This window comes from Nocardiopsis terrae (assembly GCF_014651695.1).
GTDB lineage: Bacteria > Actinomycetota > Actinomycetes > Streptosporangiales > Streptosporangiaceae > Nocardiopsis > Nocardiopsis terrae.
The window spans coordinates 531,315-587,157 of sequence record NZ_BMXJ01000001.1 but is presented as its reverse complement, the minus strand read 5'-3'; the positions used below and the strand labels follow the sequence as shown (position 1 = coordinate 587,157).

57 protein-coding genes and 1 tRNA gene (2 of these 58 only partly in view) are annotated in these 55,843 nt (G+C 68.4%); 28 read left to right on the top strand and 30 right to left on the bottom strand.

The genetic code is table 11. The annotated features are described in order from the left end of the window. From IE195_RS02815 to IE195_RS02780, 8 genes are all read right to left on the bottom strand, one after another. On the bottom strand, window positions 1-21 hold the start of the coding sequence (locus IE195_RS02815; RefSeq protein ID WP_229826056.1) for an NAD(P)-binding domain-containing protein. The gene continues 1,110 nt to the left of window position 1, outside the view; only the first 21 of its 1,131 coding nucleotides appear in the window; its start codon is at window positions 19-21; its stop codon lies off the left edge, out of view. Between the two features lie 118 nt (window positions 22-139). After that, on the bottom strand, window positions 140-901 hold the full coding sequence (locus tag IE195_RS02810) for a GntR family transcriptional regulator (RefSeq protein WP_191267763.1): 762 nt from the start codon (window positions 899-901) through the stop codon (window positions 140-142). A gap of 4 nt (window positions 902-905) precedes the next feature. Further along, complete coding sequence (locus IE195_RS02805; protein ID WP_191267762.1) at window positions 906-1,430, bottom strand: GntR family transcriptional regulator; 525 nt, start codon at window positions 1,428-1,430, stop codon at window positions 906-908. Window positions 1,431-1,562: 132 nt separating this feature from the next. Beyond that, on the bottom strand, window positions 1,563-2,012 hold the full coding sequence (locus IE195_RS02800; protein WP_191267761.1) for a helix-turn-helix domain-containing protein: 450 nt from the start codon (window positions 2,010-2,012) through the stop codon (window positions 1,563-1,565). A gap of 180 nt (window positions 2,013-2,192) precedes the next feature. Continuing rightward, window positions 2,193-2,789 (bottom strand): class F sortase, encoded by a 597-nt coding sequence (locus IE195_RS02795; protein ID WP_225943682.1) that lies wholly within the window; start codon window positions 2,787-2,789, stop codon window positions 2,193-2,195. 108 nt (window positions 2,790-2,897) lie between these two features. Then, the gene (locus tag IE195_RS02790) at window positions 2,898-3,542 is read right to left on the bottom strand and encodes a GVDTG sorting domain-containing protein (RefSeq protein WP_191267759.1); all 645 of its coding nucleotides are present in this window, start codon (window positions 3,540-3,542) and stop codon (window positions 2,898-2,900) included. 582 nt (window positions 3,543-4,124) lie between these two features. Then, window positions 4,125-4,310 (bottom strand): DUF397 domain-containing protein, encoded by a 186-nt coding sequence (locus IE195_RS02785; RefSeq protein ID WP_191267758.1) that lies wholly within the window; start codon window positions 4,308-4,310, stop codon window positions 4,125-4,127. Continuing rightward, window positions 4,310-5,158 carry a helix-turn-helix domain-containing protein gene (locus IE195_RS02780; RefSeq protein ID WP_191267757.1) on the bottom strand — a complete coding sequence of 283 codons (849 nt, stop codon included), beginning with the start codon at window positions 5,156-5,158 and terminating at the stop codon, window positions 4,310-4,312. Before IE195_RS02780 ends, IE195_RS02785 begins: the two co-directional genes overlap by 1 nt. 340 nt (window positions 5,159-5,498) lie before the next feature. Between IE195_RS02780 and IE195_RS02775 the strand changes: the two genes are divergently transcribed. Both IE195_RS02775 and IE195_RS02770 read left to right on the top strand, forming a co-directional pair. Then, on the top strand, window positions 5,499-6,035 hold the full coding sequence (locus tag IE195_RS02775) for an ATP-binding protein (RefSeq protein ID WP_191267756.1): 537 nt from the start codon (window positions 5,499-5,501) through the stop codon (window positions 6,033-6,035). Then, window positions 6,035-6,520, top strand: a complete 486-nt coding sequence (locus IE195_RS02770; protein ID WP_191267755.1) for a hypothetical protein — start codon at window positions 6,035-6,037, stop codon at window positions 6,518-6,520. The genes IE195_RS02775 and IE195_RS02770 overlap by 1 nt, the downstream gene beginning before the upstream one ends. 377 nt (window positions 6,521-6,897) lie before the next feature. On the opposite strand, the gene IE195_RS02765 is transcribed toward IE195_RS02770, so the two are convergent. Beyond that, window positions 6,898-8,202 carry a hypothetical protein gene (locus IE195_RS02765; protein ID WP_229826054.1) on the bottom strand — a complete coding sequence of 435 codons (1,305 nt, stop codon included), beginning with the start codon at window positions 8,200-8,202 and terminating at the stop codon, window positions 6,898-6,900. Between the two features lie 419 nt (window positions 8,203-8,621). Between IE195_RS02765 and IE195_RS02760 the strand changes: the two genes are divergently transcribed. The 4 genes from IE195_RS02760 to IE195_RS02745 all read left to right on the top strand — a co-directional run bounded on the left by IE195_RS02760 (window position 8,622) and on the right by IE195_RS02745 (window position 12,409). After that, window positions 8,622-9,221, top strand: a complete 600-nt coding sequence (locus tag IE195_RS02760) for an O-methyltransferase (protein WP_191267754.1) — start codon at window positions 8,622-8,624, stop codon at window positions 9,219-9,221. A gap of 106 nt (window positions 9,222-9,327) precedes the next feature. Beyond that, entirely contained in the window at window positions 9,328-10,065 is a 738-nt protein-coding gene (locus IE195_RS02755) for a polyamine aminopropyltransferase (protein WP_191267753.1), read from the top strand. A 12-nt stretch (window positions 10,066-10,077) separates the two neighbouring features. Continuing rightward, window positions 10,078-11,232, top strand: coding sequence for an FUSC family protein (locus IE195_RS02750; protein WP_191267752.1), 1,155 nt, complete (start codon window positions 10,078-10,080; stop codon window positions 11,230-11,232). Window positions 11,233-11,266: 34 nt separating this feature from the next. Beyond that, window positions 11,267-12,409: a PQQ-dependent sugar dehydrogenase gene (locus IE195_RS02745; RefSeq protein ID WP_191267751.1), complete on the top strand. Its 1,143-nt coding sequence runs from the start codon at window positions 11,267-11,269 to the stop codon at window positions 12,407-12,409. 149 nt (window positions 12,410-12,558) lie between these two features. On the opposite strand, the gene IE195_RS02740 is transcribed toward IE195_RS02745, so the two are convergent. The 11 genes from IE195_RS02740 to IE195_RS02690 form a co-directional block, all read right to left on the bottom strand. Further along, the gene (locus tag IE195_RS02740) at window positions 12,559-13,308 is read right to left on the bottom strand and encodes a hypothetical protein (RefSeq protein ID WP_191267750.1); all 750 of its coding nucleotides are present in this window, start codon (window positions 13,306-13,308) and stop codon (window positions 12,559-12,561) included. 231 nt (window positions 13,309-13,539) lie between these two features. Next, window positions 13,540-14,175, bottom strand: a complete 636-nt coding sequence (locus tag IE195_RS02735; protein WP_191267749.1) for an ATP-binding cassette domain-containing protein — start codon at window positions 14,173-14,175, stop codon at window positions 13,540-13,542. 47 nt (window positions 14,176-14,222) lie between these two features. Further along, window positions 14,223-16,295, bottom strand: coding sequence for a bacteriocin-associated integral membrane family protein (locus IE195_RS02730; RefSeq protein ID WP_191267748.1), 2,073 nt, complete (start codon window positions 16,293-16,295; stop codon window positions 14,223-14,225). A 75-nt stretch (window positions 16,296-16,370) separates the two neighbouring features. Next, on the bottom strand, window positions 16,371-16,673 hold the full coding sequence (locus IE195_RS02725; RefSeq protein ID WP_191267747.1) for a lactococcin 972 family bacteriocin: 303 nt from the start codon (window positions 16,671-16,673) through the stop codon (window positions 16,371-16,373). A gap of 15 nt (window positions 16,674-16,688) precedes the next feature. Further along, window positions 16,689-16,991, bottom strand: coding sequence for a lactococcin 972 family bacteriocin (locus IE195_RS02720; protein ID WP_191267746.1), 303 nt, complete (start codon window positions 16,989-16,991; stop codon window positions 16,689-16,691). A 12-nt stretch (window positions 16,992-17,003) separates the two neighbouring features. Further along, a complete protein-coding gene (locus IE195_RS02715) occupies window positions 17,004-17,297 on the bottom strand; it encodes a lactococcin 972 family bacteriocin (protein ID WP_191267745.1) in 294 nt (97 codons plus the stop codon). A 381-nt stretch (window positions 17,298-17,678) separates the two neighbouring features. Continuing rightward, window positions 17,679-17,858 carry a hypothetical protein gene (locus IE195_RS02710; RefSeq protein ID WP_191267744.1) on the bottom strand — a complete coding sequence of 60 codons (180 nt, stop codon included), beginning with the start codon at window positions 17,856-17,858 and terminating at the stop codon, window positions 17,679-17,681. A 99-nt stretch (window positions 17,859-17,957) separates the two neighbouring features. Further along, window positions 17,958-18,194 (bottom strand): hypothetical protein, encoded by a 237-nt coding sequence (locus tag IE195_RS02705; protein ID WP_191267743.1) that lies wholly within the window; start codon window positions 18,192-18,194, stop codon window positions 17,958-17,960. Window positions 18,195-18,290: 96 nt separating this feature from the next. Further along, window positions 18,291-18,530, bottom strand: a complete 240-nt coding sequence (locus IE195_RS02700; protein WP_191267742.1) for a hypothetical protein — start codon at window positions 18,528-18,530, stop codon at window positions 18,291-18,293. Window positions 18,531-20,599: 2,069 nt separating this feature from the next. Beyond that, window positions 20,600-21,550: a hypothetical protein gene (locus IE195_RS02695; protein WP_191267741.1), complete on the bottom strand. Its 951-nt coding sequence runs from the start codon at window positions 21,548-21,550 to the stop codon at window positions 20,600-20,602. A 153-nt stretch (window positions 21,551-21,703) separates the two neighbouring features. Further along, the gene (locus IE195_RS02690) at window positions 21,704-22,438 is read right to left on the bottom strand and encodes an XRE family transcriptional regulator (protein WP_229826053.1); all 735 of its coding nucleotides are present in this window, start codon (window positions 22,436-22,438) and stop codon (window positions 21,704-21,706) included. Between the two features lie 427 nt (window positions 22,439-22,865). On the opposite strand from IE195_RS02690, the gene IE195_RS02685 reads away from it, so the two are divergent. The 3 genes from IE195_RS02685 to IE195_RS02675 all read left to right on the top strand — a co-directional run bounded on the left by IE195_RS02685 (window position 22,866) and on the right by IE195_RS02675 (window position 24,393). After that, window positions 22,866-23,135, top strand: coding sequence for a hypothetical protein (locus IE195_RS02685; protein WP_191267740.1), 270 nt, complete (start codon window positions 22,866-22,868; stop codon window positions 23,133-23,135). Between the two features lie 210 nt (window positions 23,136-23,345). After that, complete coding sequence (locus IE195_RS02680) at window positions 23,346-23,831, top strand: GntR family transcriptional regulator (RefSeq protein ID WP_191267739.1); 486 nt, start codon at window positions 23,346-23,348, stop codon at window positions 23,829-23,831. Between the two features lie 49 nt (window positions 23,832-23,880). Then, window positions 23,881-24,393, top strand: coding sequence for an HD domain-containing protein (locus IE195_RS02675; protein ID WP_225943674.1), 513 nt, complete (start codon window positions 23,881-23,883; stop codon window positions 24,391-24,393). Between the two features lie 4 nt (window positions 24,394-24,397). On the opposite strand, the gene IE195_RS02670 is transcribed toward IE195_RS02675, so the two are convergent. Together IE195_RS02670 and IE195_RS02665 are read right to left on the bottom strand one after the other, a co-directional pair. Next, window positions 24,398-24,871, bottom strand: coding sequence for an NUDIX hydrolase (locus IE195_RS02670; RefSeq protein WP_191267737.1), 474 nt, complete (start codon window positions 24,869-24,871; stop codon window positions 24,398-24,400). A gap of 10 nt (window positions 24,872-24,881) precedes the next feature. Further along, window positions 24,882-25,619, bottom strand: coding sequence for a DUF5919 domain-containing protein (locus tag IE195_RS02665; protein ID WP_191267736.1), 738 nt, complete (start codon window positions 25,617-25,619; stop codon window positions 24,882-24,884). 289 nt (window positions 25,620-25,908) lie between these two features. On the opposite strand from IE195_RS02665, the gene IE195_RS02660 reads away from it, so the two are divergent. The 6 genes from IE195_RS02660 to IE195_RS02635 all read left to right on the top strand — a co-directional run bounded on the left by IE195_RS02660 (window position 25,909) and on the right by IE195_RS02635 (window position 31,365). After that, window positions 25,909-26,316, top strand: coding sequence for a plasmid replication, integration and excision activator (locus tag IE195_RS02660; RefSeq protein ID WP_077692847.1), 408 nt, complete (start codon window positions 25,909-25,911; stop codon window positions 26,314-26,316). Window positions 26,317-26,411: 95 nt separating this feature from the next. After that, on the top strand, window positions 26,412-26,672 hold the full coding sequence (locus tag IE195_RS02655; protein ID WP_191267735.1) for a hypothetical protein: 261 nt from the start codon (window positions 26,412-26,414) through the stop codon (window positions 26,670-26,672). Beyond that, window positions 26,672-28,102 carry an FtsK/SpoIIIE domain-containing protein gene (locus IE195_RS02650; protein WP_191267734.1) on the top strand — a complete coding sequence of 477 codons (1,431 nt, stop codon included), beginning with the start codon at window positions 26,672-26,674 and terminating at the stop codon, window positions 28,100-28,102. The genes IE195_RS02655 and IE195_RS02650 overlap by 1 nt, the downstream gene beginning before the upstream one ends. A 205-nt stretch (window positions 28,103-28,307) precedes the next feature. Then, window positions 28,308-29,987: a replication initiator gene (locus IE195_RS02645; protein ID WP_191267733.1), complete on the top strand. Its 1,680-nt coding sequence runs from the start codon at window positions 28,308-28,310 to the stop codon at window positions 29,985-29,987. Continuing rightward, a complete protein-coding gene (locus tag IE195_RS02640) occupies window positions 29,987-30,211 on the top strand; it encodes a helix-turn-helix domain-containing protein (protein ID WP_191267732.1) in 225 nt (74 codons plus the stop codon). Before IE195_RS02645 ends, IE195_RS02640 begins: the two co-directional genes overlap by 1 nt. Continuing rightward, entirely contained in the window at window positions 30,211-31,365 is a 1,155-nt protein-coding gene (locus IE195_RS02635) for a tyrosine-type recombinase/integrase (RefSeq protein WP_191267731.1), read from the top strand. The genes IE195_RS02640 and IE195_RS02635 overlap by 1 nt, the downstream gene beginning before the upstream one ends. 117 nt (window positions 31,366-31,482) lie before the next feature. Here IE195_RS02635 and IE195_RS02630 read toward each other — a convergent pair. Then, window positions 31,483-31,556, bottom strand: a tRNA-Gly gene (locus tag IE195_RS02630). Between the two features lie 132 nt (window positions 31,557-31,688). On the opposite strand from IE195_RS02630, the gene dcd reads away from it, so the two are divergent. The 5 genes from dcd (at window position 31,689) to IE195_RS02605 (ending at window position 37,033) form a co-directional block, all read left to right on the top strand. After that, the gene (gene dcd, locus IE195_RS02625; RefSeq protein WP_191267730.1) at window positions 31,689-32,279 is read left to right on the top strand and encodes a dCTP deaminase; all 591 of its coding nucleotides are present in this window, start codon (window positions 31,689-31,691) and stop codon (window positions 32,277-32,279) included. A gap of 405 nt (window positions 32,280-32,684) precedes the next feature. Then, window positions 32,685-33,713 (top strand): quaternary amine ABC transporter ATP-binding protein, encoded by a 1,029-nt coding sequence (locus IE195_RS02620; protein WP_191267729.1) that lies wholly within the window; start codon window positions 32,685-32,687, stop codon window positions 33,711-33,713. Then, window positions 33,710-34,930 carry an ABC transporter permease gene (locus IE195_RS02615; protein ID WP_191267728.1) on the top strand — a complete coding sequence of 407 codons (1,221 nt, stop codon included), beginning with the start codon at window positions 33,710-33,712 and terminating at the stop codon, window positions 34,928-34,930. Before IE195_RS02620 ends, IE195_RS02615 begins: the two co-directional genes overlap by 4 nt. Window positions 34,931-34,978: 48 nt before the next feature. Beyond that, window positions 34,979-35,911 (top strand): glycine betaine ABC transporter substrate-binding protein, encoded by a 933-nt coding sequence (locus IE195_RS02610; RefSeq protein WP_191267727.1) that lies wholly within the window; start codon window positions 34,979-34,981, stop codon window positions 35,909-35,911. Window positions 35,912-36,103: 192 nt separating this feature from the next. After that, window positions 36,104-37,033 carry a glycine betaine ABC transporter substrate-binding protein gene (locus IE195_RS02605; RefSeq protein WP_191267726.1) on the top strand — a complete coding sequence of 310 codons (930 nt, stop codon included), beginning with the start codon at window positions 36,104-36,106 and terminating at the stop codon, window positions 37,031-37,033. Between the two features lie 99 nt (window positions 37,034-37,132). Here the strand turns inward: IE195_RS02605 and IE195_RS02600 are convergent, their stop codons facing one another. Both IE195_RS02600 and IE195_RS02595 read right to left on the bottom strand, forming a co-directional pair. After that, the gene (locus IE195_RS02600) at window positions 37,133-37,744 is read right to left on the bottom strand and encodes a rhomboid family intramembrane serine protease (RefSeq protein ID WP_191267725.1); all 612 of its coding nucleotides are present in this window, start codon (window positions 37,742-37,744) and stop codon (window positions 37,133-37,135) included. Window positions 37,745-37,936: 192 nt separating this feature from the next. Continuing rightward, a complete protein-coding gene (locus tag IE195_RS02595; protein WP_191267724.1) occupies window positions 37,937-38,410 on the bottom strand; it encodes a hypothetical protein in 474 nt (157 codons plus the stop codon). 662 nt (window positions 38,411-39,072) lie between these two features. Here IE195_RS02595 and IE195_RS02590 point away from each other — a divergent pair. From IE195_RS02590 to IE195_RS02565, 6 genes are all read left to right on the top strand, one after another. Beyond that, window positions 39,073-40,758, top strand: a complete 1,686-nt coding sequence (locus tag IE195_RS02590; RefSeq protein ID WP_191267723.1) for an ABC transporter family substrate-binding protein — start codon at window positions 39,073-39,075, stop codon at window positions 40,756-40,758. A 213-nt stretch (window positions 40,759-40,971) separates the two neighbouring features. After that, the gene (locus tag IE195_RS02585) at window positions 40,972-41,982 is read left to right on the top strand and encodes an ABC transporter permease (RefSeq protein WP_191267722.1); all 1,011 of its coding nucleotides are present in this window, start codon (window positions 40,972-40,974) and stop codon (window positions 41,980-41,982) included. Next, on the top strand, window positions 41,975-42,901 hold the full coding sequence (locus IE195_RS02580) for an ABC transporter permease (protein WP_191267721.1): 927 nt from the start codon (window positions 41,975-41,977) through the stop codon (window positions 42,899-42,901). The genes IE195_RS02585 and IE195_RS02580 overlap by 8 nt, the downstream gene beginning before the upstream one ends. 2 nt (window positions 42,902-42,903) lie before the next feature. Continuing rightward, window positions 42,904-45,099, top strand: coding sequence for an ABC transporter ATP-binding protein (locus tag IE195_RS02575; protein WP_191267720.1), 2,196 nt, complete (start codon window positions 42,904-42,906; stop codon window positions 45,097-45,099). A 163-nt stretch (window positions 45,100-45,262) separates the two neighbouring features. Further along, the gene (gene dacB, locus IE195_RS02570; RefSeq protein ID WP_191267719.1) at window positions 45,263-46,918 is read left to right on the top strand and encodes a D-alanyl-D-alanine carboxypeptidase/D-alanyl-D-alanine endopeptidase; all 1,656 of its coding nucleotides are present in this window, start codon (window positions 45,263-45,265) and stop codon (window positions 46,916-46,918) included. 218 nt (window positions 46,919-47,136) lie between these two features. Beyond that, window positions 47,137-49,158: an ABC1 kinase family protein gene (locus IE195_RS02565; protein WP_191267718.1), complete on the top strand. Its 2,022-nt coding sequence runs from the start codon at window positions 47,137-47,139 to the stop codon at window positions 49,156-49,158. A 21-nt stretch (window positions 49,159-49,179) separates the two neighbouring features. Here IE195_RS02565 and IE195_RS02560 read toward each other — a convergent pair whose 3' ends face one another. Together IE195_RS02560 and IE195_RS02555 are read right to left on the bottom strand one after the other, a co-directional pair. Beyond that, entirely contained in the window at window positions 49,180-49,677 is a 498-nt protein-coding gene (locus IE195_RS02560) for a TetR/AcrR family transcriptional regulator (protein WP_225943669.1), read from the bottom strand. Between the two features lie 128 nt (window positions 49,678-49,805). Then, the gene (locus IE195_RS02555; protein WP_191267716.1) at window positions 49,806-50,129 is read right to left on the bottom strand and encodes a DMT family transporter; all 324 of its coding nucleotides are present in this window, start codon (window positions 50,127-50,129) and stop codon (window positions 49,806-49,808) included. Between the two features lie 318 nt (window positions 50,130-50,447). On the opposite strand from IE195_RS02555, the gene IE195_RS02550 reads away from it, so the two are divergent. Continuing rightward, entirely contained in the window at window positions 50,448-51,749 is a 1,302-nt protein-coding gene (locus IE195_RS02550; protein ID WP_191267715.1) for a L,D-transpeptidase, read from the top strand. Window positions 51,750-51,855: 106 nt separating this feature from the next. On the opposite strand, the gene IE195_RS02545 is transcribed toward IE195_RS02550, so the two are convergent. The 3 genes from IE195_RS02545 to IE195_RS02535 all read right to left on the bottom strand — a co-directional run bounded on the left by IE195_RS02545 (window position 51,856) and on the right by IE195_RS02535 (window position 55,375). Next, window positions 51,856-52,539 carry a TetR/AcrR family transcriptional regulator gene (locus IE195_RS02545; RefSeq protein ID WP_191267714.1) on the bottom strand — a complete coding sequence of 228 codons (684 nt, stop codon included), beginning with the start codon at window positions 52,537-52,539 and terminating at the stop codon, window positions 51,856-51,858. 149 nt (window positions 52,540-52,688) lie between these two features. Continuing rightward, on the bottom strand, window positions 52,689-54,398 hold the full coding sequence (locus IE195_RS02540; protein WP_191267713.1) for a hypothetical protein: 1,710 nt from the start codon (window positions 54,396-54,398) through the stop codon (window positions 52,689-52,691). Window positions 54,399-54,481: 83 nt separating this feature from the next. Continuing rightward, window positions 54,482-55,375 (bottom strand): helix-turn-helix transcriptional regulator, encoded by an 894-nt coding sequence (locus IE195_RS02535; protein ID WP_191267712.1) that lies wholly within the window; start codon window positions 55,373-55,375, stop codon window positions 54,482-54,484. 137 nt (window positions 55,376-55,512) lie between these two features. On the opposite strand from IE195_RS02535, the gene IE195_RS02530 reads away from it, so the two are divergent. Then, on the top strand, window positions 55,513-55,843 hold the 5' portion of the coding sequence (locus IE195_RS02530) for an SDR family oxidoreductase (protein WP_191267711.1). 485 nt of this gene lie beyond the right edge of the window; 331 of the gene's 816 nt are visible here — the first part of the coding sequence; the start codon lies at window positions 55,513-55,515; its stop codon lies beyond the right edge, outside the window.

Here is a 55,843-nt window from a genome sequence, read left to right as displayed (position 1 = left end):
GCGCTCGAAGTCTTCCAACACAGCGACGCTCCTGGGATCAGGGGGTGGTCCCAGAGCAGTTCTACCAAACTACCTTGCTACCTAAACCATCAAGGTAAAGATGGGTTGGAAGCCCCCACAGGTCGCCGAGGTCCGTCGGTCAAGTGATGCTGTCCCGGTACACCAATTCGTACCGGTGGCCACCTTTGACCAGTACGGAAGCCTCCACAGGGCGAGCGTCGTCGGTGTAGACGGTGCGCAGTGTGCGCAGAACCGGGACATCGTCCGGCAGCTCCAGGGCCTCGAACTCCCCGGTGGTTGAAAGGCGGGCCGACACGCGGTCGATGTGCTCCCGGGGAGGGAAACCCAGCGCGGCGAGTAGAGCTGGGGAGCCGCCCCGGATGCGAGCTCTGCCCTCCAAAGCACTGCCCTCGGCAATGCTTAGGGGGTAGTAGTTCCAGGCGAGTTCGGTCGGTTCGTTGTCCAGGGACAACAGTTGGTGGCGGAGAACCGCGCTCTCGCCCGGGGCGAGTTCGAGTGCTTCGGTGATCTGGCCCGGTGGCTCGACTCGTTCGACCCGAAGAAGAGTCGTCGAACCTTTCTGCCCCCGTTCCCGGGCGTGCTTCAACCAGGGGTGGGCCTCACCGGCTCGGGGCGCTCCGAGGTAGGAGGCAACCTGGATGCCCAGAGGTGATTCAGGTCGGACGAACACCCCGACGCCCGGTTTACCGAGGACGAACCCCTCGCCTTTGAGTACCTGGAGTGTGCGCTGCACGGTTTGACTGGTGACCTCGTAGCGCTCCATGAGTTGTTGGGTCGTGGGGAGCCGTTCTCCGGGTTGCAGGACTCCCGACATGATCGCGGTGCGCAGTTCGGCAGCGATCTGCTGGTGTCTGGGGCGGGTGTCTGTCTTCTTTGCCATGTTTCTAGTCGACCAGCCAGTTGTAGCGGAGATGACGCCCTTCGGGGCGCATGACCATCCGTGAGACCTCGAAGGGGCGGCCCTCCCGGTCACGGGTGACGCGCAGCAGGACGAGGGCCGTGCTGCGCTCGGGGAGGTCGAGCGCGGTCGCTTCCGCTGGGGTGACGGGGCGCGCGCATACGTCTTCGGTGACCTCGTGCGCCACGTAGCCGAGTTCGGCGAGCAGGGTGGGCGCGCCACCGCGCACCTTGCGCTCCTCCGCGAGGGCGGTGCCTGATGCGACGGTGAGCGGGTAGTAGGAGTCGGTGAGTTCGACGGGGACGCCGTCGAAGAGCATCAGCCTGCGGCGCACTGTGACGCGCTTCTGCTTCAGTGCCTGAAGGACGTCGTCCGGCGCGTCGACCTCAGCTACCTCCAACAGGCGCTGGGTCGCGTGCGTCCCTTGCGCGGTCCACGGGTCGGATCCGCCGTTGGTCTGGGCCTTGACGTAGGAAGCCGAGTCGTCATTCGGAGCTGAGGGGGTGGACATCTCGCCTCCGGGTCTCTGGTCCTTGGTGCCTGAGGTGGCAAGGTCGTATGCAGTGCCACTGTACGCACGGAGCTTTCCCTGATGCTGCCGGAGGCGGTCTTGTTTGGAGCGTTGAAGACGGCGAAGGGCATCTCAGTCCAGGCCCAGTTCCCGGTTCAACTCGGACAGTTCGTCTGCGGCCTCACGGCGGCGCTGATCGTCTCTGCGCATGTACTCCAGCAGTGAGGCGGCCCGGACCCGGCGATGGGTGCCGACCTTGCGGTAGTCGATCTCCTCGGCTTGGAGCAGGCCGATCAGGTGGGGCCGCGAGACGTTGAGCATGTCCGCGGCCTGCTGGGTCGTCAGTTCGGCGTGATCCGGAACGATGGACACTCCCCGCCCGGCTGCCATGTGCGTGAGTACGCCGACCAACAGCTCGACAGCCGCCCGGGGGAGCAGGAGCTTTTCCTGGTTGTCCTCGACGATCACGGGGACAGGCGTCAACGCCTCCTGGTGCTCGTCCAGATAGCGACGGATCTGGGGCAGGGCGCTCTCGGCTGCCTGGATCTGCTTCCTGTCCGGGTGTGAGGACAACACGGCCATGGTTCCTCCTCTTCGCTCGGTCCAGCAGTAGATACCCAATCTATAGTCGCATTATTCGAAACAAGCGAAGTAAACGCAAGATAGCTGGTGCTGTTCCTGCGCCTTGGCCCTGCCCCCGACCGGACCAGTGCATCGCCCGGCGGCACCCCCCACCGTCGCTGAAACGGGGTTTCCTGGCAACTACCCCGAAGGCGTCCCCTGCCGGTCGTGTTCGGCTGCGAGCCGGGCGTAGACGATGACGTTGTCCGTGTAGTGCCCGGTGGCCGCGTCGAAGCCGCCACCGCAGGTGATGAGCCTCAGCTCGGGCTGGCGGGTGTCCTCGTAGACGCTGTCGGTGGGAAAGGCGTCCTTGGGGTGCGATTCGACGGCGTACACGGTGAACTCGGCGCTCGTGCCGTCGGCGCGGCGCACGCTCGCCCGGTCGCCGGGGCGTAGTCCGCCCAGTCGGTGGAAGACGGCGGGGCCGTCCACGGAGTCGAGGTGCCCGGCCAGGACGGCGGGGCCCGTCTGGCCCGGGGCGGCACCGCGGGCGTACCAGCCGACCGCCTGCCATTCCCGGGGGGCTTCGAGGCGGCGCTCCGGGGTGAGGCCGAGCTCGACCAGGTGCGTGGTGTGCAGTTCGATCGCCGGAATGGTCAGGGCCACCGGGGCGGACCTCGGAAGGGGAGCGACGTCTTCCGCGCTGTTCGGCGGGTCGGTCGGGCTCGGGGCGATCGAGGGTTGGGCGGGCCCGGTCGCTGCGACGGGGGGTCGGGGGAGGCTCTGTTCCTCCGCCATCCCGAGTGTCAGCAGGACGGTGCCGATGCCGGCACACGCCACCGTGGCCGCTGCGGTGATGATGCTTCCGCGGCGGCCACGACTGGGTCGAGAGTGTCGGCCCATGGGTCAGCCGTTGTGGCCCAGTCTCCGGGTGAGGACGAACCCGCCGACCGTGGCCGCGGCGAAGGCGCCTCCTGCGCCGAGGAGCCAGGCGTCCGGCGACCCGTTCGCGGTTCCGCCGCCACCGGTGTCCACACCGCCGACCGGTGCCGTGTCCTCGTCCTCGACCATGGTCCCGTCTTCGGCCATGGTCCCGTTCTCGTCGTCCGTCGCGGGCTCGTCGCCGTTGTCGGAGGTCGAGTCGGTGTCCTCCTCGTCTTCCGGCGGGGCAGTGCCGTCGTCGAAGGTCTCGCAGCCGATGCCGTCGCCGTCGGCGTCGAAGTTGTGCGGGTCGCCTTCGCTGACCTCGAAGTCGGTCTCGTCGATGTCCGCGCAGTCCAGGTCCGGCGGCGGTGACGGGATCGAGCCTGACGGAGCGGAGCCGTTCCCGCCATTGGTTTCGCAGCCGATGCCGTCGCCGTCGGCGTCGAAGTTGTGCGGGTCGCCTTCGCTGACCTCGAAGTCGGTCTCATCGATGTCCGCGCAGTCCAGGTCCGGCGGCGGTGCCGGGATCGAGTTTTCGGCCATGGCCGGGGCACCCGCTCCCAGAGCGAGTGCGGCGCCGCAGGCCAGGGTCGCGGCAGCGGTCGTTGCGGTGTGGGCCAGGTTCATGTGCCCCCCTCGTGATCTCGGTGGATCCTGCGGCCAGGCACGCGCTCACCCAGGACGCTCGGTGCCACGAACAGCTCAACAGGACATACACCCACGAATGATGCGATTCGTGACATTCCCGACACGCTATGCACCAAAACTCGCTGTTGCAGGTCAGCGTCGTGTCCAAAGAGGGTCTTCCGCCTGCGCGGCGACCTGGACCGCAGTGGAGCCTCGGCGTGTCGTTCCGGCCGTGAGGAACATCCGAATCTGGCTCAGGGGAAGAGTTGGCTCGGCCGTGTGACGGCGTTGGTGGAGCGATCGCTCCCGGACTGACCGGAGCCGTTGTCGGCGTGAGCTCGGCCGTTCCCGAGAGTCTCGCTCGTAGTGCGGTGCTCGCGTGCTCAGGACCGCACGCGGGGCAAGATGAGCACGGCAAGGGACGAGTCCGGCTCCCTCTTGCGGTCACCGCGCTGGTCGGCCAGCCAGATGTAGGGAAGGTGTCGTCGTGCCGTTGTGCGCACGCAGCCCATCGAGCAGTGTCGGAGACACCTCGGCCCCGGCGGTCCCTGTGAGGGCGGGGACGCCGGGGCCGGTCGTGTGTCAGTGCTTGGCGGTGCGGAGGAAGGCTTCCCACTCGCTGCCGGAGAAGAAGAGCGCCCCGAGCTCACGGTGTCTGGTGTCGCGGACAGCCGTGACCAGACCTTCCGCGACCTCGACACAGTTGTTGGCCCCGGCACTGTAGGTGCTCTTGTGCCAAGCTGCTGACGCCCGTTTCTGCTGAGACATCAGCGGGCCCCCTCGTCCAGTTCTCGGATGCGTTCCTCTATGCGAGTTATGCTCTCACGCTTGCCGAGGGCAGCCACTTGGAGTTTGTTGAAGACGAGTTCGTACACGCCAGTGTGTTGAGGGCGGTCCCAGAAGTCGGAACTGGTGAGGTCCTCCAGGTAGACATAGGTCGCTTCCACCTCGTCCAGGCGTAGAAGCGTGAACCCGGTCCCCATGGCTGCGTGCTCGCCTGAGGAGTAGGGGAGAATCTGGAGGTCAATGTGGGGCTGGTGGGCCAACAGACGCAGGTGCTCCAGCTGTTCTCGGAGGGTGTCCGAGCCGCCGACGGTCCGCATCAGAGCACCCTCGCCGAGGATGAGTCCTACGTTGGGAGGGTTCTCCTGGGAGAGGACGGAGGCTCGGCTCAAACGTCCTTGCACCACGTGACTGATGTCGGCCGGTGCAATGGTGACCGACGTGGAGCAGACAGCCTCGGCGTAGGCCTGAGTTTGGAACAGGGCGGGGATGAGCTCCTCGTAGAAGATCTTCAGGTCGGTGGCGTCCGCTTCCATGCTGACGTAGCCGCGGGCGAAATCGACCACTTTGCCGTATGAGCCGCGCTTGCGGGCTGAGGTAGCCAGATCGCGGAAGGCCCCAGCCTCCTCACCGGTCAGCCCGAACAGCTTTGTGAGCTTGTTGCTCTCAGCGCTACTCAGCGTGCTGTATCCGAGTTCGATCTTGCTGACCTTGGGTGTCCCACATCCCAGAGCCTTTGCGAGATCTTCCCTGGAGAGGCCTGAGCTCTCCCTGAGTCGCCGGATCTCACGCCCCAGTTGGAGCCGTAGAACCCGTGGTCCTGGGTTCACCATGACTCACTCACCTGTCTCTAGAATCCGCTTTGTCCAGTTCATTCTTCCAGCCTGGTGGCCTGATTCAGTGTAAGTGGAATTTCCACTTGACTTTCAACTGGCAACACTGTCTTCTGTTCTCAGTGAGTATCCCACCAGTTCTGGCACGGTGTTGGGCGCTCAGCGAGATCGGCTGAGGGTTTCTGCTTCAGCGCGCAGAGCCCGGGACCAGCAAGAGCAAGTGGGGCTCACGTGCCTGGTCGAAGTGCGCTTCGGCCAGACATGAAGAAGGCCCTGGTGGGTGCTTGCACCACCCGCCAGGGCCGTGCCAGCAACGAAACCTCGAACAGGAGTTGCCGACGTGTCCATTCTTCCCCAAACCCCGACCCCTGCCTACCCGGGCCGGAGGTGGGAGGCCCGGCAGTACCCCGGGGTTCTCGCCGCGAGCCCGGTCTTCCGCTCCGACCTGCGCCTGGACCTCGCGTCCCTCGCCGGTGCGCCCTCCCAGATCCGCGACGACGTCGAACTCTGCGCGAGCGAGGCGTTCGCCAACGCCGTCCTGCACTCGCGCTCCCACCGGCGCGGCGGCACGGTGATGCGCCTGCTCTCCACCCCGGTCGTGATGGGACACCAGACCACCCTGCGCCTGTCGGTGCTGGACGACGGGCCGATGGACACCCGCCCGATGGTCCCCGCGCAGCGCTCGGTCCAGGAGTGGGAGGAGTCCGAGTCCGGGCGGGGCCTGCTCCTCATCCACCAGTTGGCCACCGAGTGGGGCACCCAGCGCTGGGCCGACCCCGACACCGGTGACGTGCTGGGCGCGGTCCTGTGGGCCGAGTTCACCTACCCCGTCCCCGCTGCCCGCCGCCGACAGGCGTGCGTCTGCGGAGGTGCGTGATGACCGCGACCACGATGACCCCGGGGGTGCGAAGGGTCCTGGACAGCCCGCACGGTCGCCGCTTCGGCCGCCCGGGTGAGCGCCTGGCAGCCCCGCAGGCCACCCGGCGGCCCGACCGGCAACCCTCCCGCGAAGAACTCATGCTGGCGCAGATGCGCGGCAACCCCCGGGTCGAGCACCGGCTCCGGCACGGCGACCTCCCCGACTGGATGCACTTCGCTCAGCACCGGAAGGCATCGCGCCCCGAACCGGCACCGGTCGTGCCTCCGGTACCGCGCCCACGGCCCGCACCCGACGACGGCCCCGCCCCGGGGCGGGAACCGTCAACACCTCCCCGCCCCTCCCGGCCGCCGCTGCCGCGCCGCCCCCGGCGCCCGGCCAGCCACCGCAAACCCCGCCGCCGCACCGGATGGATCCTGACCGGCTACACCCTCTCGGCCGCACTCGGAGCCCTGGCCCACAACCTCAGCGGGCTGCTGGGCTGAACCATCAGCACCATCAGCCCGGCGAAGTATCGGACCACTCAAGAGGCCGCACCGGAACGCGGGCCCGGTGCGGCCACAAACGGCCCAAGCCCCGTCACCGGGGGGTCTTCGGTGACAGGTACGGAGAAGCAGGCCGGTTGAAGGGATGGCAAGTGGGTCGCACACAGGGGCCGGAGCGCTTCCTCAGGACCTTCACACCCTCCTGAGAGCGGTAACCCGTGTGGTTCCGCAGCGCGACGTCGTGCGGGAGGTCCTCCCCACCGGCGGGCGGCGGGAAGTCCCGGGGGCGTGCGCGGCGCAGCGCGGCCGCCCCGGTTCCACGGCTCCCCGGACCTGGGAGGACCACCGGACCGGCACCCGCCGCACCACGGTCCTGCTCATTCGGCAGCCTCTGGTTCAGGGCAGTCGGAGTTCAGATTCGTCACCGGGGTGAGGCTCACCGAGAAGCGCGTCACCTTGGTGAGCCCCTCCTCGCGGTCCCACAGGAGGTCGACGTTGTTCGCTCCGCCGAAGTACAGCACCGGTCGGTCAGTGGTCAGCGGCGGCCCGATCCGATTGACCGGATCCTTGCCGGGTTCCACACACACCACGGAGGGCCGAACGCCCACATAGCTCTGAGCCGGTCCGCCCTCGTCCTGGTAATCGGCGACGTGGGCCAGGCCCCGCTCGGTGTCCCGCTCCAGGAGCACCACCACCGCGGTGAGCCCGTACAGGACGACCACGATGACGACCATCAGCCACTGGAGGAGGCGGAAATGCCCGCGGCTGGACAGGTGGAAGTACTGGAGGAGCCCGAACAACCCCAGAGAGACGAGAAGCGCGAACAACACCAGCGGCAGGGTGTTGCCCAGGGCGAAGAGCCGACCGGCACCGGTCGGTGTCACCTCCCCGGATGAGATCCCGAAGGCCTCCAGGTAGACGTCCTGGCTGAAGTTGCTCAGGGCGATCGCCGAGGGCGCGGCCAGGGCGGTCAGTCCCAGGGGCAGCCACGTGTTGATCCGCCCCTCCGGGATCCGGCGGAGCATCTGCCACACCCCGAACAGGCAGGGGATGGCGACCAGGAAGGCGATGGCGGCTCCGAGCGTGATCCCCTCGGGCCGCCACACGGTGACGCGTAGGCCGACCGCGACCGCCCCGGCACCGATCAGGAGTGCTGTGGCGAGGAGGAAACGCCAGTCGTCCAGCAGATCCACCGGCGCCGCATCAGGGGCGGGGCTCGTGGCGCCGGGACGGTCCGGCGGGCCGACCACCGTGAGATCGTCCGGCGAACCGGCCTCGGGGTTGCGGTCCGCGAAGTCGGCCAGCCTCGCTCCGGCCTCGGCGAGCGAGGCCGCCTGGATGGTTCCCCGGGCCCGCCAGGCCATCAGACCCCGGACGGGGGCAGCGAGCCATCTCCGCTCGGTCATCCAGCCCCGGGGCATCACCAGGTACCGGCGCGACGGCGACAGTCTCGGACGCAGCCGGGCCGCGAACAGGACCCGGACACCCGCCCCGTCCCTGTTCAAGGTGCGGTGGAACTCCGCCAGGGCCGCCCTCGTGGAGCCCAGAGTCGCACCGGAGACCGCGACGCGTACGTCGTACCGGCCCTCGCCCAGGCTCTGCGTCTGCCAGGGCTGGCCGCCCACCGTTCCGAGGAAGGCCGCCTCGTCCCGTGGTTCCACCTCCACCCCGATACGCACCACGTGGTCGTGGTAATGGGGCAGCTCCCCCTGCAGCGGTTCGGGTGCGGGCGGCTCGGGAGCGGGTGCCTCAGGTGGTCCGGGCCGCCGCGGGTCGTTCCGGGGCCGCCGCCAGAGTCGGAAGAAGCGCATACGAACCTCGTCTACTGGGGGTTGTGGGGAAGCCTACGGCGCCCGGGCGGGAGTCCTCCCGGCCCTGTCGGGAAACCCTCGGCCACACATCTCCGGCCAGAGCCGACCTGTGTCCCGTGCCGCTCGCGAAAGAGCCGGCCGCCCTCCATCGGCGGCCTGTCGTCCGGACGCGATCCCCGCTTCCGGCGGCACCGGGCCGCCCTACCCGACCCGCTCCGGGACGGCTCCTGGATCGGCCGCCACCTCCGGCATAACCTTCGGTTACGAGTCCGCCGAGCCGAGGAGTCCCCGTGGTCGCCACCCGGTCCGCTTCGCGCCCCGCCACCCTGGACGCCATCGAGAAAGACACCGAGGGCATCGGTTTCCGCATGTCCTGCGAGGAGGGCGTCGGCCACCTCCTGCGCGCCCTCGCCGCTTCCAAACCCGGCGGCCGCCTCCTCGAACTCGGCACCGGGACCGGGGCGGGAACTGCCTGGCTGCTGGCCGGGATGGACTCGGACGCCAGGCTGGACACCCTCGACAACGACCCCGAGTGCCTGGGCGTGGCCCGTCGGCACCACACGGCCGACCCCCGGGTGACGATCTTCGAGGCCGACGGCGGCGAATGGCTCGGCGCCCGCGCCACCGACGACGGCCCCGGCTACGACCTGGTCTTCGCCGACACCGGCCCGGGCAAGTTCACCCACCTCGACGAGGCCCTGTCCCTGGTGGACCGGGGCGGCTTCTACGTGGTGGACGACCTCGCCCGCCAGCCCCCGGGCACCTCCGTCCCGGAGGACCACTGCCTGGCCGTGGAGGCCCTCATCGAGGGTCTGGAGTCCCGCTCCGGCTGGGAACGGCTCCCGCTGCTCGGCTGGTCCTGCGGGGTCCTCGTCATGGTTCGCAGGTAGGGCGACGCACCGGGGGGCGGCCCGTGTGACTCCGCCCCCGGCGCCGCTCCACGCTCTAGGCTCGGGGATTGCACGCGACCGCGTACACGAACCAACCGGGGGCACCGTGAACCTGCGTTTCCAGGAGCTCGACTGGCGGCCCACACCCATGGGGGTCATCAGTCTCCGGGTCCGCTGGGACCCGATGGCCAAGGCCGAGGTCCACGAGATCAAACTCGACGACGACTTCCTCATGTCCAGCCTGTTCATCCAGGGTGAGATCGACGTGGCCCGACTCGCCCTGGCCGAACTCCACCGCGGCCCCGTCCCGGACGGCGGATACGACGTGGTGGTCGGCGGCCTGGGACTCGGACACACCGCCCTGACCGTGCTCGACGACCCCGACGTGCGCTCCCTCGTGGTGGTCGAGGCACTCCCCGAGGTGGTCGACTGGCACGAGGAGAAACTCATCCCGGCGGGGGAGCGGCTCACCGCGGACCCCCGCTGCGGCCTGACCCAGGGTGACTTCTTCGCGCTCGCCGCAGGGGAGGGCCTGGACCCGGCCGAGCCGGAACGCCGCTTCCACGCCGTGGTCGTGGACATCGACCACTCGCCCCGCCACCTGCTCAACCCCTCGCACGCACCCTTCTACGAACCCGACGGGGCCCGCCGCCTTCTGGGCCACCTGCACCCCGGCGGGGTCTTCGCCCTGTGGTCCAACGACCCGCCGGACGAGGACTACCTGTCCGTACTGCGCGGCGTGTTCACGGACGCACGCGCGGAGGTGGTCAGCTTCCCCAACCCCTACCAGGAGCGGCCCGCCACCAACACGGTGTACCTGGCCACGGCTCCCTCACACACCTGAACGGAGGCAAGGGTGTTCGAACGTCTGCGGAACGGGGTCAGGCGTGCCCGCCAACGGCGCGGGTTCGAGCGCGAGACCGGCGTCGTCATCCTCAAGTGCGTGGTGGCCGCGACCCTCGCCTGGTTCGTGGGCACCCTCCTCGGGGGCGCCTCCCAGGTCGGGTTCGCGCCCTTCACCGCGCTGCTCGTGGTCCGGCCGAGCGTGTACGGGTCGGTGCTCCAGTCCTCCCGCTACGTGGCGGCGGTCTTCGCGGGTGCCCTGCTCGCCGGGCTGGTCGGTCTCACCGTCGGCGCGCACCTGTGGTCGTTCGCGCTGATAGTCCTGGTCGCGATGGCCGCCGGGCAGTTCCGGTTCTTCGGCAGCCAGGGAACCCAACTGCCCGTGGTCGCGGCCTTCGCGCTCGCGGGCGGCGCTGCCGAGAGTCCCACGGACCTCGGCGACCTCCTGCTGATGGTCTGCGTGGGCGCCGCCAGCGCCCTGGCCACCAACACGCTCTTCGCGCCCGCCATCCGGTTCCGGGACGCGGAGAACGCCGTCCTGGACTTCGCCGACGGGCTGCGCTCCCTCACCGAGGAGATGGCGCAGGGGCTCAGCCAGGGACGCGACGGCCTGGACCTGGACCACTGGGGCCAGGCCTCCAACGGGTTCGACGGGACGGCTCGCAACGCCGAGGAGGCGGTCCGCCGCCAGCAGGACCGGACCCGGCTCAACCCGCGGCGGCTCGCCTCCGCGCGCCCCGTCTCACCCCGGGACATGGACACCTACCAGGACTGGATCTCCGCGCTGACCAGGGCCGCCAGCCACGTGCAGTCCATGGTCCGCACCCTGCGCACCACCACCCGCTCCGACTCGCGCTTTCCCGGGCCGGGCGACACCTTCCTCCGCGAGTTCGCCCCGCTGCTCGAACGGGCCTCGGACATCTTCCGGACCATCCACGACTCCGAGGAGCCCGAACGCCGCGTCGCCTCCGACGAGCTGTGTGCACAGGTCAACGAGGCACTGCGGCTGGTGGAGCAGGAACGCACGCGGATGCGCGAGCAGTGGGACGACGACCTCTGGCCGGTCCACAGCGCCCTGCTCACCGACGCCGAACGGCTCTTCGAGGAGATCAACCAGGGCTACGAGAACAGCACCCGCGGGGACGGAGCGCCCGCGGACGGCGGGTGAGGGTACGCACGCGCCCAGCGGGCAGGGTTCGGACATGGAACGGACACCGGTGAACACACGGAAGAACAGAACCACCATCCGAACCCTCGCCCTCCTGGGAACCGCCCTTCTCCTGAGCGGCTGTTCCACCACCGGGGCCGACGGAGTCGGTGCGGGGGAGGACACCGAACCCGGTGACGGGTCCGCCGAGGCGACCGCTCCCGGCCCCGGCCAGCCCGAGGACGTCGTCACCGGCCTCGAAGTCCCGTGGGGGATCGGCTTCCTGCCGGACGGCTCCGCCCTGGTCGCCCAGCGCGACTCCGCGGCCGTCGTCCGGGTGGCCCCGGACGGCACCGCCGACGAAGCGGGGACCGTCGAGGGGGTCGAGCACGGCGGCGAGGGCGGCCTCCTCGGGCTGGCCGTGGACCCGGACTTCCCTGAGGAGCCCTACGCCTACGTCTACTTCACCTCCGACTCCGACAACCGGGTCAGCCGGATCTCCTACGACGCCGACGCGAACACCCTCGGCGAGGCGGAGGTGATCCTGGACGGCATACCCGCCGCGGACAACCACAACGGCGGCCGGATCGCCTTCGGCCCGGACGGGTACCTGTACGTGGCGACCGGGGACGCCCAGGACACCGGAAACTCCCAGGACACCGACTCCCTGGGCGGGAAGATCCTGCGGATCACCACCACGGGCGAGCCCGCACCGGGCAACCCGTTCGACAACCCCGTCCACAGTTACGGCCACCGCAACGTGCAGGGGCTGGCCTGGGACGACGAGGAGAACCTGTACGCGACCGAGTTCGGGCAGGACGCCCTGGACGAGGTCAACCTGATCGAGCCCGGGAACAACTACGGCTGGCCGGAGGCGGAGGGCCCGGGCGGCGGTGACGAGTACACGGACCCGCTGCTCACCTGGGAGCCCGCCGAGGCCTCGCCGAGCGGAGCGGCGATCGTCGGAGACTCCCTGTACGTGGCCTCGCTGCGGGGCGCACGGCTGTGGGAGGTCCCGCTGACCGGTGACGGCACCGTGGGCGAACCCGAAGCGCACTTCGTGGACGAGCTCGGCCGTCTGCGCACCGTCGTCCCGACCCCGGACGGCGACGCCCTGTGGCTGAGCACCAGCAACCACGACTCCTGGGGCTCACCGGCCGAGGGCGACGACCGGATCGTGAACGTCCCGCTGGAGTAGTAGGACGCCGCCCGCTCCCAGCAGCCACCGCGCCAACCCCCTCGGGGCGCCGTCAGCGACGGTGGACCGCCCTCGGCCGGTCAGCCGCAGGGGTCGCCGCCGGTGCGGGTGCGACTGTCGCACCGCCCCGGTGGCGTCCGTGGTCGGAATCAGTCGAGCAGGCCGCGGGCGACGACCTCCTCGGCGAGGACACGGCGGATCTCCTCGTCCTCGCCCAGGTGGCCGGGGTGCTCGGCGCTCTCCCGCAGCCGGTCGCGGACCGCCTCGACCACCTCGTCGCTGAGCAGGGCCCGGGCCACCGGGGCGGCTTCGGCCGTCTCCCGCCAACGGCGCAGTGCGTCCAGCCGACCGTGTTCGACGGCCTCGCGCGTGAGGTGGAACAGGCCGTCGATGTTGCTCTGGTAGGCGTCCTCGTCCAACAGGTCCACGTCCACGACGGTGACCGGCTGGGGCGAGCCGCCGTCGGCGTCGGGGCGCAGGTGGTAGACCCGCCAGATCCGGCCGTTGGTGAGGAACACCCACTCGGCGCCCTCCTCCACGGCTAGGCGCCGGGCCATCTGGATATTGCGCAGGTCCAGGTCCTCCTGCCCGATCCTGCGCACCTCGACGGGGGCGAAGAGCTCACCGTCCAGGACGATCGCGTAGTCGATGGAGTCCCCGCTGGTGCGGTACTCCGTGGTCATGTCCTGGTACTTGCTGAAGTTTAGACCGACACTGAAGAAGTCGGCGACCAGCATGCGGGTGTCACCGTCGTTGGCGTCGCGCTCCGCGAGTTCGGCCAGGGGTCCGGAGAGCCGGTCGACCGCGGCGGCGACCCGGCCTCTGACGGAGGTCTCCCAACTCAGGGTCGTGGTGAACTGGCCGGTCCTGGTCATGACCTGGGTCTCTTCAGCGTCCATGCCGTCCGTTTCCGTGTCTGGGGGCAACCCCGTCGCACGGCTTTCTCCGGGACCGGGGAGCACGCGGACGAGGGGAGAATCCGCCACAGATGCTACAGCTCCGGTACGGGATACCCGTCCCCGAGGGGCTCGTGCGCACCTGCGGGGCCAGGGCCGCGGGTGCGCCGAAGTCCCGGCGGGCCGGTGCGACGGCCCCGGCGAACGCGGCCGACCCGTGCGCGGGGCCACCGGTCACCCGCCGACCTCCCGCCGGGCGTGCACGTCGAAGGCGGTGTCACAGGCCCCGCGCACCCTGTCGTCGTGCGTGGCGATGACCACGGCACAGCCCCGGCGGCTCATCCGGCGCAGAACGTCCACGACCATGGCACCGTTGCAGCTGTCCAGGGCGCCGGTCGGTTCGTCGGCCAGAACCAGGGAGGGCTGTTTGACCATCAGCCGCGCCAGGGCGACGCGCTGCCGTTCGCCGCCGGACAGGTGGTGCACCCTCTCCTTCTCCCGGCCGGCCAGCCCGACCCGCGCCAGTGCTCCGGCGTGGTCGGCCCCGGCCCTGCGCCGCCGGGCGACGTCGAGGTTGGCCCTGACGGTGGCGTTCTCGATGAGGGCGTAGTCCTGGAACAGGTAGCCGAGGTGGTTCCGGCGGAAGCGGCGCCGTCCGCCGTGGCCCAGACGGAGGAGGTCGGCGCCCCCGAACAGGATCCGGCCGCTGCTGGGTTCGTCCAGCAGGCCCATGCAGTTGAGCAGGGTGGTCTTGCCGGAACCGCTGGCGCCGACCAGGGCGAGCATCCGTCCGGGTTCGACGGTCAGGGTGAGGCCCTCCCACAGGGTGCGCGGGCCGAAGGACTTGGTGAGTTCCTCCAGGACGATCATGTGGTTCCTCGCCTTCTCGGCTCCCTGGTCGGGGACCGGGGTCGGAGTCAGGCCCGGGACGAGCCCTCGCGGACGATGCGGTGGTGGAAGAGCACGAGCACGCCCAGGGTCAGCGCGAGTGAGGCCAGAGCGATCCCCGCGGCGTGGAAGGGTTCGGCTCCCGTGGCGGACGCCGTGCCGGGCGGCAGCGGGCGGGCCGGGTCGTTCGACCCGGCCGACGCGGTGGCGGCGCCCCAGGCGGCCCATCCGACGAACACTGCAGCGATCAACGCTTCGACGGTCAGCAGCCGCCGGTGCGTGGCGGGGAAGCTCCATCCGCTGATGTGCCGGGCGAAGATCGTCTGAGCACGGGTGCGGACGTGGACGACGCACGCGGCCACCGCGGTCAGCAGCAGTACGGAAGCCGCCCCGAGCAGGTTGAACAGTTCACCGCGCAGCGTGCCCAGGGCGAGAGCGTGTGCCTTCGAAGCGCCGGTGGTCAGGGCCTCGACCATGGAGACGTAGCGGGACGCCTGCGGGTCCTCGGCGCGCAGCGCCGCCACCACCCCGGGGTCGGGGAAGACCGTGTACCGCCCCGACATGTGGTTGACGTAGCTGTTGTCGGACAGTGCCCCGCCGTTCGGCAGGGCGACGATGACGGGTTCACGCAGCAGCGGCAGGACCAGGCCGAGGCGCTCCTGGGTGCCGTAGGTGAACACGGTCTGGCCGTCGGCGGCGGGCAGCACCTCGACGTCGGGGACACGGCCGTGGCCGCCGTTCACCTCCAGCCACCCGGCCACGCCCTCGGCCACCGGCCGGGCGCGCGCGGCCGCCGATTCGGGCAGCAGGACGCGCACGGTCCCGCTCGCCCCGTCGTACCGCTCTCCGGCCGGGGACAGGACTTCCTCCCGTGCCAGGTAGGTGTCGTTGACGATGAGGACGGGGGCCGCCAACCGCTCCCTCCGCGGGGCCGCGGGATCGGAGGGGACGATCTCGGAGGGCGCGAGGGGAACGGCCAGCACCATGTCGCCGCTGGTGTCGGCCGCACGGAGCCACGGCCCGAGTTCCCCGTCGACCGCGTCCGCGTCCGCCCAGCCGTAGTTGGCGCTGAGCGCGGGGCGTGAGGTGTCGCCGTACTGTGCGAACACCTCCAGTGCGGTGCGCCGGTCACGGCTCTCCTGTGCGGCGGCGACCACGCCTCCGACGATGACCAGTGCCAGGACCAGCGCGGGGACACGCACGAGGTAGATGGCGGCGGTGGTGCTGCGCAGCGGAAGGCGCCCCCTGAGCGCGGGCAGGATGCCGGTGGTGTGCACCAGGGCGAGCGCGGCGGCGTGTACTGCCAGGCAGGGCAGGGCGAGCGCGGCGAGGAACGCGAGTGCGAGGGGTGTGTAGAAACCGAGCTGGCTCCATCCGTTGTAGATGTCGAGGAGGCCCAGGGTGACCGCGGCCGTCCCGGGCAGGATGATCGCCCACAGCCGGGCGACCCGAACCAGTTCCCCGGTCAGAACGCTCAGGTAGGAGTGACCCTGGAGCCGCCTGACGGCGTGGTCGCGTGCGGCGAGCAGTACCCCGGCCGCGGTGGCGGTGACGGTACTGAGCAGGGCGACGGCCGCCAGGTGGAGCAGGTGCCCCCCGGAGAAGAAGTGCCACAGCCGGGTCGTCCGGGCACCGGGGGCCTCGGTGAGGCCGTGGTCGGCGAGTGCCTGGCGCAGGGCCGAAGCGGCCTCCGGGGGGCCGAAGACCAGGTAGTAGCCGTTGGGCCCCACCTCGCCGAAGTCGGTGACGGGGTGGGTGTGGACGGTGAAGCTGCGGCTGAAGGTTCGGTAGCCGTCGTTCAGCCAGCGGGCGTGCCGGGAGTCGGGGTCGGAGACGGCCAGGTACAGGTGGGCCTGTGACGAGGGTTCGTTGACGTCGAGGACGCCGTAGCCGATGGCGGTGCCGTGGTCGTCGGCGACCTCCTGGACGGTTCGTGCGACCTCGTCCGTGTCGTGGGTGCCGTCGTTCTCGGTGATCCAGACCAGTTCCGAGTCGTCGAGCACGTAGAGGGTCTGTTCGGCGGTGGCGGAGAGGAGGAACGCGATGAGCGCGGCGAACGCGACGCACGCCGTGTAGGCGAAGGAGAGTGTCCTGTTCGGCACCTGGGAGTCCTGTCGGGGCGGACGGAGCGGACCCGTTGACGGGGGTGACGACGGGTCCGCGGGGCGGGGCCGGGGTCAGCAGCCGTCACGCCAGTACTGCTGGTTGTTGGCCAGGGCCCGCGAGGCCTCGGCCCTGGCCCAGGTCCCGGACGGGGCGTGGGCGCGTTCGGTGTGGGTGCCCACGGCGGTGGCGCCGTGGCAGTTCCGCGGGTGGTGGTAGTCCGAGCGGACGAAGCCCTGCCCGGGGACACCGGTGAGGTTGCGCTCCCACACCCCGCCCCCGACGGTGGAGCGTTCGGCGGCGGCGATTCCGGCGGTCGCCGCGGCGATCCCGGCGGTGACGAGCAGTGTGACGGAAACGCGTTTCAGGGTTTCCACGGAGGTTCCTCTCCCTCAGCAGTCGTTGCGCCAGTAGGACTGGTTGTTGCCGTTGGCGCGCGGGGCGAAGGCCTCGGCCCACACCCCGGCCTGCGCCCGGACGCGGACGGTGCGGGTTCCGACAGCGGTGGCCCCGTGGCAGGCGGAACCGTGGTGGTACCGGGAGTAGGTGTCTCCCACTCCGGGGGGTCCGGTAATGCCCCAGTGCCACTCCCCGCCTCCGATGTAGGAATGCCCGGCCAGGGCGGTTCCGGCGGCGCCTGTTGTTATGGCGGCGATGCAGGCCGCGTTCACGAGAATGCGCTTCAGGGAATCCACGGTGTTCCCTCCTCAGCAGCCGCTGCGGTAGTACGTCTGGTTGTTGGTCCAGGCCTTGGGCGCGCTGGCATAGGAGGTGTAGCCGGGGGCGGCGTTCCTGGACCGGTCGGTGTAGGTACCCACTGCGGTGGACCCGTGGCAGTTGTGGGAATGGTGGTAGTTCGAGTAGACGGTGGAGACCGAGACGCCGTGGTACCAGGTCCCGCCTCCGATATGGGTCCCTGCCAGGGCCGCTCCCGCTGCTCCTGCGGTGATTCCCGCGAAGAGGACAGCAGTGGCGATCCCGTGTTTCGAGGTCTTTCCCATGGTGGCCCCCTGCCTTTGTGTTCGGTTCTCGAAGGAGCCCCGACAGGGGCTGGATAAAAGGATGTCGAAATCGGGAGATGTGCTTCTCTGAAGGCGCGCGTACTCCGCGCCCCTTCTGAGGCAAGTCCTACCTCGCTTCTTTGTCCGTGATCTCTTTTTTGGCCACATGCGGACAGAAGGGGGAAGGCCGGTCAGCCCTGGGGTAGAGGCGGGGGTAATTCGGATCAATTCATACCCAAGGGGAAATTCCCCTCGTGTGGTCCGACCGGATCCACCAGCTCCCGGCCCGGAGCTTTCGGGTGCTTGGCGCCTGTGCGCTCACACGGCCTCTCGGGGCTCATCACCCGACCGAGGCGGGGACGCCGCCGCGATGGCGGGCGGTTACGAGCTGGGCGTCTCATCCGACGGGGGAGAAGAGGCGTGCTGGCGGCGGTAACCGACCCACTCGGCAACGTAGCCGCTCCCGAACGCCACCAAGGTGACCAGGGAACAGACGAACGCCGCCCAGATCCGGTCCGTTCGCAGCGAGTCCTCGGCCCAGAGCAGCACACTCGTCGTCAACGAGACGGAAGTGACAGCAACGATCAGAAGCCATGGCTGGGGCGGCGCCTACTGCGTATGTGCCGGCCTCTCTCCTTGTCCGCCTGCGAGGGCTGATGTTCACTCGGCAGGCTCGCTCTTGGAGATCGAGTTTGCTTGACGGCTACGGGAGCGAACCCGGTTGAGTGCGTACAGGACGAGGCAGCCCACCATGTTCGTCGCCCACACGAGGGTCAACACCCAGATCTGGGACGGTACCAACACGTCGGAGTCCAACCAGAGCAGCACGGCCCCGGTCAGGGTGAGCAGAACGCTCAGGGCCAGATACCACGGTCGGGGTGGCTTGTCGAAGGGCATGTGGTGGTGGCTCTTCCGGTCTGTGGTTGTGGGGCCGGGCCGCAGCGTTCGTATGCGATCCGCTCTCGAGGGCCACATCACTGCCGCGACGGACTCCTACGGTGCAGGCTGTTCGTCGGAAGGCGGAGCAGCCTGACGGGTTCTGGCTTCTGACGTGCTGCGACGGCCCTGTTTGACCTCGGTGATGAACGAAACGGCACAACCTACCGTCCCGAGGCAGGCCAGCCAGGAGAAACGCTCCTGCATGACCCAGATCAGCGGTACCAGTGCCACACCCACGACGGTCAAGGACCCGTACAAGATCATCGGCCAACGTTTTCGGGTTTCGGTGATCATCGTGTGGGTCTCCCGCTCTGTGGCTGTGGGGCGGGCTGATGCCAGCGCCTGCCGGTAAGTCGACACGGGCTGAACGGCTCGCGCAACCCCCGGCTCGTCGGGTGGCCGAACAGGGCGCCGTTGACCACGGCGCGTGTACGCGGCCGGTGAGTATCCGCCGGAGAGCGCACATGGCTTCCCGGTACTCCTTCTGTCCTGCTGCACCATCAGAGCAAGCCGGAGCCCGGCCTTCTGGCTTCCACCCAGCAAGCACTCCTGGTCTTGGTACACCTGCACGGAGATGAGAGATCGCCCAGACCAAGAACTGGGACATCCTGTGTCTGCCGCGGTGCCGCACACGGCAGACAGGGGGTCCGGCCGCGCTGTGTCCCTGTGCGGGTTGACAGGTTCATGAAGGCACGGTGGTCACCTTGGATGACACGATCTCGGGCTTCGTGATGCTGAGCGCGTGTGCCTCTGCTGCGCCCTGTGCCGCGCCGCAGAGGCCGGAGCCTGCTGGCCGTGCACCGGCGGGGCGCACGCCCAAGCAGGGGCGTATGACGGGAGCTGGGCGCGTCATCTGAGGCCCCGTGCACCCGCTGGTGCACCCCGAACGCGAGAACGGCCCCTGGTGTGCGAAGGATCTTCGCAGGCCAGGGGCCGTTCTACTGGTGGAGCGGATGACGGGAATCGAACCCGCGTTATCAGCTTGGGAAGCCGAGAACGCCCCTGACGGCTGACCTCGCAACTCGTCTACCTGCGCTGACACGGCTCGTCTGTCCGCGATTCCCCGTGGTTCCCCGCCGTTGACCGCCCTGTGTGGCACGTGTGTGGCATGGATCAGGGCTATCGCGCGCGGGGGAGGAAGGGGTTGCTCCCTTTGACCTGCCAGGGTATGGGGGCGGTCAGCGGACTGTTCCTAAAGAACGACGCTGACCTGCTGTGGAGTCCCTTGCGCCTTCCCTGGCTCCAGCTCTCGGCAATCATGGTGTCGGTCCGGAGCGCCCGGTAGTGCTGGAGACGGTCGCCGCCCAGTTTGCTGTGTGCTCAGGTCGGAATCTCCCTAGGTCAAGGGAAATGTCGCTAGGGGGATCTACTCTGCCTCCATGGGAACCATGCATGAGGACGTTGCCCTTGATCAAGCGAAAGATTGGCTCAAAGACCCTGAAGGACAAAAAGCCTTAATTAATATTTTCGAAGGGTTCATGGAGGGTAGATGGAGTCAGGAATACATTAGAGCAATTGGGCAAGATTATCGCCTCGAACCGCGACAGTGGCCGATTGAGCAAATCTGCTCATTTGCGCTAATGCATTCATATTTGATGGAAGGAATTTTGAGAAGTGTTCAGATAGGCGTGGGGGAAACCCCTTCTGGGGACCGTTATCGAGTCGAGAACTCCGACGCACTCTCGAACCTTCCCCGTCCATTCAGGGCGACGGTTGACCTGAATCAGAGGAACGGTGACCAGGATGGATGGTTGGAGTGGGATGAACCCATCTATGTGGAGAGATCGACTGGTGTCGCCTATTTCCTTTGCCCTGAGGATGTGCCAGGTCCTCTCTATCTGGTTGAGAAAGCTAAACCAGGCAGGGTACCATTGGAAATTGGGACAACTAAAGCAAGTCGTTCAGTGCTACACGTTATCCAGGATGCGGGTGTGGCGCGATGGCCGTACGAATCAGAGCGGATCCACCTTTTCGTTAGCAGGAAATTCCCGTGGCGACCCTTCTCTCTCTTCTAAAAAACCTGCGAGAAGTAAGTTTGGTTTTTCATGGAACTCGGTCACAACGGTTTCGGTCCGAGGTGCCCGAGAGCGCCGGAACGAGCAACCCGAGACAGACGCATTCCGCTCTCGGGTGCCTCGGGGTCCGAACACGTCAGCAACCCCCGTGGTCCACGCGGGGCCAGAACTGGTTCTGCCGGGTCAGCCCCGGCGCTGCTCCTCCACTCCGCCCGGTGCCCGGCTCGGGACCGGGCGGCAGCCCGCAGCCCGAGCGGGCGGCGGGCTGCGCGACGGCGTTCGCGCCGTCGCCTTGATCCCATACAGCTTAACTCGGCAATGGTGCTTCTGCGGCTAGTTTTTCTGTCTCTATTTTTTTCTGGGTGGCAGGTGCTCTGGAGGGCATGGAAGCCCAATGCTATGCACCTTCCAAGATTCAAATTCTTCTCGATATTGAAGGGTCATGATTCTTGCATCTACAAGTGGGCCCATGTGATCTGCCTTGACAACTACATTATCTTTCTGGGGGGCCACGAATCTGACGTAAGCTACCCCCTTTGTTGGGTATTCGAGGTATGTCGTCATCCCGAGTTCAGTAAGTAGATTGTGTGATTTTTCAGGGTCTCCCCATTCAGATTCAGGGGTGGTGTAGTTAAGTGCTTCCTGCCAGTCGCTAGGAGACTCGCTGGTGATCAAGGTGTAGAATGCTATGGCAATGGCAAAAGGATTTTCCGGAGAAGGGTGCCCTAGTTGGCGATGCATCTCTGACTCGTTTGCTTTCTGGTATTTTTTCTTTTTGGGATTTATTTCTTTAAGCTTTCCAGAAAAATCCCTTTTCCAGTACCGGTCGGCGGAGTCGCGAAAAGTTACCTCCAGGTACATATGAGTTAGGACATCATAGTGTGCAAGCTGGTCAGAAATGTCCCACTCTCCCCCATCCTCTGGGGGTAGTACCGGGATGGTTGTTGGCAGTCCTAGATTTCCAAGTTTGACGTAGTCACTCCCTGGGAACTTCTCTGCAACTCGCATGGAGACATCGAACACGGGTTGGTTTCCAGTATTTTTTAAGCTCACTTTGACTTTCTTTTTGAGTCCCTCCAGATCCTCTTTTCCTTTCTTGATAATTTTCGGTTCGTAGTTTACGTTGATCCAGCCGCTAACATGCTCCGCTGAAAATCTCTTCTCCTGCTTTTTTGCCTTGGTTCGGTCGCGAAATTGAAACATCAAAAGAACGATGCTCACTAGTAGGGCTCCGGCGGTTGCTAGGGAGCCAACTGCTGCCCAGAAAATTGGGTCGTCAGTGAAGCTTGGAAAGGCCATGGTCACCAGTATCTTTGGTTGAAGTCCGGCATAATTTTAGGGTTAGACGTACGGCGGGCGAGTTTGGTTGCTTGGTGGTCTCTAGGTTCTGGATCTACTTAGCCATCTGGGCTGGCTTCCGATGTCCATTTTCGTGATTAATTAACTTGTTTGTCACATTTTAGGAACCCTCGATCTCTCCCAAGTCAGATCAAAACTCTGTGTGTAGGTGTTGGCCATGTCGGGGGACAGTTCGCGGTCAACCTCGACCACAGGGGACTTCGACGCTGGCAGCCCGTAAATGTGCTGGTTGACGAGGAGCTTCTTCTCCGTCAGGTAGACGGAGTTGTACAGGACCGTTGAGTGCGTCCGGATCTCGACGCCGTCGACGTCCAGGAGCGTTCGGAAGAGCAGTAGGGCGTTGCTTGCTCTGGCGGACAGGGCCTCTCCGATGCGCTCGTCTCTCCCGCGCTGTTTCACCGGCTCCGAACCCGGGTCGCCTAGGAGGATGCGGACGCTCACGCCTTCACGTGCCCGCGCTTCGAGGAGACGTAGGATTCCCGCGTCATCGGCGAGAAACAGGCCGCTGTAGACCAGGATGCCGATCTCCTGTTCCGCTTCGCTGAACAGGTCGTGCCAGACCTCCCGAGGTACCTCCCAGCGGTGCGGATAGACCCGGTAGGCGTGTTCGGAGGTCGAAGCCCGCTTCTCGGTGGGCTGGCTGCCCTGCGGCCAAAGACGGTTCTCCTGGACCTGGAGGAGGTCGGCCAGTGCCCAGCGGTGGCGGGGGTAGGGCCGTTGGCCGGAGAGCCAGCGGCGGACGGTCTTGGGGTCTACGCCGAGGTGTGCGGCCACGTCGATCTCGGTGAGTCGGGACGCGGCCAATGCCTTGCGCAGTGCAGCGTTCACGTCTGTGCCCTCCGGGGTGCGGGAACCCGACGATAACAGAAGACGTCCCTAGACGTCCCTCAAGTTGTCCGATACGTGGTACACATGTCCGCTCACACAGAGCATCGTTTCCGCATGTAAGAGGACTCCGGCGCTTCCCGCCGTCTCGCCGCGAGTCTCACCCGAACTCACCAGGGGTGACCATGCGGAACCTGATCCCACACCTTCGGACACCCGGCCCCACACGGCTCCGGACCGCCAAGCTTTCGCCATGCGTGAGACTCCCGTTTACTCCTCCACCTCCGGCGCATCCTGTTGCGCCGCTGGCGAAACTGGTCCGTCCCTACGTCGTGGACGGCACGAGGCATCGTCCGGTGGAGCTGGCCGACCAATCCCGACTCGGTCTGGAACTGCTCCTGGAGATCTCCCGGTTGGAGGCTGCCGCCGCATGAGTACCGGGGATGTCCCGAACACGCTCCTCCATGTCCTGCAACGCCACTACGCGCAGCAGTGGTCGATCCGCCGTCACGGGGGCCTGTGGATCGCTACCGCCACCCGACAGCAGATCACGCACGCGCCGACGCTGATCGAGGAGGACGTGGAGGTCTTCGTTCACCAGTTGGAGTATCCGCCTCCGGGGATCGGCAACTCCGAGCTGTCCAGTGAACGCCTCCGCGCAACCGAGTCACGTGCCGAGACTGGCTCGCGGCAGGGGTGAGGGCCGACCGTAGGCCGGTTCTGCGGCTCTGCGGTTGGGGCGTCTGCTGGTGTCGACCGAGGGGAAGGCTCTCGGGTCGGGTCGGCATCGGCGGACGTTCGCGCAGTCCTTGTGCAATATCAGGTATCTATACAGAGTTGCGCAACCCAGTTTCAAAAGTAGCTTTCACAAGACACTGCTGTTCCTCGTACCTGCCTGGGAGGCACTCGCTTGAGTCCGCGCACCCCGTGGGGGACGTACCACCAGATCGCGGAAGCTCTGCGTTCGCGGATCACTGCGGGGAACCCCGCCCCGGGTGACGCGCTTCCCTCCGAGGCGGCCTTGCGCCAGGAGTTCAGCGTCTCCCGCACCACCGTGCGCCGCGCCCTGGCCGAACTGGAGACGGAGCGGCTGATCAAGGCTCTTCCGGGGACCGGTCGTGTCGTGTGCACCGTTGAGGAACGCGAGAGCGCGCCTGCGGACGGAACCCCGCCTGCCCAGTACCGGCGCATCGCCGCTGACCTGCGAGAGCGCATCACCAGCGGTGACCTCGCTCCCGGTGATGCCCTGCCCAGTGAGGCCGCGTTGGTCCGCCAGTACTCGGTGTCGCGCGGGACCGCCCGGCAAGCACTCTCCGAACTGGAGGGGACCGGGCTCGTCGTCGCCGTCCACGGCAAGGGCCGGTTCGTCAAAGGGGCCGAAACGACCGCGGGTTAGCCTGGCACATGTGGGACATGTTCACTGGGCGCGGGATCTCGCGCGAGAACTGCTCGAACGGCCGCTTCCCCGACGCTGGGCGCACTCCCAGGGGGTAGCCGAACAGGCGCGGTCCCTCAGAGGCGTGCTCGGCGCACATGCCGACCTGGTGGAAGCCTCCGCCTGGCTGCACGACATCGGGTACTCCCCGGACCTGGCGACCACGGGCTTTCATCCCCTCGACGGCGCCCGCTACCTGCGCGAGGTCCAGAAGGCTGACGAAGCCCTGGTCTCCCTGGTGGCCTACCACTCCTGCGCCGTGGTGGAAGCCGAGGAACGGGGCCTGCTCGCTCCGCTCAAGGACGAGTTCGACGCTCCACCGGATGACCTGCTGGACGCGCTCACCTACTCGGACATGACCACCGGTCCGGACGGCACACACCTGCCCGTGGAACGGCGCCTGTCGGAGATCCTGGAGCGCTACGCCCCTGAGGACCTGGTCCACCGCTCCATCACCCGCTCCTCACCGCTGCTGACGGTGTCAGTGCGGGCAGTGGAACGCCGCCTGGCAGAGGCCGGCTGACCGCTCAACCGATGTGGGTCGGGCCTCCGCTGAGAAACTGGTCCACGCGCATGCGCATGGACCGGTCCATCCGGTATCCGGACAGGTCGGCCTTGGGCGCCCAGACGACTTCCTTGGACTCGTCGCTCGGTGTGGGCTCACCCGCCAGCGGTCGGGCGGTGAAGACCAGCGAGAACTCCTGTCGGGCCTCGCCGTCGCTGGTGTAGTAGATGATGTGCTTCGGGTCGCTGTAGATGCCCACGATCCCGGTGATCTCGCACGTCACCCCGGTCTCTTCCAGCGTTTCGCGAACTGCGGCCTGGGGGACGGACTCGCCCAGGTCCACCGCGCCCCCGGGCACGGCCCAGTTGTCGTTGTCGGTGCGGCGGATCATCAGCACTTCGTCGCGGTGGTTGACCACGAACACGTTCACCGATGGGACGAGGCTGTTCGCGGTCGGGGCCTGGGGGTCGTCGTAGTAGTCAATCCGCTTGCCCATATGCCTCTCCTCAGTCGAGTGGGGTCGCCTCGGTCCAGACCTTCTCGTAGCTCTCCAGATAGGTGCCGACCAGGGTCCCACCCGGGATCTTGCGCAGGTGGAAGACGGGGGCCTCCGAGGCCATCGCCCCGTAGACGTGCGTGTTGACGATCAACTGGTCATCGGCGCGGTAGAGCGAGTTGTACAGCGTCGTCCCGTGGAGACGGAACTCTGTACCCTCCACCTGGCGCAACGACCGGTAGAGCACGATGACGTTGCGGATCTTCGCGGCGAACAGCTCGTTCAAACCCTCGTCCCGGCCGCGCTGGGCGACCGCCTCGCTGTCGGGGTCTCCTAGCAGGACGCGCACGCGGACTCCAGCCTTGGCCTTGTCCGCCAGCAGCTTGATCATGCTCGGATCGTCGGCCAGGAAGAATCCGCTGAAGACCAGGATCGAGATCTCCTGTTGGGCGTTCTCGAAGATGCGCCGCCACAGATCGTTCGGCACGCTCCACCGGTGCGGGTAGATCTCCACGATCTCGCTCTGTGAGGCGGCCTTGCTCTGTTCGGGGGACAGGGCCTTGGGCCAGAGGTAGGTCTCCTCCACGCCGAGGTAGGCCGCTGCCGCGTAGCGGTGACGGCGGTAGGGGGTGCGCCCCTGGGTGATCCAGCGTTCCACGCTCTTGGCGTCCACGCCGATCTCCTCGGCCAGATCGGCCGGGGTGGCCCCGCGCTGGAGCAGCGCGGCTCGCAACCTCTCGTTCGGCATGTACCTCGGGGGTTCGCTGGATGTCTGGGGACGCGCTCACATTATCGAGACGTCCTGAACACGTCCAGCCATGTAGTGATCCCGTCCCGGCCCTGCAAGGGATGGTGGAACCCTCGCCGCCGCCCGAGAGCGGCGGCGGATGCGACAGCAAAGAACAGGAGCGTGCGGCTACCACTAGTTGCCAACTTAGATACATGCTATACATGTATCGATCTTCGGTTGAGGCGACCGCTCGTCGATCGTGACGAGGGTCATGAACAGCACGGACAACGAAAAGAGGACTCATTCCATGGCTATTCAGGGTGCGTTGCCGGTGGCGTTCGGCACGGTGTTCCCGCACGGTGCGTTCGCGTTGGGGGTGGAGGCGATCACCGATTTCGAGACCAAGCGCCCCCAGTTGGACAAGGACACGGGGTTGCCGCTGTGGGCGGTGGACGTGATCGACGCCGATCCCGAAGCGCGCGGTAAGGCTAAGTCGGTGAAGGTCAAGGTCGCCGCCGAGGTGTGCCCGACCCTGCCGGACGAGGTGCCGGGGCTGCCGTTTCGCCCGATCGAGTTTGAGGCAATGGCGGTCATGCCCTACGTCGACGACAACGGCCGTCGCCCTCGGGTGGCGTACTCGCTGCGGGCCCGTGGCGTGAAGGCTCCCGGCGGTGCTGGTGGTCGTCGTGCTCCGGCTGCGAAGGACGCCGCCTGACCCCCGACATGTAAGCGGGGCGGCCTGGTGCTCCAACACCTAGCCGCCCCTAAACCCCCGCTGGACTGCGAAATCTCAGAAGAGGTGCCCCCAGTATGTCCCAGATTCCCGAAGACCTGTCCACGTTGACGGGCCCCCAGTTGGTCCGGGCCTTCCTGGCCGAGTACGACAAGCCCCGCACCACCAAGGCGGAGCGGGCGGAGTTCTTCGACTTCAAGTCCCGCATCTTCGCCGCTATCGCTGAGCGGGACGGCAACCCCGACGCTGCCCGGTTCGCCGCGTGTGCTCGTGCTGACTCCGACCTGCTCTGGGCCGAGGTCGCCGCCAACGAGGCACTGAACGGCGGTGGTCGGTGATGGTGCGCCAACCCAAGGTAGGGGCCACGCAGTCCTCCCCGACGTTGCCCACTCCGGCCCAAGGGGTGCGCTGGACGACCCCGATTGTGGAAACCCCCGGCATCGTCGTCCTGGCCTCCTGGATCTACCGACTGGTCCGGCTGCTGGTGTTGCTGCCGTTCCGCTTCCCCGTCATGGTCACCTCGACCGTGGTTGTCGCCGCCTGCTGGTGGTACCTGTCCTGGCCCGGACTGGCCGCGCTCGCTGGGGTGCTGGCTGTGGTCTCGCTCATCTGGTGGCGCACTTGGCCGCACTCCTACCGGTACTGCGTCACGTGGCGTCTGCTGGCCTGGTGGCGGCACCTGGCCGTGTACCGCCGTCACTGGCAACCCGTGTTGGTCATCTCCGGGTTGGCTGAGTCCTACCAGGAACGCCGCTACCTGCCCCGCATCCGCTCGGTGCGCTGCAACGCCCGGGCCGACTACGTCCGTGTCTCCCCGGTCGCTGGAACTTCCCCGGCGGATTTCGAGCATCGGGTGGTGGAGTTGGCGCACGGGTTCGCCGCACCCTCCTGCCGCGTCACCGTGAACGGACCGCGTGACATCACCTTGGAGTTCCTCCGACACGACACCTTGGCCGAACCCCTCGACGCCTTCCCGATGACCCACCACGTTGACTTGGCCGCACTGTCGGTGGGCAAGCGGGAGGACGGGACCCCGTGGAAACTGCGTCTCCACGGAACCCACGTGCTCGTGGTCGGGGTGACCGGGGCCGGCAAGGGCTCGGTGCTCTGGTCGGCGGTGCGGGCCATGCTCCCCGCCATCGCGGACGGGACAGCGCAGGTGTGGGGGATCGACCCCAAACGCATGGAACTCGCCTACGGGCGTTCCCTGTTCGCCCGCTACGCGGATACCGGCGAATCCGCGGTGGCCTTGCTCGAACACGCGGTGGCCCAGATGCAGGAACGCGCCGAACGCTACGCGGGCAAGCAGCGTTCACACTCTCCGACCACGGCTGATCCGTTCGTGGTGGTGGTCCTGGACGAGGTCGCCTTTCTCACCGCCTACCACCCTGATCGGGACGTGCGGAAAAGGTCGGAGAACGCGATTGCCACCCTGACCTCACAAGGACGCTCGGTCGGCTTCTGCGTCCTGGCCGCTCTCCAGGACCCCCGGAAAGAGGTGATGAACCTGCGCAACCTGTTCCCGGACAAGATCGCCCTGCGTCTGGACGAGGCCTCCCAAGTGGACATGGTCCTCGGGGAAGGAGCCAGAGAACGCGGTGCTGAGGCGCACCTGATCGACCCCACCCTTCCCGGGGTGGCCTATGTACGCCTGGAAACCTCCCCGGCCCCGGTCCGGGTACGGGCCGCGTTCGTCTCGGACGAGGACATCACCACCATGACCGACATCTACGGCGCGGCTTCGTCCTCCGATTCGGAGGTGGCCTGATGGGTGTTGGCCCGTGCCTTCCTACGCCGATACCACTCGGCCCACGCCAATATCAAAGCCCACCACAGGGCGGCTCCGATCCAGTTTGCCGGGAAGTCGACAAGCTGTATGAGCAGCATCGGGGGCAGCATGCACAAGAGTATGAGCCGAAAGCGGCGTCGTTCGTCCATAGACAAGGCTTTCGTGCCTTCCAGGTGGTGGGTTGATGCCGACTCCTACCGGTAAGTCCACCCGGGCCGAACGACTCGCGCAACCCCTGGCCCGGGAAGTGGCCGAACAGGTCGCCACTGACCACGGTGTGTGCATCCGGCCGGTCTCCCTTCGACGTACGAACATCACGACCGGTGCCACCGAGGTGATCGACGTCCCGTGCGGGTCCACACTCGAATCCCGCTGCCCGGCCTGCGCAAAGAGGAAACGGTCCCTTCGGCGCTCCCAGTGCGAAGAGGGCTGGCACCTGGCCACCGAACCCGTCGTGGAACCCGATCCGCCCACACAGCAGCAACAGCAGTGGGTACAACAGCGGGCCATGGTCACCGCCGAACGCGACCGCTTGGCCGCGACCGGAGCCGCTGGACCCGAGCAACTCGCCGCACTGGACGCTGCGATCGCGGACTTGGACGAGGAGATCACTGCCTCTGGGCTGCGGGGATCAGTCACCCGCTCCACCTCTTCCGGCTCGGGGCCGCGTCGGGTGCGCTCGACCAAGAGGCGTCAGGACGTTCCGGATCTGCCCAAGCGTCCGATGACGAGGAAGACGGTCGGTCGGGCTTTCACTGACCCTGGCTCGGGGAAGGTGTTCCGACCCTCCCTGTTCCTGACCCTCACGCTCGATTCGTACGGGCGGGTGCGCTCGGACGGGACCCCCGTCGACTTCTCGACCTACGACTACCGTCGGGCAGCTCGGGACACCCTGCACTTCTCCAAGCTCATCGACCGGTTCGTGCAGAACCTGCGTCGGGTGGCCGGATTCGACGTGCAGTACTTCGCCTCCGTGGAACCCCAACGGCGCCTGGCTCCACACCTGCATATGGCCACACGCGGCACCCTCCCGCGCTCGGAGCTGCGTCAGATCGCCGCTGCGACCTACCACCAGGTGTGGTGGCCTTCGGCTGACACGGTCGTCTTCGAGGGCGAACACCTACCGGTGTGGGACGCCGACGCCGCTACCTACCTTGACCCCACCACGGGGGAGGTCCTCCCGACCTGGGACGAAGCGCTGGACGAACTCGACGCTGATCCTGATCCGGAACCGTTCCACGTGGTCCGCTTCGGAAAGCAGGTGGACGCCAAGGGGGTCGTGGCCGGGACCGAGGACGCCGCCCGGTGCGTGCGCTACCTGGCCAAGTACCTGACCAAGGACATCGCGGACTGCCACGCGGCCGAGACGACTCGGCAGGAACAGCACGTGGACCGGCTCATGGAAACCCTCCGGTACGAGCCGTGCTCTCCTCGGTGCTCGAACTGGCTGCGCTACGGCATCCAACCCCAGGACGCCAAAGCCGGTCAGCGTCCGGGGTTCTGCCGCTCCAAAGCCCACCGACGCGAACACCTCGGCTACGCGGGCCGTCGCGTGCTGGTCTCCCGTAAGTGGTCCGGCAAGACCCTGGCCGATCACAAGGCGGACCGGCTGGCCTGGGTCCTGGACACCCTGGGCGTGGACCCCACAGGCGAGGACCAGGGCGACGACGGCACCCACCGGCCTCCGGTGCTGACCTCGGTCAACTCCGGTGACTTCGCCTGGGAACTCGCACGCCCCACCGATCCGGACGTGGCTCCCCGAGAACAACGCCTCCTCCGGGCCGTGGGCGAAGCCCTCAAACGCCGCGCCCAACTCACCGCCGCACGAACCCCCGAACATTCGGCAACGGAAAGGGCTGCCTGATGGCCAGCAAGAAGATCCGTCCGACCGGCCGTCTGCTCACCGTGGACCAGGCGGCCGAACTTCTCAACACCTCCGTCCGCTACCCCCGGCGGCTGATCGAGGAACGCCGCATCACCTTCGTCAAGGTCGGCCGCCACGTGCGCATCCCGGAATCGGCACTGGACGAGTTCATCACCGCCGGAACCGTCGAACCGGTCCGGCTGCGCCGGGGGAGGGCGGCCTGATGGCTGGCGAGAGGAAGAGGGCCTTCGGCAACATCCGTTCCCTGTCCTCGGGGCGCTTCCAGGTCCGCTACCGCAGCCCTGACGGGCGTATGCGCCCGGCCCCGACCACCTTCGCGACCAAGAAGGCGGCACAGCGCTGGCTGACGCTCAAAGAGGCGGAGATCGCTCAGGGGGACTGGTTCGACCCTGAGGCCGGGGCGCTGCCCTTCGGTGAGTACGCGGCTGAGTGGATCGAACACCGGGACCTGACCCGTAAGACCCGGCGCACCTATGAGGATCTGCTCCGCCTCCACCTGGAGCCGACGTTCGGCAACGTACTCCTGAGCGAGATCAAGGAGGCGGACATCCGGCGGTGGCGCTCCTCCCGGCTGCGACGCAAGACGGGCCGCGCCCAGGTGCCCAAGGCGTACCGGCTCATGCGGGCCGTGCTCAACACCGCCGTCAAGGACCGGCTGATCCGCGAGAACCCCTGCCAGATCGACGGTGCGGGGCTGGAGGACACCGAGGAACGCCCGGTGCTGTCGGTCTCCGAGGTCTTCGAACTGGCGGACGCCATCAAGCCGCGGTACCGGTCCCTGGTGTTGCTGGCGACGTTCGGCAGTATGCGGTGGGGCGAGCTGGCTGGTCTGCGCCGTCGGCACCTGGACTTGGACGCTCGAACGGTGCGGGTACGCGAGACCGTCTCGGACGTGGGCGGGCTGTACAAGGGCAAGCCCAAGTCCAAGGCGGGATACCGGACCGTCTCACTCCCGGAGCTGATCGTTCCGGACCTGCGACGCCACCTGGACGAGTTCGCCGCCCCGGGGCCGAACGGGTTCGTGTTCGTGGGGGTGCGCGGCAACCAGCTCCGGCGGGGCAATTTCTCGAAGTACTGGGCGGACGCCTGCGCTGCCGTGGGCCTGGAGGACGTCCACCTCCATGACCTCCGGCACACCGGGAACACCTACGCGGCTGAGGCCGGGGCTTCCGTGCGCGAACTCATGCGGCGGATGGGCCACTCCAGCACGCGGGCCGCGATGATCTACCTCCACGCACGGGACGAACGCGAACGCGAGATCGCGGACCGGCTGGGGGAGAGGGCCGCCGAGGAACTGAGGGACAACAAACGGGACCCAGAAGGCGACGATCCGCCCTCCGAGGAGACCCGTCGCTGACCCTCACCCGCTCCGACGCCTGTGGCACGTGTGTGGCACGGCGACCCGCTCACACCCCGGGAAAAACAAACGGCCAGGTGTTCGAAAAACCTTGAACGACCTGGCCTTTTGTGTCTTTGGAGCGGATGACGGGAATCGAACCCGCGTTATCAGCTTGGGAAGCTGAAGTTCTACCATTGAACTACATCCGCGCTGCTGGGCCGGGGCTCCCGGCCAACGCTGGCTATCCTAGCCCAACTCCGGGCCCCATGGGCAAGTCGGCGCCGTCCCGGGGGCGGGCTCGGGCGCCGCCGGGCTGTTCCCGCAGGCGGTAGGTTCGGAACGTGCTGCTCTCCGATCGCGATCTCAGGTCAGAAATCGACTCCGGGCGGGTCCGGATCGATCCCTTCGACCCCTCCCTCATCCAGCCGTCGAGTATCGACGTCCGACTCGACCGCTTCTTCCGGGTCTTCGAGAACCACAAGTACCCGCACATCGACCCGTCGGTGGAACAGCCGGATCTGACCCGGCTGGTCGAGACCGACGGCGACGAGGCGTTCGTACTGCACCCGGGTGAGTTCGTCCTGGCGTCCACCTACGAGGTGGTGGCCCTGCCGGACGACATCGCGAGCCGTCTCGAAGGCAAGAGCTCCCTGGGCCGCCTGGGGTTGCTCACGCACTCCACCGCGGGGTTCATCGACCCCGGTTTCTCCGGCCACGTCACCCTGGAGCTCTCCAACGTGGCGACCCTGCCGATCAAGCTCTACCCGGGGATGAAGATCGGCCAGCTGTGCATGTTCCGGCTCACCTCGCCGGCTGAGCGCCCCTACGGTTCCGCCGCCCGAGGGTCCCGTTACCAGGGGCAGCGCGGGCCGACCCCCTCCCGGTCGCACCAGAACTTCTCGCGGACCCAGGTCGTGGAGGAGGGGCCCTGACCCGGGGGCCTTCTGGTGGCCCAACCGGGGCTTACGGTACGGTCATGGTTTGACACGTTCTGTCGTCTGGCGTGCCTGTCACGTAATTGTGACCCTCATCGCCCTAGAATTGCCGGTGGTATAGATCACATCTGGGCGTTCTGGAGTGTCGGCATCCCTTGTCATAGGTCGGCAGACGGTTTTTATGGCGGTTAAACATGTTATCTGGTAGTGACATACCGCCTGAACTGTGCGTACACATCTGGGTAAGGTGGCGCCCCGACGTGAACCAGGTAGCGGTTTCGCCCGCTTAGGGTGCGCACGGGGGGGCTCTGCGCAAACCGGCTACCTGCGGAAACCGCGGGCCGGATCGGGGGTTTGAGCCCCACTGCGCCTCGCGGCCGGGACAGCCCCATAGAGGAGACCGTGCCAGTAGTACGCGCAGACCACCTGTACAAGGTGTTCGGAAGACAGTCGAAGGCAGCCGTCGAACGGCTCTCCGACGGCAGCCACCGTGACACCATCGCCGACCTCGACGTGACCGCTGCCGTCATCGACGTGTCCTTCGAGGTCCAACCGGGCGAGATCTTCGTCGTCATGGGCCTGTCGGGGTCGGGCAAGTCAACCCTTATCCGCATGCTCAACGGTCTCCTGGAGCCCACCGCGGGCACCGTGGAGGTCGACGGCGTCAACATCACCGCACTGAGCAGGAAGCACCTCCTGAACCTGCGGGGCGAGAAGATCAGCATGGTCTTCCAGCACTTCGCCCTGCTTCCGCACCGCACGGTTCTGGAGAACGCGGCCTACGGCCTGGAACTGCGCGGGATGCCCCGTGCCGAACGCCAGGCGAAGGCCAAGGAGACCCTCGGGCTCGTGGGCCTGGACGGCTGGGAGGACAAGCTCCCGCAGCAGCTCTCCGGCGGCATGCAGCAGCGTGTGGGCCTGGCCCGCGCACTGGCCGCCGACACCGACATCATCCTCATGGACGAGGCCTTCAGCGCGCTCGACCCGCTGATCCGGCGGGACATGCAGACGCAGCTCCTGGAACTCCAGGCCTCCCTGGGCAAGACGATCATCTTCATCACGCACGACCTCAACGAGGCCATGCGCCTCGGAGACCGGATCTGCGTGCTCCGTGACGGCCGTGTCGCCCAGATCGGTGCGGCCGCCGAGATCCTGGGCGAGCCGGCCAACGAGTACGTCGAGCGCTTCGTCGAGGACGTCGACCGCTCCCGCGTGCTCACCGCCTCGGCCGTGATCGACGCCGGCACCGCCACCGACACCAGCGCCCCGCAGGTCAGCCCGGACACCCTGGTGGCCGACCTGTACCCGACCGTCTCCACCACGGACCGCCTCCGGGTGGTCTCGGACGAGGGCGAGGTGCTCGGCATGGTGACCCGCGAGTCCGTGCTGGCCTCCCTCGCCTCCGACGAGAAGGGGGAGGAGAACAAGTGACACCCGTCGACTTCCCGCCGCACATCCCGATCGGTGACGGCTTCGAGGCGCTCAACACCTGGCTCAAGTCCACCTTCGGCCTGTTCTTCGAGCTGACCGGTGACTTCATCAGCTGGGCCGTCGCGGTCCTGTCCGGGTTCTTCGTCGACCCCGGCGCCGGGCAGTTGGCGTTCATCGCCGCCGTGATCATCGCGGTCCCGCTGGTGCGCACGCGCCGCACGCCCCTGCTGGGGATCGTCGTCGGCGTCTCGCTGCTGTACATCCTCCAGGCGCTGTTCGGTCTCGTGACCGTCGTCATCAACAGCGTTCCGGTGCTCTTCCTGTGGGCGATGAACCTCTTCGACACCAACGTCGAACCGTACTTCGTCATCTCCCTGGTGTTCCTGGTCGCTGTCACCGCACTGGGACTCGTGGAGAGCCGGAGCCGGGTCCGCGCCGCCGTCGTCGCCGGGGGCTGGCTGGCCCTGGTGCTGCTCGGCTGGCTGGTCCTGCCGATGCTGGTCACCGCGCCGATGTCGCTGATCATGATCCTGCTGCTCAGCCTGCTCGCCTTCACGGTGGCCGGTTGGCGCATGGGTCTGTTCGCGCTGATCGCGCTGACCCTCGTGGCCTCGGTGGACCAGTGGTTCAACGCCATGGACACGCTGGGCCTGGTCCTGGTGGCCAGCCTCATCGCCGTGGTCATCGCGATCCCGATCGGCATCCTGGCCGCCTACAGCGACCTGGTCAGCAAGGTCATCAAGCCGGTCCTGGACCTGATGCAGACCCTCCCGGCGTTCGTCTACCTGATCCCCGCGATCTTCTTCTTCTCCATCGGGGCGGTCCCCGGCGTGGTCGCGACCATCGTGTTCGCGATGCCGCCCGGCGTGCGCCTCACCGAGCTCGGCATCCGCGGTATCGACAAGGAGCTCGTCGAGGCGGGTGAGGCCTTCGGTGCCCCGCGGAGCAAGATCCTCACCGGTATCCAGCTCCCCCTGGCCCTGCCGACGATCATGGCCGGCGTCAACCAGGTCATCATGCTGGGCCTGTCGATGGTCGTCATCGCGGGCATGGTCGGCGCCGGCGGCCTGGGCAGCCAGGTCTACCAGGGCATCACCCGCAACGACGGCGCACTCGGTTTCGAGGCGGGCATCGCCGTGGTCATCCTGGCGATCTTCCTGGACCGCCTCACCGCCGCCGTCACCAAGAACAGCCCGCAGGCCCGCGTCGACGGTTAGCCCTGACGCAGGCCGGTTCACAGAAGCACTAGGGAAGGACATCCCACGATGTACAGCCGTAAGCGAATGACAGGTCTGGCCGCGGCCGGTATGAGCGGCATCCTCCTGCTGACCGCCTGCGGAGGCGGCGGCGAGGACCTGACCGGTGGCTCCGACGAGGGCGGCGAGGACGTCAAGGACGTCAACATCGCGCTGATCGCCTGGGACGAGGCCATCGCCACCACCGCCATGTGGCAGGTCATCCTGGAGGAGAAGGGCTACGACGTCAGCATCACCGACGTCGACGTGGCCCCGATGTACCAGGGCGCCGCCAACGGCGACGTGGACCTGTTCCTGGACACCTGGCTCCCCACCACCCACGCGGACTACTGGGAGGACTACGGGGACCAGCTTGAGGACCTCGGGACCTGGTACGACAACGCCGTGCTGACCATCACCGTCCCCGAGTACATGGAGGACGTCAACAGCATCGCCGACCTCCCGGACCACGCGGACGAACTGGGCAACCGGATCGTGGGGATCGACCCGGGCGCCGGTCTGACCCGGGTCACCAAGGAAGAGGCCATGCCGGCCTACGGCCTTGAGGAGGACTGGGAGCTGATGGAGTCCTCCACCGCCGCGATGCTCGCCGAGCTGGACTCCGCGATCGCCGAGGAGGAGCCCATCGTCGTGACGCTGTGGCGTCCGCACCCGGCCTACGCCCAGTACGACCTGAAGGACCTCGAGGACCCCGAGGGCGCGATGGGCGAGACCGAGGAGATCCACGCGGTCGGCCGCGAGGGCTTCGGCGAGGACTACCCCGACCTGACCGGTTGGATGGAAGGCTGGACCATGACCGACGAGGAGCTCGCCTCCCTGGAGGTCCTCACGGTCGGTGAGGGCGTCGAGGACGAGCAGGCGGGCGCCCGCGAGTGGCTCTCCGAGAACCCCGAGTTCCTGGAGCGCACCCTGGGCGAGGACGCCGAGGGCCTGGACTTCTAGGACTCCCACGTGTCGCCCCGGTCACAGGGCGTACAAAACGCCCGGATCATCGGGTAGAAATACGAAGTCGGCCGCCTCCACCGCGTGTGGGGGCGGCCGTCGTCTGGGCGAAGTTCCGGAGCCGGTACCGATGGTCCCCCCTCACGCGGACCGGCCCCGCGCAAGCACGTACTGAGGGAAGACGATTTCATGATGGACAGCCACAGGCGCGGGACGGCTCTGGCCGCCGCCGGTGTGAGCGGTGTGCTCCTGTTGACCTCCTGTGCCGGGGAGAACGGGAGCCTGATCGGTGGCTCTGACGGCGGCGAGGACGCCAAGGAGATCAACATCGCGTTGATCGGCTGGGAGGAGGCCGTCGCGGTCACCCACATGTGGGAGGTCATCCTGGAGGAGAAGGGCTACGACGTCACGGTCACCGAGGTCGACGTCGCCCCGGCCTTCCAGGGGGTGGCCGACGGCGATCTCGACCTGTACCTGGACATGTGGCTTCCGGTCACCCACCACGAGTACATGCAGGAGCACCGGGACCGGATCGAGAGCCTGGGCTCCTGGTACGACAACGCGGTCCTGACCCTCACGGTCCCCGAGTACATGGAGGACGTGCGCTCGATCGACGACCTCCCGGAGTACGCCGAGGACCTGGACGGCACCATCGTCGGTATCGAACCGGACGCCGGCCTGACCCAGGTCACCCGGGACCAGGCCATGCCCGGGTACCGCCTGGAGGAGGACTTCGAGCTGGAGACGTCGTCGGGCGCGGAGATGATGGCCGAGCTGGACGAGGCCGTCCTGGCTCAGGAGCCGGTCGTCGTGACGCTGTGGCGTCCGCACCCGGCCTACGCCCAGTACGACCTGAAGGACCTGGACGACCCCCAGGGGGCGATGGGCGGTACCGAGGGCCTGCACTCGATCGGGCGTGCGGGCTTCGCCGAGGACTACCCCGAGCTGACCGACTGGATCAGGAACTGGTCCATGAACGATGACGAGCTCGCCTCCCTGGAGACCCTCACGGTCGGCCCCGGGGTCACCGATCCGGCGGAGGGTGCCCGGCAGTGGCTCGCCCGGAACCCCCTGTTCCTGGAGCGCACCCTGCAGGAGGACGCCGGGGACCTCGAGTTCTGAGTGTTCGCCCCGCCCCCGCGGGGCTCCGGGGAACGCGCGGCGGGGGCCGTCTCCCGGATGGGAGGACGGCCCCCGCCGCGCGTGCGGGACGTCCGGGGCTCAGGGGGCGTAGTAGCCGCCCTGGGCGCCTCCGATGCCCTGGTTCGCCTGGTTCGGCTTCTCGCGCCTGGGTAGCACGTAGGCGGCCAGCAGCCCGCCGAGGAAGCCGAACAGGTGCGCCTGCCAGGAGACGCCGGGGTGTTGGGGCAGGACCCCCCAGATCATCGTTCCGTAGAAGATGACCACGCAGATCATGATGACGATGTCGATGGTCTTGCGTTCGATGATGCCGCGCAGGACCGTGTAGCCGAAGTAGCCGAAGACCAGGCCGCTGGCCCCCACGGTGACGGTGTTGTCGGCGGTGAACAGCCACACGCCCACGCCGCTGACCAGGGCCACGATCAGGGTGGTGATCAGGAAGCGGCCCAGGCCGCTGAAGGCCACGAGGGAACCCAGCACCAGGAACGGCAGCGAGTTGCCGATCAGGTGGGCGAAGTTGCCGTGCATGAACGGTGCGGTCAGCACGGCCCAGGGTGCGTCGGCTTCTCCGGACCTGATGCCGAACTGGCGGTCGAGACGGCCCCCGAGAGGGGTGTCGAGGATCTCGAGGACCCACATGGCCGCGAGCATCCCCGCTACGGTCAGGATGGCGGTGATTCTGGACTGCTTCACCCCATCGAGACTAGATCAAACTGTCTTGGGGCGGTATGTCCGTGGGGCGCGTGTGGGCGATTGGTCCGATGTGTTCACAGTTGCGACCGGTCCGACGGTCGGGGGTGCGCAGACGCTCAGGGGTTTCGGGCGATCGGCGCGGTGCGGCCCGGGGGGCGACACGTTGGGTTCAGGGGCCGGAGGAGCTCGGGCTCAGGAGGTCAGGGAGCGCTTGCGGGGCGGAATCCCGGCCATGGCCATGAACGACTCCACCTTGGCGGGGTTGGTCATCCCGGTCAGCGGCAGGTGGGTGCGCGAGGTCCGGCGGCTCTTCAGCGACGGGAAGCGCTTGGGACGCCCCGCGCGGTCGCACAGGCCCAGGGAGCGGATGCGTCCGGGGAGCACGTGGTAGGAGCCGATCTCGTTGAAGGGGATCCGCACGACGTAGTCCCCGCGCTCGTAGCGGAACTCCTCGTCGGAGACCTCCAGGACCGGCGCCTTGATCAGGTGTCCGTGCACCGCGCAGACGGCGCCGAGGAGGGCGAGGATGACACCGAGCGTGATGTTCGCCCAGTGTCCGGGGTCGAGGGCCACGGTCCCGGCCCCCAGAGCCACGAGAGCGTAACCGCCCGACAGTTCCACGTACTTGCGGCCTACGGGGCAGACCAGGCGGACCGGTTCGGACACGGCGGATGCCTCTCTCGCTGGGCGGGGCGTTGAGGGTGACGGAGGGCGTCACAGGGAACCCTATCCGCTCCGCGGGTGCGGGGCTCTCCGTTTCGGTCAGCTCGTGTGTGGGGTTCAGGACATGCCCTGGGTGGATTCCTGCCTTCTGTCGCTTTTTATGGTCAATGACAGGATCTTCCTATGAATTGACATTGGCATTTTCAGCTGAGTCCAGTGGGGCGGAAGTCGCCTTTTGTTGTGCGAGTGCTGCCAGGTGATCTATTTGTAGATCTTTGTCTGCTTCTCTCTCGGTAGTCACGCACTTCGGGGTGGTAGTTAAACGTCGTTTACTTTTGCCGGACGCTGGCTGGCGGCTCGATTAACCCGCAATTCTTTTCTGTCTTGTCCGAATTCCGGTGGGCTGCCGGTTCCATGTCCTGCCCATCTGGCCTGCGTTGATGACAGATTTCCCGGTTGTTGCGGGCGTCTGGGGAGTTTGCGCCTTCGTGGTTCGGGCACGGGCGCGAGCCGGTTTCGGATGGGTCACGAATCCGGCATTGGGGCTATGCAGGCATTTCTCTTAATGGTCTTCTAAGCGACTAATCGCCTAAGTTTGGCGGGATGTGCCTGGCAAGCGCGAGACCCGCGCGGACGGCCCGTATCAGTGATCAAGGGTGTGACTGATGGAGAATCGTAGGAAATGGCTGGGCGCCGTGGGACTCGGCGTCTCCGCCTCTCTGGTGCTCGGAGCCTGTGCGCCCCCCGGCGGCGACGGCTCGGACAGCGGGAACTCGGTGACGTGGATCGTCAACCAGCCCGGTAACGGCTGGAACCACAACACACCGGAGGGCGGCTCGGTCTACGGCATCCAGTTCCTCCACGACGTCCTGCCCTACACCGGTTACTGGGGCCCGGACTCGGAGTGGTACTGGAACGAGGACCTGATCGTCAACGAGCCCGAGCTCCTCAGCGAGGACCCGATGTCCTGGGAGCTGGAGATCCACCCGGACGCGGCGTGGAGCGACGGCGAGCCGATCGACGCCGACGACTTCATCTGGGCCTGGAAGATGAACAGCGGCGACGAGGACCTGTGCGCGGACAACTGCAACTCGCGCGGCACCACCCTGCCGTCCAAGTTCGAGAGCGTCGAGGGCTCCGACGACGGCAAGACCGTCACGATCACCATGAAGGAAGGCGAGCTGTTCCCCGAGTGGTTCGTCTTCGGTGAGGACGGCCTGTACCCCTCGCACCTGGTCGCGGACCAGTTCGACCTGGACACCCCCGAGGGCATGCTCGAGTCCTCGAACTGGTTCAACGAGAACCAGCCCACCGTCTCCGGCAGCCGCTACGTGATGGAGGAGGGCGCCGAGCTCGACGGCCGGGTCATCAAGACCCTCAACGAGGAGTACTGGGGCGACAAGCCCGAGATCGGGGAGATCATCCTCCAGGTCAACACCGAGGAGGGCAGCTGGGTCCCGGCCCTGCAGAACGGCGAGGTCCAGGGCGCCTCCCCTGCCACCTGGTCCGACGACGTGATCAACCAGCTCGACGGCATCGAGGGCGTCGAGTACGGCGTCAACCCCGGCGCCAGCTGGGAGCACATGGACGTCAACATGAAGCACGACTGGCTCTCCGACGAGGCTCTGCGGCACGCGATCTTCACCGCGCTCGACGTCGAGAACATCGCCACCCGTACCTACGGTGACAACTTCCCGGACATCACCCCCCGGACCAACCACGTCTTCTCCGAGAGCAGCCCCTTCCACGAGGACGTCATCACCGAGCTGGGCCACGGCTCCGGCGACATCGACGCCGCCGTCGAGATCCTCGAGGACGCCGGATACGAGCTCGACGGCGACAGCCTGACCCGGGACGGGGAGGCCGTACCGCCGATCCGGATCGGTTACACCGCCGGCCACGTCGCCCGCGAGATCATCGCCGAGCTCGCCCAGGCCGACCTGGCCGAGATCGGCATCAGCCTGGAGATCGACACCACCAACGACCTCGGCGGCACCCTCGCCGAGGGCGACTTCGACATCATGCTCTACGGCTGGAGCACCACGCCGGACTTCGCGAGCTCCCCCGAGCAGTACTGGCACAGCGAGAGCGGCAGCAACTTCGGCCACCTCGACGTGGAGGAGGTCGACGAGGTGGCCGTCAAGGCCCAGAACACGAGCTCCCCCGAGGAGGCCGCCGAGCACGCGAACGAGGCCGCCCGCCTCGTGGCCGAGGAGGCCTACGTGCTGCCCCTGGTGGACACCCCGACGTTCTACTTCGTGGACACCAACTACGTGGACAACGTCGAGGACAACAACGCCCAGTCGCGTCGTGCCCTGTGGAACCAGCACGAGTGGACCGCGGTCGACTAGCGGTTTTCCCGGACCACTCCACTCCCGCCCGAGGGCAGGGCGGTCCGGTCCCGTCCCGGCGCACGCAGGCCCGCCTGCGGGCGCCGGGGCCTCGACCGGACGCACCCGGCACGCGGAACACCACCGGGCCGGGGACCGGACCGGGCCGCGCGGGTACCCCCCAACCGCGCGGCCCGCCCTCCTGCGGCGGGAGCGCTAACGAAGGACCTTTCCATGCTCGTATACACCGCGCGTCGCATCGCAGTGGCGATCCCAACGCTTGTGGCGGCGTCGGTTCTCGTGTTCCTGATGGTGGACGTCATCGGTGACCCGCTGGCGGACCTGAGGTCGATGCAGCCCGCGCCGGACCCGGCCACGATCGCCGCGGCGGAGGAACGGCTCTACCTGGACCGGTCGATCCCGGAGCGGTACTGGCTGTGGCTCACCGGCCTCGGAGGAAACGGTGACATCGGGATCCTCCAGGGCCAGTTCGGTCCCTCGGTACGGGGCGGCAACTACGTCATCGGGGCAGAGCTCTGGGCGGGCCTCCACGTCTCCGTCCGGCTGGTGTCGGCCGCCGTCCTCCTGGCCCTCGGGCTGGCGATCATCTCCGGCGTCATCAGCGCGATGCGCCAGTACTCCAAGCTCGACTACACGCTGACCTTCGTCGGTTTCCTCGCCCTGGCCATGCCCACCTTCTGGCTGGGAGCCCTGATCCGGGAGGGCGGCCTCTGGATCAACCGGACCACCGACTCGACGTTCTTCTACACCATCGGGGCCAACTCGGCCCGGGTGGACGACATGACCGGCTGGCAGTACTTCCTGGACTCCTCCGGCCACCTGATCCTCCCGACGCTGACACTGATGCTCACCAGTTACGCCTCCTGGAGCAGGTACCAGCGCACCTCCATGCTGGAGGTACTCAACAGCGACTACGTGCGCCTGGCCCGCTCCAAGGGGGTGCGCTACCGGACGGTGGTGCGCAGGCACGCCCTCCGGACCGCCCTCATCCCGCTGGTGTCGGTCACCACGGTCGCGGTCGCGGGGATCATCGACGGGGTCGTGATCATCGAGACCGTCTTCCAGTGGCGCGGCCTCGGCTACTTCTTCATCGAGGCACTCACCCACAAGGACTCCTTCGCGATCATGGCCTGGCTCATGCTCAGCGGTTTCTTCGTGATCATCTGCACCCTCATCGCCGACCTGCTGTACGGCGTTCTCGACCCGAGGATCCGTTATGAGTGACATCAAGAGCGACGCTTCGAACGGCGCGGGTTCGGCCGGGGAGAGCGTCGACAAGGGCCAGCAACTCACCCAGTTCCAACTGGTCTGGCGGCGCTTCCGGCGCCACCGGGCCGCGATGTTCAGCCTGGTCGTGCTGGTCGCGCTCACCCTGTTCGCCTTCGCCCTCCCGCTGGTGTGGCCCTACGACCACGGCGTCTACCGGGAGATCGCCGGAAACCAGTCGCCGAGCTGGCAGCACCCCTTCGGCACCACCAACCAGGGCCAGGACGTGTTCGCGCAGACCATGCGCGGAGCCCAGCAGTCCCTCAAGGTCGCGCTCACCGTGTCGGTGATGGCGACCGGGTTCGGGGCCCTGTGGGGTGCGATCGCGGGCTACCACCGCGGCCGCATCGACGCGGTCATGATGCGGGTCACCGAGATCTTCCTGATCATCCCGCTGCTGGTCGCCGTGGCCGCCCTCGGCGGCAACCTCACCGGCGGCACCACCTGGTACGCGGTCGCGCTCATCATCGGCCTGTTCTCCTGGGCCAGCATCGCCCGCCTGGTACGCGGAAGCGTGCTCTCCCTGCGCGAGCAGGAGTTCATCGAGGCGGCCAGGGCCTCCGGGGCGTCGGCCTCCTGGATCATCCTCCGCCACCTGCTGCCCAATGCGGCAGGGCCGATCATCGTCGCGGCCACACTGCTGATCGCGATCGCGGTACAGGTCGAGGCGGCGCTGTCCTTCCTGGGCTTCGGCATCCAGCCCCCGGACATCTCGCTGGGGAAGATGGTCGAGGGCGCCCGGACGGCGGCCTTCACCCGGCCGTGGCTGTTCTATCCGCCGGGCCTGATCATCGTGGCGATCTGCCTGGCGATCAACTTCATCGGTGACGGGCTGCGGGACGCGCTCGACCCGCGACAGACGATCTCGCGGCGGTGAGTATGACAGAGCACGAAGCTGAGGGCACGCACGTGAAGAACCACAACCACGAGGACGTCGTCCTGGACGTCGACGACCTCAACGTCACCTTCTCCTCGGAGGACGGCCCCCTGCACGCGGTGCGCGGGGTCAGCTACCAGGTGCGCCGGGGCGAGGCCCTGGGCATCGTCGGGGAGTCCGGCTCGGGCAAGTCGGTGACCTCGATGGCGATCATGGGGCTGCTGCCCAGGACCGCGAAGGTCACCGGATCGGCCCGGGTCCTGGGCCAGGAGGTCATCGGGCTCAACGACGCGCAGTTCAGCAAGGTGCGGGGGCAGAGGATCGCGATGATCTTCCAGGACCCGCTCACCTCGCTGAACCCCGTCCACACCATCGGTGCGCAGATCTCCGAGGCGATCCTGACCCACCGGAAGGTGAGCAGGGCCCAGGCCCGCGAGAAGTCCGTCCACCTGCTCGACAGGGTCGGGATCCCCAACCCGGAGCAGCGGGTGGACCAGTACCCGCACGAGCTGTCCGGCGGTATGCGTCAGCGCGTGGTCATCGCCATCGCGATGGCCAACGAACCCGACGTGATCATCGCCGACGAACCCACCACCGCCCTGGACGTCACCGTCCAGGCTCAGGTGCTGGAGGCGTTGGAGGCGGCACGGCAGGAGACCGGCGCCGCCCTGGTGCTGATCACCCACGACCTGGGCGTCGTCGCTGGTCACGTGGACCGGGTGGCCGTGATGTACGCGGGCCGCCTGGTGGAGGCCGGGACGGTGGAGGACGTCTTCTACCGGCCGCGGATGCCCTACGCGCTGGGGTTGCTGGGTTCGCTGCCCCGCCTGGACGGGGGCCGCGACCACCGGCTCACCCCCATCACGGGGGCGCCGCCGTCACTCCTCAACCTTCCGGTGGGGTGCACGTTCGCCCCGAGGTGTCCGATGGCACGGGACGTCTGCCGCACCGAGGACCCCGAACTGGTGGAGGCCGCCGTCGCGGAGGGGGAACGGAACGAGGACCCGGTGAGCCGGCACCGGGCCGCCTGCCACTTCAGCGGGGACCTGGTCTCGGCCACGCCCGAGGACCTCTTCGGCTCCGAAGCAGGGAAGGCCGGTGCGTCGGCGGAGCCGACCGGGGGCGCTCCCGTCCCGGAGGCGGGCCGGGGACCGGAACCGGAGGTCGGGGAGCCGGAACCGGAGGGCCGTGAGGTCCTCCTGCGGGCGGAGGAACTCGTCAAACACTTCCCGATCCTCTCCAAGGGCGTCCTCAAGCGCAGGATCGGTGAGGTGCAGGCGGTCTCCGGGGTCTCCCTGGAGCTCAGGGAGCACGAGACCCTCGCGCTCGTGGGCGAGTCCGGCTGCGGGAAGTCGACCACGGCACGTCTGCTGCTGAACCTGGTCAGGCTGACCTCGGGCGAGGTCCACTACATGGGCCAGCCGATCCAGGACCTGTCGGACAAGCAGATGCGGCCGCTGCGCCGGGACCTGCAGTTGGTGTTCCAGGACCCGTTCGCCTCCCTGGACCCCCGCATGACGGTGTCGGACATCATCGCCGAACCGCTGCGGATCCACCGTGAGGCGAACGGCTCCGCGAAGCGGCGGGTCAGGGAACTCCTGGAACTCGTGGGGCTCAACCCGGAGCACGGCTCGCGCTACCCGCACGAGTTCTCGGGTGGTCAGCGCCAGCGGATCGGCGTGGCCAGGGCCCTGTCGCTCAAACCCAAGGTGCTGATCCTGGACGAACCGGTGTCGGCCCTGGACGTGTCCATCCAGGCGGGTGTGATCAACCTGCTGGAGGACCTCCAGGACGAGCTCGGCCTGTCGTACCTGTTCGTCTCGCACGACCTGTCGGTGGTCAGGCACATCGCCGACCGGGTGGCCGTGATGTACCTCGGCAAGATCGTGGAGACGGCCACGACGGAGCAGTTGTTCAGGGCGCCCGCGCATCCGTACACGCAGGCGCTGATCTCGGCGATCCCGCTGCCGGACCCGGTCAAGGAGCGGACCCGGGAGCGGATCACCGTCACCGGCGACATCCCCAGCCCGGCCGACCCGCCGTCGGGCTGCCGGTTCCGGACCCGCTGCCCGAAGTTCGCCGACGGGCTTTCGGACGCCGAGCGCACCCTGTGCGTGGAGCAGCCGCCGGAGCTGCTGGACCGGGGCGCCGGGCACGAGGACGCCTGCCACTACTCGCAGGTGGTCGAACTCTTCTGAGTCCGGGTACGGGGGCGGGCCGGGGTTCTCCCTGCCCGCCTCTTCACGTGCGGCCAGCCGGAGCCGTGCGCGAACCACCGGTCACGGTATGGCGCATCGTGGGCACCTTCGGTTATTTTCGCTTGGCGTGCTCCCGATCGGTTGACCCCGGAGGAGATTCCCCATGACCCCCACGGCCCCCCGCGGACAGCAGTCGCGGCGCACACGGGGACGGCGGGCCGCCGCGGCCCTCGTCTCCGCCCCGCTGCTCTGGTTCACCCCGGCCGCTGCCGTGCCCGCCGGGGCCGCCACCGTGACCCCTGCCGACATCCACCAGGCCGATACCTACCGGGCCGGTGCCGACCCGGCCGAGCGCGCCGACGGGCTGCGCGCGGACATCGACGCGATCCTGGCGGACCCGATGCTGGAGGGCGCGACCTCCGGGGTGGTGGTGACCGACGCCGTCACCGGAGAGGTGCTCTACTCGGAAGAGGCCGGCACCCGGTTGCTGCCCGCCTCCAACATGAAGCCCTTCACGACGGCCGCCGCACTCCAGGTGTTGGGGGCCGACCACACCTTCGGTACCGAGGCCGTGGTGGAGCGCCGCCCGGGCCGGGGCGCCGTCGACGAGCTCTACCTGGTCGGCGGCGGCGACCCGGCACTCGACGGGGCGGACCTGTACGCCATGGCCGCGGAGGTGGCCGCCTCCGGCGTCACCTCGGTCGGAGACCTGTACGCCGACGACTCCTGGTTCGACGACGAACGGCTCGTGGACGACTGGTGGCCCGAGGACGAGCCCTACGCCTACTCGGCGCAGATCTCGGCCCTCACCGTGGCCCACGGCGACCGCCATGACACCGGGGTGACGGAGGTGACCGTGACCGCGACCGGGGACGGTGAGCCCGTGAGCGTGGACCCGGGGGCCGCCGCCGGTTACGTCGAGCTCGACAACCGGGCCGTCACCGGGTCGGCCGGGGGAGAGGACACCCTGGTGGTCGACCGTCCGGTGGGCACCAACACCATCGAGGTCACCGGATCGCTGCCCGTGGACGCCGGCCCGCGGGTGGTGCTGCGCACCGTGGACGAGCCCGCCGGGCTGGCCGGGCACCTGTTCGCGCAGGCGCTGGAGGAGCACGGCGTGGCCGTCGGCGGCGAGGTCGCGCAGGCCGAGGTGCCGGATGAGTGGCACCGTCCGAGGGTGGTCGCCGAGCACACGTCCCCGCCCCTGGAGGAGCTTCTGGTCCCGCTGGTGAAGTTCAGCAACAACGGCCACGCCGAGATGCTGGTCAAGAGCATCGGCCGGGAGGTCTCCGGGGAGGGGGCGTGGGGCGCGGGCCTGGCCGCCCAGGAGGCCGCGCTCCGGGACCTGGGCGTGGACACCTCCGACCTGGTCCTGACCGACGGGTCGGGGCTGTCCCGGGGTAACCGGGTCACCGCTGACACCGTCGTCGACCTGCTCGCCCGGGCCCAGGAGGCCCCCTGGTACGAGGTCTGGCACCACTCGCTGCCGGTGGCCGGGGACAGCGACCCGTTCGTCGGCGGCACCCTGGCCCGGCGGATGGGCGGCACCCCCGCGGCGGGGGCCGTCCAGGCCAAGACCGGCACCATGACCGGGGTGAGCGCGCTCTCGGGCTACGTGCAGGGGCCCGGCGGCGAGCTGTACTTCAGCGTGGTCAACAACGGCCACTCCGGTTACGCGCCCACCCGGGTGCAGGACGCGATCGCGGTCCGGTTGGCCGAGCACCTGGGCAACCGGATCCCAGAGCAGGCGGCGCTCTCCCGGCACGGGGCGGTGGCAGGCGGCGGTGAACTGGAGTGTTCCTGGGAGCTGACCTGCTGACCCGCTGATCCGGGGGCCGGGGGGCCGCGCTCCCACGGGCGCCGGTGTGTTTCGGGGCGGCCGCGTGTCCGGCTGGGGGTGCGGCCGAAGGTTGTCCACAGGCTGTGGGTGACGGCTGTCGCCCACAGCCCGGAGCTGGCACTGTTGTTCCTGTCCTCCCGCGCTCTCCGTCGCCCCTCCGCTTTCCGCGTACGCGGGGCGGCCCCAGAAGGATGTTCATGGAAACGCTGACCCTCACCTCGGTGTTCGGCATGGTCCTCGGCCAGGTCCTGTCACTGGTCATGCTGATCCTGGTCCTGTTGGGCCTGGGCAAGCTCGCCAGCCGGCTCATGGACGTGCCGTTCAACCTGCCGAGACTGGTGCTGGCGGCACTGTTCGGTGCCCCGACGGGGGCGGTGGGCGCGGTCCTGGCCTACTACGGCACCTTCGACGCGCTCAACTCCACCGACCCGGCCGAGATGGACCAACCGGGGCTCATGGCGCTCATGCTCTTCGCCATGGCGGTGGGCGCGATGCTCGCCTTCGTCGCCCTGGAACTACTCCTGCCCCGGGGCACCCGGTTCCGGCCGGTCGCCGTGGTCCGTGAGGCGAGGGGCTGGTTCGGCCGGTTGGGCCGCTACCGGCGGATCCTGTGGATCCTGGCCCGGCACGGGCTGGGCGGCTACGTCGTCGGCCGCCGGGAAGGGGTGGAGGACACGTCGGCCCAGCGCCGCCTGGCCCGCTCCCTGGTCCGCTCCATGGAGGAGGCCGGGGTGGTGTTCGTGAAGCTCGGGCAGGTGCTGGCCACCCGGCGCGACCTGCTGCCGCCGGTGTTCGTGGAGGAGCTGGGACGCCTGCACAGCGAGGTGGCACGGGTCCCCTACGAACGGATCCGCGACTGCGTGGAGGGCGAACTGGGCCGTGAGGCGGGCGAGGTCTTCGCCGAGTTCGACCCCGAGCCCCTGGCCGCCGCCTCCATCGCCCAGGCCCACCTGGCCCGCCTGCACGGCGGGGAGGAGGTCGTGGTCAAGGTGCAGCGCCCCGGGATCGCCCCGGTGGTCCGGCGCGACCTCGACATCATCCGCAGGCTCGCCAGACGCTTCGAGGAGCACACCGACTGGGGGCCCGCGATCGGGGTGCTCGAACTGGCGGAGGGGTTTGCCGAGGCGCTGCTGGAGGAGCTGGACTTCGAGGTGGAGGCGGCCAACATCGCCGCCGTCGCCGACGCGGCCAGCGGTTCGCGGGTGCGTATCCCCCAGGTGTACGAGGCCTACACCAGCCGTCGCGTCCTGGTCATGGAGCGTCTGTACGGGACCCAGGTGAGCGGGCACGAACTGCCCGCGGAAGAGGGGGAGCAGGTCGCCAAGACCCTCCTGGACTGCCTGCTCGAACAGGTGCTGTCCAGCGGCATCTTCCACGCTGACCCCCACCCGGGCAACATCCTGCTGCTCGACGGGGGCGGCGTGGGGCTGTTGGACTACGGGTCGGTGGGCCGGCTGGACGCCCAGACCCGGGAGGCCCTGCAGATGATGCTGCTGGCCATCGACCGGGGCGACGCGGTCCTGCTCACCGACACCCTGCTCGACGTGGTCGACGACCCGGGGGAGATCGACGCCGAGCGGCTGCGCCGGTCGCTCGGCCAGTTCATGGCGCGCTACCTGCACAGCGGCACCACGGCCAGCATGCGGATGTTCACCGAGCTGCTGATGCTGGTCACACGGTTCGGGCTGGTCCTGCCCGCCGAGCTGGCGGCGGTCTTCCGGGCGTTGGCCACCCTGGAGGGGACCCTGGTGCACCTCTCGCCCGGGTTCGACACGGTGGCCGAGGCCAAAAGGTATGCCGGGGCGCGGATGTCCGAACAGTTGGGCAGCGGCAACCTGAGGGAGATGGCCTCGGCGGAGTTGATCGCCCTGCTGCCCACACTGCGCCGACTGCCGCGCAGGCTGGACCGGATCACCGACCAACTGCACAAGGGCCGTTTCACCGTGCAGGTCCGGATGTTCGCCCACGCCGAGGACAGAAAGCTCCTGCGCTCGGTGGCGCGGCGCGCGGTCATGACCGTGTTGGCGGTGGTCACCGGGTTCATGTCGGTGGGGCTGTTCAACGTCACGGAACAGACCGGGGTGGCCTGGCCCGACCTGGCCACCCACACCCAGGCGCTCAACCTGCTGGCCTGGCTGCTGCTGGCGACCACGGCGACGTTCGTACTGCGCCTGCTGGTGGACATGGTGCGGGACGGCGGGGACCGCCCGCGTCGGTGACCCGGTTCGGGCCCGGGGAGGTCAGCGGGCGGGGTGTTCGCGGTCGATGAGGCGGCGCAGGGCCCGGTGTACCTCCTCGGCACTGGGCTGCGGGTCCATGGTGCAGCAGCGCAGGAAGTAGCCGTCCGAGGCCGCGGCGACCCCGGCCCGGGCGGCGGGGTCGGGAAGGTAGGGCGCGAGGAAGGCGTCCACGGCGGCGGACCAGCGTTCGGTCTGTGAGCGCAGTGAGGGCCGTCGGGCCGAGATGAGGAACAGTTCCATCTCGGCCAGGGCGTGCGCCCGGTCGGCCCCCGCCCCCTCCGCGATGAGGGCGGCGAAGCCGCGCAGTGCCTCGTCCGGGTCCTCGGGCAGGGCGTCGACGAGGGCGACGTAGGCGTCGTTGACTCTGGTGAGGGCGTCGACGAGGAGGTCGTCGACGGTCGCGTAGTAGTAGGTGACCGTACTGGGCGGGACCTCCGCCTCGGCGGCCACCCGGCGCTGGCTGACGGCGGTGACACCGTCCCTTTCGATGACGCGCATGGTGGCGTCCAGGAGTAGTCGCCGCCGCTGTTCGCCCTTGCGCCGACGGCCGTCGCTGATGTTCTCCGGGTCCTCGCCCGGCCGGATGCTGCTCACGCTGCCCCATCCTGCCGGACGGCCGTCGCCGGTCAGTGCTGACCTCCCATCTCCAGGGCCATGACCCCGGCGATGACCAGAGCGATGCCGCCCACCTGGATCCAGGTCAGGGACTCCCCGAGGAAGAGGGCGCCGATGGCGGCGAGGAGTGCGATCCCGATGGCGGCCCACACACCGTAGGCCACACCGAGCGGCATGCCCCGGACGAGTGCCTGGGAGAGCATGAAGAAGGCCCCGGCGTAACCGGCGACGACGAAGAGCGAGGGCAGGAGCCTGGTGAAGCCTTCGGAGAACTTCAGGGAGGTGGTGGCGAGCACCTCCAGGGCGATCGCCCCGGCCAGCCAGATCCACGGCATGTCACGTCTCCTCGCCCACTGGAACCTGAGCAAACGAACAGCTTTTGCTCCGCATGAAACCTGATCAACTGAACAAGATTCTATGTCAGGCATGATGGGCAGGGCAAGCACCGGGCTTTCGGGCGTCCGGAAAGCCGTCCCCTGGTGGACCAGGCGTGTACCCCCGAGGTGTATCCTCGGCGGTTCCGGGCACGGCGGTTGCGCCCCGGATAACCGCTCCGTACCGATGCGCGGAAGTTCAGAACCTTTTCCCGTGTGCCGGCGTCCAACCGGTGGCAGGGTAAGACGGGTTCGAGTTTCATCTATGGAGGTCCAGACGTGACGGGCAAGACCCACTCGGCGGTGACGCGTCGGTTCGGTATCGGGCTGGTGGCGCTCGCGCTCGTCGCCACGGCCTGTACGTCAGGTGACGCCGAGACGCAGAGCAGTGCTGATCCCGCCGAGACCGAAGCGGAAGCGGCCGAACTGAGCATCACCCCGGAGGCCGGTAGCGAGGAGATCGCTCCGAACACCCCCATCCGGGTCAGCGCCGAGCGCGGAGCCATCACCGACGTTCAGGTCGACCAGGCCGTGGTCACCGAGGCCGCTGTCGAGGGAGAGGGCGACGAGGGCGACCTCTACGCCATGACCGGCACCCTCAACGAGGACGGCAGCGAGTGGATCAGCGACTGGAACCTGCGGCCCGGCGCGGAGGTCGTCGTGACCGCGACAGCCGAGAACGAGGCCGGTGAGGAGACCGAACTCACCACCGAGTTCACCACCCTCGACGCGACCCCCGGCCAGCGCCTCGAACTCGTCTCCAACTTCCCCAGTTCCGGTGACACCGTCGGCGTCGGTATGCCCGTGGTGATCAACTTCGACCTGCCCGTCACCAACAAGGCGCAGGTCGAGAACTCCATGAACGTCGTCGCCGAACAGGAGACCGCCGGCGCCTGGAACTGGATCACCGACCAGATGGCGGTGTTCCGGCCGGAGGAGTACTGGGAGCCGTACCAGAACGTCACCGTCGACCTGAACCTGGCCGGCGTCGAGGCCTCCGAGGGCGTCTACGGCGTGACCAACTACCAGATCGACTTCGAGATCGGCCGTGAGCTCATCGCGACCATGCACGTGCCCGACCACGAGATGGTCATCGAGGTCGACGGTGAACAGGAACGCCTCATCGAGGTGAGCAACGGCGCGGCCAACCGCCACTTCGACACCACCAGCACCGGTACGCACGTCCTGATGGAGCGCTACGAGCACCTGACCATGGACTCCGCGACCGTGGGCATCCCCGAGGACGACCCGGGCTCCTACCTGGTGGACGTGCAGTACGCGGTGCGCACCTCCAACAGCGGCGAGTTCGTGCACGAGGCGTCCTACAACACCAACATCGGTTCGGCCAACACCTCCAACGGCTGCACCAACCTGCGGATGGACGACGCCAGGTGGTTCTTCGAGAACACCCTGATGGGCGACGTCCTCGACACCACCGGCACCGACCGCGAGTTCGAGTTCGACAACGGCTGGGGTTACTGGCAGAAGTCCTGGGACGAGTGGCTCGAGGGCAGCGAGACCGGCGAGCCGCAGATGACCACCGACGGTACGCCCGGCTCCGTGCACGGCGAGGACCTGTGACACACGGCTGACCGCGGGCCCGGAGGCCGACGGACCCGAGGGGCGTCACGGTGCGCGAGCACCGCGGCGCCCCTTCCGCGTACCCGGGGCCCGGGCCCGGCGGTCCCTAGGACCCGGTGCCCCCGGAAGCGTCCTCCGCGGCGGTCGGGCTGCTCAGTCCGGCCACGACGGCGTCCACGACCAGAGCGGTGACGGCGGCCATGTCCACGGCCTCCGGGTCCAGCAACCACTGGACCTGGAGGCCGTCCATGGTGGCCAGGACCGCCGCGGCCGCGGACCGGGCGGGGGAGTGGCCGCTCGGCCCCGGGGTGCGGGCCGCCTCCCGGTGCTCGGGGCCGATCCGGTCCAGGACCGCCTCCTCGACCTCCTGCCGCAGCACCGTGTATCGCTCACGGAACCACTCCTGTGCGGGGTGCCCGGCTGTGGCGCTCTCGGCCGAGAGCACGGCGTACAACTGCGTGGTCCCCGGACGCGCGGCGTTGCGTTCGGCGGTGGCGACCAGGTGGTCGAGCATGCCGCTGCCCGAGGGCGCGGGGTCGTTGCTGTCACGCAGCTCCAGCACCGCGGTGAGCAGGTCGGTCTTGGAGCCGAAATGGTGCAGGACGCCCGCCGGGGTGATGTCGAGCATCGCGGCGATGTCGGCCAGCGAGGTGTTGTTGAAGCCCTGGGCCGCGAACGCGTCGGCCGCGGTGCGCAGGATCTGCTCGCGCCGGTTCACCCGCCTGCGCGGGGCGCGTTCGGGGGGCAGGCCCTCGTGGGAACCGGTCCTCGCGGGGGGCGTCTCACTCATTCCTGCTCTCCACTTCCTCGTACCCCGGGGCGCCCCGGCCCGACGGCCGAGGGCTTGGCGCCCGGGACACCGTTCACGCTACCGAGATGCGCTCGTTCCGCCGACGCCGCCGGGCACGGCCGCGTCACGACGGCCGTGCGGCGGGGTCGCTACGCCCCGGGAAGACCGCACAGCGGTTCGCTGCAGGTGACCCGGGTGTGTCCCAGCAGCAGCTCCGGCCGCCCCTCGCCCAGGGAGAGGACACGCACGGGCACGGTGCCCGAGGGGTGCTCGGAGGCGGCAGTGACCGGGACATCGGAGGGCGCGAGGAGTTCCACCGACTCCCGGGAGAGACAGGCGGGGTCGGTACACGCGAGAAAGGTCAGGAGTCCGCTCCGTCCGTCCACGAAGGCGACCCGGGGACGGTCCCGGCCGTCGACGGCTACGTCCGGCGGTCCGTGGCGGTTGTTGGCCGGTCCGCCGCCCAGCAGGACGGTGTCCCACTCCGAGCACACGGGGTCCCGGCAGTCCAGCAGGCGGACCTCCTCGTCCCGGTCCGCGACCAGGGGGCGGCCATCCGAACGCACGATCACGCTCGCCCCGCCCCACCCGTGCACCAACTCCCGTTCCACGGGGTCCTCACAGGCCGCGCCTGTCTTGGAATCGGGTTCCGCGTCCGGGCAGGCGAGGAGGACAGTGGTTCGTGCCTCCTCGTCCCGGAGCAGAGTGGCGCGGGGGTCCCCGGGCGCGGGACCGCCGTCCCCGGCGAGCCGTTCGAACTCACTCCGGTCCAGCCGCTCGGTGCTCGTGCCCGGAGTGCCGTGGGGGTTGGTCCACAGGCCCCCGGCCCCGGCCAGGGGTATCAGCACGAGCACGGCGGTGCATGCCGCGGCGGCCGCGGGGCGGTGGGCGGGTACCTCGGTGGTGGCCCCCAGGCGGTCCAGGCGGTCGGCGATCCGACTGCCCTCCGACAGTCGGCCGACCGGCCCCGGGACGGGTCTGGTCCACAGGGCCTGCCCGGTCAACAGGAGCGCGGGCAGCGGAGCGAGGAACAGGACGAGCAGGACCTTCACACCGAGCGCGGCTCCGAGGGAGGCTCCGGTCCCGGTCGCCGCATCGGCCACGTGTTCCCCGGCCATCGCGGGCAGTGACAGCAGGACGGCCAGCGGCACCAGGAACAGCAGGTACGCGATCCTGCGCCCACGGCCCAGCAGCCAAGCGGCGCTGATCGCCTCGGACAGGGTGAGGTCGCGCAGCAGGGCGATCGGCAGGCCGACCAGCAGGGCTGCCAGGGCTGACAGCGCCACCAAAGCGGTGGGCGGCCAGAGCACCGCGCCCGGGATCTCCGATGAGAGCCCCGGGGAGAGGCTGAGTACCGAGGCTGCCCCCATCCCGACGGTGAACAGGGTGACGGCCAGCGCTCCCAGCAGTAGGAATGTCCACACCAGTAGGAGGGGGAGGCGGAACAGCGCGGCCCGGGCCGCGTCACGGAGGGGGAGGCGGCGGCCGAGCAGGAGGGCCGCGGCCACCAGGGAACCCGCTGCCACCCCGAGGATCCACCCCAGAAGGGTCACCGCGTCCGCGGGCCAACCAGGCGCCAGTTCGATGTAGGGCCCCAGGGGGGTGGTTTCGGAACGCTCCGGTGGTGCGAGCAGCTCCCCGTCGACCACACGCGCGCCGTCCGTCTCCCGGAGACGGAGGTGGGTTTCGAGCACCTGGCCCGGTAGGAGGGGCAGGGCGGTCGCCGCCAACAGGGCGAACGGGTGTCGTGCGTAGAGGGCGAAGGGGAGGCGCAACACGGCGCCGAACGTCCTCGGCAGCCGGGGGTCCACGGCGGGGACAGGGTCCTCGTGCGGGTGGTCCCGGGGGGAGTCGGACACGGATCCTCGAAGGGGCAGGGGGTTCGGGACGGAGCCAGACTACTGGTGGCCCAACGCCGTCCGGGCGGGCCTCCGCAGCCGGGTCAGCCCTTCCTGCGGGCCAGCCGGGCGTTGTGGGCACCGCCGGGGAAGTCTCCGGCCCCTGGCGGGGCGTGGTCGGCGGCCAGCCGGCGCATGCCCTCCTCGCTGGGGGAGCCGGGTTCGGCGCAGTACAGCATCACCCGCTGGTCGCTCTCGGGTACGTGCAGCACCTGGCACTCGAACTCCAGCGGGCCGACGAGCGGGTGCCCCACCCGCTTGTGGAATCCGCGGCGCTCCTGGACGTCGCGCTCCTCCCACAGCCGTGCGAACCGGGACGAGGACCCCAGGAGCGTCGTGACCATCCGGCCGATGCCGGGATCACCGGGGTAGCGGGCGTAGGCGGCGCGCAGATCCGCAACCGAGTGGCGCTCCATGCAGTCGGTGCCGGCCTGTCCGGTCACGCGCGGATCGTCGTCGGGGAGGCGGAACATCCACGTGATGATGTTGCGCTCGGTGTCCTCGACCGCGGACATGTCCCCGATGAAGTGGGTGGCCAGCGTGTTCCAGGCGAGCACGTCGTACTTGGCGTCCAGCACGTAGGCGGGGGTGGCGGTGAGGCTGTCCAGGAGGTGGCGGATCGCTTGCGACACCCGCCGGTCGGGGCCCCGGACCGGTTGCGGCTCCTCCCCGGCGACCCGGAACAGGTATGCGCGCTCGTCCGCGGAGAGCATGAGTGCCCGGGAGAGCGCGGACAGCACCTGTGCGGACGGGCGCGGACCGCGTGCCTGTTCAAGACGTACGTAGTACTCCACCGACATCCCGGCGAGCTGGGCGACCTCCTGGCGGCGCAGTCCCGGGGTCCGCCGCCGTCCCGTCCCGGGCAGCCCCACGTCGGAGGGGAGCAGGCGCGCGCGACGGCTGCGCAGGAACGCGGCGAGTTCGGGACGGTCCGTCATCACGGTCTCCTCGGGGTGCCACGGGTTCGGTTCTCGCCTCCAGGGTGCACCACGGGGACCCCGGTGACACTGGTACTGCCGGTACCACCATCGTCCGGTCCCTTTTCCGGGGCGGTGCGGGCGCCCACGCTGGGGGCATGAGCGAGGAACAGAGCATGCGGTACCCGAACGGCGCCGCGAACGACGGGAACGGCGCAGACGGCGCGAAGGTCGCCCTGGTCACGGGTGCGAACAAGGGCATCGGCCTGGAAACGGCCAGGCTGTTGGGAAGGGAGGGCATGACGGTTCTGCTCGGCGCGCGGGACCTCGGACGCGGCGCGGCGGCGGAGCGGGCCCTGCGCGCGGAGGGGTCGGACGCGCACCTGGTCTCCCTGGACGTCACCGACCAGGAGGGCGTGAAGGCGGCCGCGGCACGGGTGGAGGCCGAGTACGGGCGGTTGGACGTGCTGGTCAACAACGCGGGGGCGG

What these genes read in the sequence shown, in the direction of transcription:
- IE195_RS02610 (WP_191267727.1), top strand. Translation starts at nt 34,979, where the DNA reads ATGTACAGCCGTAAGCGAATGACAGGTCTGGCCGCGGCCGGTATGAGC.
- IE195_RS02635 (WP_191267731.1), top strand. Translation starts at nt 30,211, where the DNA reads ATGGCTGGCGAGAGGAAGAGGGCCTTCGGCAACATCCGTTCCCTGTCC.
- IE195_RS02640 (WP_191267732.1), top strand. Translation starts at nt 29,987, where the DNA reads ATGGCCAGCAAGAAGATCCGTCCGACCGGCCGTCTGCTCACCGTGGAC.
- IE195_RS02565 (WP_191267718.1), top strand. Translation starts at nt 47,137, where the DNA reads ATGGAAACGCTGACCCTCACCTCGGTGTTCGGCATGGTCCTCGGCCAG.
- IE195_RS02805 (WP_191267762.1), bottom strand. Translation starts at nt 1,430, where the DNA reads ATGTCCACCCCCTCAGCTCCGAATGACGACTCGGCTTCCTACGTCAAG.
- IE195_RS02735 (WP_191267749.1), bottom strand. Translation starts at nt 14,175, where the DNA reads ATGATCGTCCTGGAGGAACTCACCAAGTCCTTCGGCCCGCGCACCCTG.
- IE195_RS02660 (WP_077692847.1), top strand. Translation starts at nt 25,909, where the DNA reads ATGGCTATTCAGGGTGCGTTGCCGGTGGCGTTCGGCACGGTGTTCCCG.
- IE195_RS02665 (WP_191267736.1), bottom strand. Translation starts at nt 25,619, where the DNA reads ATGCCGAACGAGAGGTTGCGAGCCGCGCTGCTCCAGCGCGGGGCCACC.
- IE195_RS02555 (WP_191267716.1), bottom strand. Translation starts at nt 50,129, where the DNA reads ATGCCGTGGATCTGGCTGGCCGGGGCGATCGCCCTGGAGGTGCTCGCC.
- IE195_RS02580 (WP_191267721.1), top strand. Translation starts at nt 41,975, where the DNA reads ATGAGTGACATCAAGAGCGACGCTTCGAACGGCGCGGGTTCGGCCGGG.
- IE195_RS02770 (WP_191267755.1), top strand. Translation starts at nt 6,035, where the DNA reads ATGACCGCGACCACGATGACCCCGGGGGTGCGAAGGGTCCTGGACAGC.
- IE195_RS02535 (WP_191267712.1), bottom strand. Translation starts at nt 55,375, where the DNA reads ATGACGGACCGTCCCGAACTCGCCGCGTTCCTGCGCAGCCGTCGCGCG.
- IE195_RS02745 (WP_191267751.1), top strand. Translation starts at nt 11,267, where the DNA reads ATGGAACGGACACCGGTGAACACACGGAAGAACAGAACCACCATCCGA.
- IE195_RS02810 (WP_191267763.1), bottom strand. Translation starts at nt 901, where the DNA reads ATGGCAAAGAAGACAGACACCCGCCCCAGACACCAGCAGATCGCTGCC.
- IE195_RS02780 (WP_191267757.1), bottom strand. Translation starts at nt 5,158, where the DNA reads ATGGTGAACCCAGGACCACGGGTTCTACGGCTCCAACTGGGGCGTGAG.
- IE195_RS02790 (WP_191267759.1), bottom strand. Translation starts at nt 3,542, where the DNA reads ATGAACCTGGCCCACACCGCAACGACCGCTGCCGCGACCCTGGCCTGC.
- IE195_RS02740 (WP_191267750.1), bottom strand. Translation starts at nt 13,308, where the DNA reads ATGGACGCTGAAGAGACCCAGGTCATGACCAGGACCGGCCAGTTCACC.
- IE195_RS02795 (WP_225943682.1), bottom strand. Translation starts at nt 2,789, where the DNA reads ATGGCGGAGGAACAGAGCCTCCCCCGACCCCCCGTCGCAGCGACCGGG.
- IE195_RS02605 (WP_191267726.1), top strand. Translation starts at nt 36,104, where the DNA reads ATGGACAGCCACAGGCGCGGGACGGCTCTGGCCGCCGCCGGTGTGAGC.
- IE195_RS02670 (WP_191267737.1), bottom strand. Translation starts at nt 24,871, where the DNA reads ATGGGCAAGCGGATTGACTACTACGACGACCCCCAGGCCCCGACCGCG.
- IE195_RS02645 (WP_191267733.1), top strand. Translation starts at nt 28,308, where the DNA reads ATGCCGACTCCTACCGGTAAGTCCACCCGGGCCGAACGACTCGCGCAA.
- IE195_RS02650 (WP_191267734.1), top strand. Translation starts at nt 26,672, where the DNA reads ATGGTGCGCCAACCCAAGGTAGGGGCCACGCAGTCCTCCCCGACGTTG.
- dacB (WP_191267719.1), top strand. Translation starts at nt 45,263, where the DNA reads ATGACCCCCACGGCCCCCCGCGGACAGCAGTCGCGGCGCACACGGGGA.
- IE195_RS02590 (WP_191267723.1), top strand. Translation starts at nt 39,073, where the DNA reads ATGGAGAATCGTAGGAAATGGCTGGGCGCCGTGGGACTCGGCGTCTCC.
- IE195_RS02700 (WP_191267742.1), bottom strand. Translation starts at nt 18,530, where the DNA reads ATGATCACCGAAACCCGAAAACGTTGGCCGATGATCTTGTACGGGTCC.
- IE195_RS02800 (WP_191267761.1), bottom strand. Translation starts at nt 2,012, where the DNA reads ATGGCCGTGTTGTCCTCACACCCGGACAGGAAGCAGATCCAGGCAGCC.
- IE195_RS02655 (WP_191267735.1), top strand. Translation starts at nt 26,412, where the DNA reads ATGTCCCAGATTCCCGAAGACCTGTCCACGTTGACGGGCCCCCAGTTG.
- IE195_RS02695 (WP_191267741.1), bottom strand. Translation starts at nt 21,550, where the DNA reads ATGGCCTTTCCAAGCTTCACTGACGACCCAATTTTCTGGGCAGCAGTT.
- IE195_RS02545 (WP_191267714.1), bottom strand. Translation starts at nt 52,539, where the DNA reads ATGAGTGAGACGCCCCCCGCGAGGACCGGTTCCCACGAGGGCCTGCCC.
- IE195_RS02685 (WP_191267740.1), top strand. Translation starts at nt 22,866, where the DNA reads ATGAGTACCGGGGATGTCCCGAACACGCTCCTCCATGTCCTGCAACGC.
- IE195_RS02575 (WP_191267720.1), top strand. Translation starts at nt 42,904, where the DNA reads ATGACAGAGCACGAAGCTGAGGGCACGCACGTGAAGAACCACAACCAC.
- IE195_RS02705 (WP_191267743.1), bottom strand. Translation starts at nt 18,194, where the DNA reads ATGCCCTTCGACAAGCCACCCCGACCGTGGTATCTGGCCCTGAGCGTT.
- IE195_RS02560 (WP_225943669.1), bottom strand. Translation starts at nt 49,677, where the DNA reads ATGCGCGTCATCGAAAGGGACGGTGTCACCGCCGTCAGCCAGCGCCGG.
- IE195_RS02785 (WP_191267758.1), bottom strand. Translation starts at nt 4,310, where the DNA reads ATGTCTCAGCAGAAACGGGCGTCAGCAGCTTGGCACAAGAGCACCTAC.
- IE195_RS02585 (WP_191267722.1), top strand. Translation starts at nt 40,972, where the DNA reads ATGCTCGTATACACCGCGCGTCGCATCGCAGTGGCGATCCCAACGCTT.
- IE195_RS02715 (WP_191267745.1), bottom strand. Translation starts at nt 17,297, where the DNA reads ATGGGAAAGACCTCGAAACACGGGATCGCCACTGCTGTCCTCTTCGCG.